Raw genomic sequence first — 55388 nt, forward strand, 5'->3', positions numbered from 1 at the left:
GCTCTTGCGCGTGTCGCGGAACTCGGTGCCGGCCGACATGACGGCGACGAGTATACCACCCGGACGGAGGAACTTGAGCGCATGCACGACATGATCGATGTCGCGCTCGCGGTCGAAGGGCGGATTCATCACCACGCGATCATAGAGGCGATCCGGATCGGGCTGCAGCGTGAGGAAGTCGGCATGAATGACGCGCTCGTAAAGACCGCTTGCGCGCAAACCTGCCGCAAGCGCGGATTGGATCTCGACGCAATCGACTGCGCAGGCTCGCCAGACGTTCCCCTCTCGATCGCCGTTCTCCTTGAGCGCGACGAGCTGGGCTAGATTGCCGGTGCCGGCACTCGGCTCGAGCACCCGCAAGAGCGGTTCGTCCTGGTCTCGGTAGAGCGGGAAATCGTACAGCACGCGTTCGGCGGTATCCTCCGGCGTCGGGAAAAAGCCGTAGCGCTTGGCCGGCGTCGTCTTCGGCGATTGCAGGCCGTCGTCCTCGTCCGCGTCGCGATCTTCGGGGATCGGCGCGCCATAATATTCACCCAGCAGCTTGTTGACCTGGCGCAGCAGGTCATCGCGCTTGAACCAGATATGCGCATTGCCGTTCTTGAAACACCGAACCGTAAAATACTCGGTCTCAACCACAGTCTGGCGGCGGCCCCATTCCCGCCCGCGAGCATGCTCGATGGCGCCGATAAGTCCGGCATAGCTGGGCGGCAACTGCTTGCCCTCCAGGACCATGAAGGTGCGTTCGATGTCCTGGATGGTGTCCCGGTGATTGCGGTGATAGTTCCAGCTACCATACTCGTTGAAGCAATAGGACAGGATCACCCTCGAACCGATCTTCCAGCCGTCATGCGAGCGAAAGCGGCGGTCGAGAGCGGAAAAGGCGAGCGCTATGCCGCGCCGAAAGATCATGCCGGCATCGAGGGCGAACCGTTCCAAGGTCGCGATGATGTTTTCCGTGGTCACTTCCGGGGGCGCCTGCTGCAACTGGCCGTGCAGCTCGTCCTTGGCCTTCTTGTCCATAAGCCGTTCAAGGTCGGTCATCTGGACGATATGCGCCCAAACGTCCCGGTCTGTGATCTCCCGCGCGGTCGTCAGGAACGCCTCGCGCTCGGGGAGGTCCAAGACCTTCCAGAACTGGCGGCGGTCATCCGCCGAGGTTTGATTGTAGCGGGTCAGACCGGGCGAGGCCTGTTCGGCGGCCTGCCGCGCTGCCAGGAGGTCGTGATAGGCGCCTTCCAGGGAAGAGTAGGCCACGGCATAGCGGTCCATGGCCAGATTGCGGTGGGCGACGATAGCGTCAACGGTGGCGCGCGGCACAACGGCGTTCATGATGTGGCCCTTGGGAATTCAGTTGAGAGCGGCGGCGCAGGCGAGCAGCCCGCCGATGAAAAGCAGCACTGCGACGGCCTCGGCGCCGGTCGCCAGTGCGGAAGCGAGAGACTGCCGCATGTCAATTTGCTCCAACCGTCGCCGTCAGGAATGCGGGCAGATCGGCCGCCCGCCCGACGCCCCATGGAAGAGCCTCAAGCGCGCTGGCACTCGGACAACGGCCGGCCGTCCGGACAGCCGCAATCGCGTTGCGATAGAAAACGGCGGCGGGCGTGGACTCGAAGTCGTCCGTTTCGCAGGACTGATACTCGGTGTATTGGCACAACCGCACCAGGCCGGCCGGCGTCACCCCCTCGACATAGTGAAATCGATAATCCTCGATCCGCTGGCGGTAGCCGTCGTGCTCGATCGTTCCCTCGATCCGGTAGAGTGCAACGACGCTGCGGACATTCTCCGCAAGCAGCATCTGGCCGAAGCGGGTCGCGTTCTCCCGCGTGACGGCGGCTTCCTCATCGCCGGCATTTTCCAGCGCGGAGCAAAGGCCGATATCGACGGCCGCGCTCAGGATCATGTGAATTTCTTGGTCCGAGACGACGAAAGCACTCATGGATGGTCCTCCAAATCAACGAGGCGAAGCAGGCCCCGTCCTGCTTCCCGAGCTCGCGCGGAGCAGCCGGATGGCGGGGGGCAAGGCCAATCGCGGGAGGGGGATCGCCTGGCTCGCACGGAGGGAGCGCAGCGAGAGGAGGAGAGTTGGGGAGACCCACGATTGAGCGCAGCGGGCCTTGCTGGGGGAGGGAGAGCGGCGCGGCCCTCCCCCGCCGTGCGGGCGCCGATCGGCGTCAGCACCTGGGAGCAATGAGCGTGCCACCAATGTCGGCGCGCAGCGACTCACCTGCCGGTTCTCAGGCGACGCTTGCCGCGCCTGGTTCGAACCGGACTTCGATGCCGGCGCTGTTGAAGGTGTAAACCTGGCGAGAATTTAGCAGCTTATCTATCTCACCAAGCGCCACTTCCCGGTCATAGGGGCGGTCGGGGCCGGCCAGCCTTAGGACAAAGCGCCCTTCCTCGGCGTGGGCATCCACGAGCCACGCGGACCTGAGATGTGACCTCAAGAGATCTGCCAGTTCCTGAAGACCGAGAGGCTTTGACGGTAGGGGTCGTGCGTTCATCGCACACTCACCATCTCTGCATGAGCCTACGTGCTTAGTCGCTTCTATGGCTCGTCGATCCCACCCTTTCTTGACTGTGACATCGAATTCGCGCCACGGCAAGTTGTGTCGTTCATCGAGCCGGCTGCACAGCGAGCCGACCTAGGCCCAGCATATGACCCTGAGCAATCTTCGTCGGATCTCCACGGACATGATGATGGGAGATCGTGCCGGCGCGCCGGGCTGCGACGGCGCGCCGCAAATTTGACAATGTGTCATCGCGCGGACCGCATCCGGCGAGCGAGATGCTGGCGTGCGCCCTTGGCGACGCGCAGGGCTGAAAACACGGCGGCGAGCGCCGGGCGTTCGTCGGCAAGGCGGGCCCAACGCAGCGTTTCGGACAACAGGCGTATCGTCTCGTCGATGGCCTCCACATTCGCAATCCTGGCGGGACGCAAAGCAGACCGCTTCATGATCGATCCTCCTTCCTCGAGGAAACGGGCCGGCCTTGCGACCGGCCCGGGCTGGGTCACGCAGCGGACTTGAGTTCGGCCATCTTCTGCGTCAGCTGCCGAAGGGCCTTGTTCAGCTTCACATCCTGATCGATGCCGTTGATGGCACGGGCGGTAACGCGGCGGTGACGGCCATGATCCCCGACCGCCCAGGCGCTCATGCCGCCCCGGATGACGTTCTCCTGCGCCACGTTGAAGGTGGTCCACAGGTCCCGGCCGGCATCGTCCCGACGGCGGGGAACCAGCAGCTGCGCCGGCTTGATCGGCGTTTCCGTCTCGCCTTCATTGTCTCCGAAGCGGATGACATGGGCGGCCTCGGCAAAGACCGCGCGCTCCTCGGCACTCAGATGCACCTTGGACCAGTCGGCAGGAGCGGCGAGCGCGTTGCGAGCCTCGCCCAGCACCCGATAGGTGCCTTCGATCACCTTGCCGGCGACGTCGCCGCTATGACGCACCTTCACGCTGTCGATCGTGCCCGTCTGCGCAACAAGGCTGTTCATGCAGCAGATCCGAAACAGTCCCGCCATGAGGTCATAGGCAGACGTGCCGTCATTGGCATTCTTCAGCAGGATCTCGCAGACCGTATCGCCCACCTTGTAGACCTGCTCGTCATCGATGCGGCGAAGACGGATCAGGTGCTTTGTGAACGGCACCTTGCTTTCGTCCCGCGCCACCGCCTGCTTGACGCCGACCGGTACAAATCCCTCCTTCGTCAGGCCACGCAGCACCTCGATCGTCGGGATCGGCTGGAACCGCTCCGAGCGGCTGTCATGGGCCGTGGTGGCAAAGATCGATGGCGCAATTGTGCGCATCTCGTCTTCGGTCAGCGCGCGGGCGTGGTCGAAACGGGCGGTCTTGGTGTAAACGGTCATGATCTCATCTCCTCTTTCAATCGAACGGCGAAGCAGGCCCCGTCCTGCTTCCCGAGCTCGTGCGGAACAGCGGTGAGAGAGGGGGGCAAGGCCGTGTTGCGGGAGGGGGATCGCCCACCGGCGCAGCCGGCCGCGAGGATCCTCGCGGTCCTGCAGGAGCGCAGCGACGAAGGATGGGGACACCCGCAAGACGGCCTTGCTGGGGAGAGAGAGGCAGCGCTTCTTCTCCCCGCCATGCCGGCGCCGATCGGTGCCGGCATCACTCAGCAAAGGATGTTGCCGCCTTTACTCGCGACCCAAAACGAAAGGGGGCGGCGAACCGCCCCCTTGCAGATTTGCTCGCCGTCCCGCTCGGGTCAGCCCGCATCCCTCGCGGGGGCACCGGCCAGAAGCTCGAAGGTGTTAGCGAGGCGGTCGGTGGTGTAGACGGTCTTGCCGTCCTTCTCGTAGGAGCGATCCTCGAGGTTGCCCTCGACCAGGACCAGGTCACCCTTGGAGCGCTTCTTCTGGACCCACTCGGCCTGCTTGCCGAAGACCGTGACCGTGTTCCAGCGGGTGCGATCCTGGTAGTCGCCGGCCTCGTCCTTCACGCTGTAGTTCGAGGCGATGCTGACCCTCACGGTCTTGCCGGCGCGTTCGATCTTGGCGATGCGGCCGATCAGGCGGAAGCTGGCTTCGCTGTACATTGTCGTCTCTCCTTCGTGGGGCGATGCCCCGTTGCGATGAAACCCGGCATCGGCCGCCACAAGGGCCGGGTAGAGCTGGGCGCAAGCCCAGGCCAGCGCAGCGCCGCTCCCGCCAGCCGAAGGAATTTTGCATCGCGAGGAATGCCCGCACGGCAGGGGAAAATTCTGCGCGGCCAGGGACGACACCCGGACCGGCGGCTGTAAGGAAAAGTTTCAGGAGGGCAACGGGACATCGCCTTCACAAGGAAGGGAACGCCACCCCCATGAAGAAGCCCGCTTCCGCCTGATCGGTCGCTCGCCTGGCCATGAATCCGGCAATACTGGAGGGTCAAGCCTCCCAGCTCAAACAGTGTGAAGGACGAGGCCGGCGACTGACAGGTCTTTGGAATGTGCGGGCACTCGGCCGCCCTCAAGCAAGCAGGCCGAGTGGGTCCAGAAGGAGTAACCGGGATCCGTTGTGACCAGGCCGTGGTTGAAGCGCACCGGAAAGGCGCTCAGGCACCGAAGGGCGCCTGGGCCTACACCACCGACCGCCTCGCCAACCCCTTGCTTGGCTGAAATACGTCCGAAGGGCGCCGGTCTGTGCCGCTTGCTGCGGCTACCATACTGCAGGGGGGCGGTTCACCGCCCCCTTTCCTCTTGGGCGCGGGTATGCGCGATCGTGGATACGATCGTGGACAGAACCACCCGTCGCGCTCATGCTACCGGCTGAGCTCGCATAACGAGGACATGGCCCAATGTCAGAGCTACGCGGCCCCGATCCAGCCCAAGACATCTCCGATCGCCTGCTCGATTGTGAATTCCAACTCGAGCCGCATTTCCTGGAACTCATTGCCCGCGCGGGAGCTGTCGGCTGGAGGCCGACAGAGATCGCGATGGCCCTTTCTGGCCTGGCCGACAATTTCCTGCTCGGTCAGGCGGAGAATGCGACGACCGATGACTTGCTGCGAAGAGCGATCGACCGTTGAAGATGTGAATGACAGCAGCCTACGTTGCGGCTTCCTGGGGCTTTCGAAACAGTCTCGTCCGGCCGATCACGATAAACTGCTTCGTCAGGTCGTCGACCGCCCTGCCCTGCAGCAGCCAGACCAATCCCATGTTCTCGTAGCGCGCAAACGGAGCGATAGGGTCGATTCCGAATAGCTCATCAACGGGCCAGCCGAACGCCTCGGCCTTGTCGCCCCACTTCTCGATGAAGCGGGCCGCGTCGTGCTTCACCTGCTCCCAGCGTGTGGGATCGGGTGTCGGGTTGCGGCTGCGGAGTTGTTCTAGGGCTTTGTCGTAGGCCATGCCGGAGGCGTAGCGCGGCTAAGGCGATTCCATCAACCTTCCTTGACTAGATCAAGCACAAAGAAGGTCACTTCTTGTCTGGTCCAAAAATTGGGACTAGCATTCCTTATGGCCGACTTGGCGCTAACATCTGAAGGTGCCCGATGATGCTTCCGCGCCAGTTGTGTGGAGGTTGAGGGGAATGACACCGGAAAATCTGGCAATCGCAAAGGTAAGCGTTGTGCAGGAAGGCGGGGAATGGCTCGTCAATGTCCGCGAGAGCGATGGTGAACTAAATGCCCAGACCTTCGCCGAGTTTGAATGGGCGATGAACTATGCCGAGGGCCAGCGCATGCGGCTCGGCCTTGAGCAAGTCGACGTTCCCGTTCCGCCCGAACTCGACGAAAACCGTGATGACGGACAAGACAGACAAGGAAGGGCTCCTATTTGGGCAGTTCGACATGCCGCCACGGACGCCGCGTCGCAGGCCATCATCGATGAAGAGATTGCCGCTATCAGGGAGAAGACGGAGCGACTGCGCAAGGCGCGGCTGGCTGGCAATGCGCAAGAGTCGCCACCATCCTCCAAGCAATTGCCGATAAGGTAAGCGGCCATAGCGACGCTACGTCGCTGTGGCCGCGCTCTGCGCCGTGGGAGAGGCCAGTACAACCAGCGCATCATCCGCCAGCGGGCGCTGCAGCTCCTTCGCCTCGCTCCACGGCGCCTTGAGCCAGATCTCGAACTGCTGCGGCTCGGTGAGAATCACGGGCATGGCCTTGGCGTGGTGTGGCTTCACCACCGCATTGGCGTCCGTCGTCAGGAAGCCGAAGATGTCGGTCGTCACCTCGCCCTCCTTGACCTTCCGCACGCTCGTCCAGGACGTCCAGATCCCGGCGAAGAAGGCGAGAGGTTGGATGTCGCTGAGGGCGAACCACTTCAGGGCCTTGCGCCCCTTCTCGCTGGTCTCGATGTCCGAGTATTCGGAGAACGACGTCATCGGCACCAGGCAGCGGTTTTCGATGCCCTGCCAGCGCCGCCAATGCGGCGACGAGACGTTCCTGATGTTGGTGACGGCAGGGTCCGCCTTCCTGCCTTCCAGGAACTTCGGCGGCGTCGGCATGCCCCAGCGCGCGGTTACAAGCTCGCGAACGCCGTCTGCCCCGGTGCGCACGATCGGGGCCGGATAGTCGGGATAGATGTCGGTGGAATCCGGCCAGTTCAGGACGTCACGGACGACGTTGCCGGCGAGCCTGAGTTCGGCCTGCGTGATCCGGAGATTGTAGAGGTTGCACATGCTCTGCCTCCCGTCGGCGCGCAGCATGCTTCGGCTTGGCTCGTTCCGCAACACCGGCTGACACGTGAACAAAAAAAGAACAAAAGACTCGACAGCTAGCGGGACCACGCGTAGCCTCCCGTTCAAATCGAACCTGCTGTGGAGGCGAACATGGCAATCTTTGATAATTTCGACGAGGGCGTTTTCATGGCCCGGCTCGATCGCTTCGACATCGGCCGCACCACCGTCGACATCATGCGCGATCTATTGAAGCGCTCGGGCGGCGATCCCATGGCCGCATTGAAATTCATGGTCGAAAGGAACGCCGATATCGAGGACGAGCGCGACACGATCGCACTGGATCTCGACAAGCTTCGAGCGGAGCATGATTTGAAACCACTCCTCGATGATGGTGAACTCCGGGAGACGCATCTGACGGCCAGGATGGAGCAGGCCGACGCCGAGGAAGCGGCCTATGATGACGGCCTGTCTCAGGAAGACCTGGACTATCTGCACGACATGAGCGGCTTCGAGGATGAGGAAGTCGGTGAGCGGCCGCCGGGTTGGCGCGATCCGGAGCGGGCGCCGCAGGAGACGCATCTGCGTATCGTGAAGCGATGAGCCGGCCGGCCCAGGAGCCGGCGCCCGAAGATCTCGAAACCAGTGTCGACGATGCCATTGCCGCTTGCAACGGCGATGCGAGAGCGGCCGTGCGCGTGCTTCTGGTGACGGTGTTTCATCAACAGACCGAGCTCGATGAGCTCAAGGCTGAAATCGCCGGCCTCGCCGTCGACATCTCCCGCGGCTACTCGCGTGGGCGTCGGGAGAAATTTCTGCGTGAATGACCCAATCTCTGAAGTTCCCCCGCTATGGCCCCTACCCTCAAACCGTCGAGGAGGCCATCGCGGACGGCTGGACCGGAATGAGGCTTAGTTTCTGGTTCTGTCGGCAGGTCTGCCCCCGGGAAGTGCTGGTCATGTTCCGGGATCTAGCCGAACAGGCTCGCGCGACCGCATCTCTTGCCGAGATCTACGACAGCGCGATCTGCGAGCACTGTAATCGACGGCCGGCATGGGCATACCTCACCCATCGGTTCCAGATGCCTAGCCTTATCAGCTGGCACGATCGGCCGGTTCACTTCATGGACGGTCGTGCCGTCAGCCCGGGCCTGGCTGCAGGGGCCGATATCAGGCACGGCGCAGAGCGATTGCAGCCTGACAATCAGGCGCCGACGGTCGCCGGGCTGGCGAATGAGGCCGGCTGGATCTGGATCGTGTGCAATCGCTGCATGCGGCGCAAGGCCTTCCGAGTCCCATCGCTCATTCAAAGATGGGGGCGGGATACCTCGAGTAACGTGATACTGCGTGCCATGCGGTGCTCGAGGTGCAAATGGAAGCGCGCTTTGTTCCAGCATCCGAGCTGGGGCGGATCGGCCGTGGGCTGGGCGTCGTTTCCAGCCGACGATGACGAGGATTATTGAATGGTCGGCAGGGCATACGTCTATGAACTATGCGCAGCCGCTCGTAGGCGACGCATCCTTGTAAATGCCCCCGAGACGCGCAACTAAAACGGCGTCGCCGGCAGCGCCGACGACAAAGCGGCGGGAGTGACCAATCGGCCAAAGGTCGAGTGGGAAACGAACGCGGCCTCTGTCCGTCAGAAGTAATGGCGATGGCGAATCCGGCATGACGGCAGTGTCACCCTGGCAGACTGGGAGCCGAATTGGAGCCTGGGAGAGCGCGAGAGGGGGGCTTGCGCCCTCTCGCGCGCCGCAAGGCGCAACGGCGTTTTCATCCGTTTCTGGATCCAAGTCAGCGACGGCCGCCGCGACCTATTCAGCAGACAGCAAAGGTCCGCACCCGGCATCGATGTGGGCGCGGCTGAAAGCCTCGGCTGCATCCGCGCGGATCGATAGCATCATGCCGGGAGCCGTGTTCGACACGGTCGGGACGCGTGTCCTGGCCACCAGGCCGCGAGCCTCCATCACCTCTGCGAGATGTTCGCCCTCTGCAGCGGTTGAGCCAACACTGAGAGCCAAGTCCGCCACAGTCGGCCTGCGCCCCATGGCGGTCTCGGCCCCGATCATGTTGAGGAAGGCGATCTGGCGATATCTCGCGGCTTCCGTGTCTCCCTCAAAGCGCGACTTGTGAATGAGGCGGGACACCCTCAGGCAGTCAACTGTGGTCGAGATCGTGGATGACTTCAATTCGATAACTCCGATCTGTTAATTTCCGTGACTTGGTGGTCACCGCAGTCGTTGACCGCGCGGTTTGTCGGCCGGCGCCGGCTTTGCGGCTTCAGGCCCCGCGCCCGCCTCGACCGGCTTGCCGGCCGTTTCGACTTTCGGATCCAGGCCGGGAAGCTCCTTGAGGGCCTGAAGCTGGGTTTCCCGGTCAGCCACCTTCTGAACGAAGGGCTTGAGATAGGCGTCGAGGTGCCCCTTGCCGGGATGATCCAGCTCTTTTGTCAGGGCGGCGAGGTAGTCGTCCCTCCTGGTCTTTTCCCACTCGATGCTGATGCCGGCGCGATGCGCCAACTCGTTGTGCACCACCATGATGGTGCGGCCATTGCCATCGAGGAAGGGATGGGCGTGGGCGAGACTGCCCATGACCGTGCCCGGCTTGGCCGCCATGAACGCCTTGTCCTGCCCCTGCTTCAGGGCATAGTCCACGGCCCTGCCGATCTCCTGCGGATGGGCGAACATGTCGTCCTTGCCCGCCTTCGTGATTGCGACATTCGGGGCGGTCCGCGACCTGTCCTCTCCTGCCCACGGATACACCTTCTCGAACAGGGTCTTGTGCGCCTGTTGGATGTCCGCATAGGAGATCTTGGAAACCTGGGCGAGCTGATCGGCTGCCTTGTCGACCTTTCGGACGAACTCGTGGTGCTCGAACCTCTTGAGTACGTCCATATCGGACGTGCCAAGGGAGTTGCGCAAATAGCCGCGCGTTGCGGCATCACCGAAGGGATCGAAAGCCATAAGGGGAGGTCTATCTGCCGCCGAGATAGGCCTTGATCAGGTTCGTGGCGTCGTCGCTGGACACGACCTTCGCGCGCTCGAGCGCAATGATCAGCTGCTCGATCTCATCGAACTGCACCTCGTCGCCAGCCAGCTCCGTCACCTTGTCGGCCCAGCGGTCGCGAGCCGTCTTGACGTAATGAATATTATGCTGATGCGCCAGCTTGAGGACAATGGCGGCGGCCCGGTCCTTGTTGCTGCGTGCATCTGTCTTGGGAGCGAAAGCGACGGTCATCTGAACATTCCAATTCACGCTCTTTATAGCGTGAATTGGCCTCCCTGTCGAAACATAGGAAAGGTTTTCCGGTGAAACCCGGCCGATTCCGGGCATTTTGTGATAGCTTCAACGGGAATGGCCCGGCTCTCGCCGGGCCCGCTCCCTCATTCCGCCGCCTCGGCAAACTCGACGTCTTCGGCTTCCTCCGCTCCCTCGGTCTGCTGCACCGCCTCCGGCGTCTTCAGCACCTCGGGAAGCCAGCCGCGCCCGGCAAGGTCACGCTCCGCCCGGTCAACCGCTTCCGACTTCGTCAGGCGCTCGATGTCGGCAGCAGCGCCATCTGGCAAGCCCGCCTCCTTCATGATGCCGGCAATGGTCGCCTTGGACACTCGGCCAAGGAACTCACGTTCGGGGCTCCACCAAGCCCGCATATCGAAAGCAATCGCCTGTGCGATCCGGTCCGCGTTGCAAACCCGGTCTGAACGCTTCTTCTCGAAACCCATCTGCACCGCATTGAGATTGGCAGCGGACACAACTGCAAGCAGCTGTCCAAGGGTCGCCGGGGTCTGGTCCAGCAACCAGTCCCAAAGCTCGGCGGCATCACTCGGGAGTCGTGCCTTCCAGCTGTCCATGATGTCATTCCACGCCACGAGGGCGCGGCAGGCCTCTGGCTCCTTGATCGAGGTTTCGATGCGGCGGGCTTCGCCGCGAACCTCGACGGCGGAACTCGGCATGCTGGAATAGCTCAGATCGGCGTAGAACGTACGCACGGCGAAGGGATGCAGTATCGCGACCAAGCCGACCTGGGGCGTTTCCACCAGCTGGCAACGCAGAGCGGCGGTTCGGATCGCGGTCAGTTCCTCGGTCAGAGCGCCATTGAACCCCATAGCCTCCGGTTCGGCGACAACAGGAGCGCCCTCCCCTTCCCCGGCGACGTCCTGTCCTTCGTCACGCACGACAAGGCGTGCCTCATCTTCCTTGCGCACGATGCCGCGCCTGATTTCGACACGCCCGCCATGGCCGACATAGAGGATCGCGCCGGCAACGCCCAACTGTTCGGGGGTGAAGGCTTGCGAGGTTGCCCGCAGCTGCTCGATGGCCTCTTCGAGGGCATCCATCTCCGCGTTGAAGGCGATCAGGTCCGCCTCATCGTCATCTGCGTTTTCGAAGGCAGCGGATTGGTCTTCCATTTCTTCATATCGCGCCTGCAGTCCCTCAAGCCTCTGCTGATCCTCGTCGCCCAAGGGCACCTGCTTGGGGTAAAGCGTGCGCATTCCGTAGGTCGACACAGCCTCCTGAGACGTCTCGACCCATGACCACCCTTCGGCCTTGACCGGCTCGGCCAGCGTTGCCAGCTTCTCGTCGGCCAGCCTGCGCACAAGGTCGCGATCGGACAGATAGATGCTGTCCTGCGTCGAGAACAGGTCCTCCTCAACTGCCCCGCCCGCTGCGCGATAAGCTTCGAGCGTGACGAACTGCGCGAGCGCCGATTTGCCGGACAGGGCTTCCTTGGTGAGCGCGGAACGAAGGTAGTGCGGCTGACGATAGAATGAGTTCACATCGAACCATGCCCGTTCCTGCGCCTCGTGATCCCCGCTGATCGCAAGCGCCTCGGCCTGTTCAAGGCTCACCTCTTCCTTGCGCAGTTCCTCCAAGAGCCGGGGCGACAGGGTTGCCAGCTTCAGCCGGCGACGAACCGTCATATGTGAAATGCCGAACCGCGCCGCGATCTCCTCGCTCGGCAGGCCTTCGTCCTGATTGAGCCTGCGGAATGCCTCAATCTCGTCGGCCGGGTGCATGGCGCTGCGCTGGATGTTCTCGACAAGAGAAATCTCCACGTCCCGCTCGCCGGTCAATATGGCAACCCGGACCGGGTATTCCTTGGTCACCGCGACGCCCTGCACGCTGCGCCCTTCCTTGAGCAACAGCTTCAGGGCTGCGAACCGACGCGCACCCGCCACCACCTCGAACTTGCCCTTGGCCTTGCGCACATTGAGGTTCTGCAACTGGCCGTTGGCCTCGATGGAAGCCGCAAGCTCGCTGATACCGGCCTCCGAATTGACGCGCCGCACATTGTCGGCGCTCGGAATCAGCTTGGAAAGCGCAATCGTGGTAACGTCCGTCATCTCTTCTCTCCTTTGTCAGGCACGGCCCTGTTCGACGGCATGGACGGCGGCTTCATCAACATGGCCTCCTTCGTGTTTTCGGACTACCGGCTGATGAACGCCCTTACCGCCGCGGCCATCCGCGGCACGCATATTCGGATCTACCTGGATCCCGGCGAGCTCAAGCATCTCTCGCTCACGCCGACACATCCGCTGGTCGTGCTGGCCCAAACGCCGAATGTCCAGGTCAAGGTAAAGGCCCGGGATCAGGACCTGATGCATCTGAAGGGCTACACCATCAATGGCAAACTGCTACGCACGGGCTCCGCCAACTTCTCGATGGCGGGACTGAAGAAGCAGGACAACGACCTGGTGCTGATCTACTCGAGCGACGCGGCCAGGCGCTTCGACCAGCATTTCGCAACCATGTGGTCCCGAACCGACAACCAGTCCTTGCCGGTCGAGTAGGCGTCGGCCGCGGGGGCAAAGAGCCCTGCTTGGTTCCCGGTCCAATGACAATTCCCTTTCACGAACACCCACGGCTTAGGGCTCTGCCCTCGGCGCGCCGGCAAGCCGGTTCCGTCCCATCTTCGTTCGCTTCGCTCCCTGCAGACGGGTCCCTCGAGAACCGGCTTGCCCGCTTGCACACCCGCTGCTCCGCGCGAGCTCGGGAAGCAGGACGGGGCCTGCTTCGCCGTCCAAGGGAAAAGCGCAAGATGAGAAACCTTACCCTCTCCGAGAGTGCGAACCTATGTGCGGCCGCCGCACGGGTTTTGCCAGGATCGAAGATCGCCGGCGACCTGGACGCCGGCAACTTGACGCCGGGCGACATAACGGCGGCTATCAGCGGCATCCTTGCCTGGGCCTCCTCCGTCGTCAGCGACGACACCTCGGGGCAAAAGTCTGCCGAGATTGTCGCCGCTATGCCTGGAATGCCGGATTTTGTTGCCGCGCGGTTCTTTGTCGAACAGCTGGTCCGAGGGGCGGCGTTGAAGTGCGAAGCGGCCGGGCAGTTCGACCGACGTCTTTTCGCGCTAGCGGCCATACAAGGCGTCATTGAGTTTCAGAAATACGATGGCCAGGTGGAGGAATGACCTCCACGGCCCCCGTGGTCTGTTCGACATCTCGCCGGAAAACCCTCTGGCAGCGGCATATCCAATATCAGGGAGAAGGGCGCCGATGGCGCCCTCCCGCCAACTCAGGCGCGGCTATCGTCTGCATCGCCCTTCTTAGCAACCCGTCCGAACTCGAACGCAACCAGGTCCGTGGTGTAGATGGTTTCGCCATTCTTGTCATAGCTGCCGTTGCGGATCCGCCCCCGAGCCAGGACAGTATCGCCAATGGCGTAGCCGGAAGCCTTGTTTTGCAAGTACTCTCCAAAAAGGGTGACTGTTGCCCAGTGCGTGTCGTCCGACCACTCACCGTTCTTGTCCTGCTGCGGATAGTTCGCGGCTATGTTGATCTTGGTCGCGGCACCGACCTTCGAGACCTTGCCGATATTGCCCAGGATGCTGAATTCCGAAAAGTTCTTCATGGCCGTTCTCCTTGTTGGGGTTGCGCCCGTTGCGATGTGAGCCGTCAATAGCCGGCGAGCGGATTCAGAGCCGACCGCGCCACGCGGTCGGACTAGCGGAGCGCTGATCTCCGAACTGAGGAAGCATTTTGGTTCGCGAGGAATGAAGGCAGACGAAAATGCGAACCGACGGGGGACGCCGAAACCGACGAAGGCGATAGGTGAAAGCTCATCTCCGCAACGGATCGCGGCCCCACCTCCAGGTGGCCACAAACTGCAGCGGCTTCCAATTCGGCCATCAATTCGGGCTGGAAGGCGACAGAATACGCCAGACCACATCGAGGTGCACGAACGCAGCAAATACGCGACCAATGTGATGATCCACATTCTTAAACCATATCACTTCATATGACCACTTTTTATGTAACTGAGCAATAGCGATTGGCGACGGACGCCGGACGACAGCCAAAGAGCAATGGCGCCTATGCGCCAGGGAATGTGGCCTCATACATGGGATAGGCTATCGAAACCCCGGCGCTCCGTACGCGATCTAAGCCGATGCAGATTTAGGCCTCACGGGAGATGGTCATACAAGTGATGACGCCGGCGGCGCGGATCCTAGCCCGGGTTAATGGCACTATCGGCGGATTGAGTGCCCGTTTCTCGCAGATTGCGTCCGTAACAGCCCTGCACCGGAGCGAGGTATATAGCCCCTGCCCCTTTCATCGACCGAGAATCTGGGCGCGACATCGCATTCTGACATTTAGCCTCCGAAGACGGACGCTTCACGAAAGATAATGACATGGCCAATCCGCTTGGCTTCATTGGAAGCCAACTGGAACCACTGGTCTAACAGAATAAAGCGACAATTCAGCCCGCGACGGGATGTTGATCGCCAAAGGCGACGCGGAATTTCTACCGTGAGGGCAACATCTCTCGGTCTCGGAACTCCCCGCCTTATTCCTCCGCCCTAGTTATATAATTCACTCGGGATTCAGTCCGCTTGGCGGACTCACGTTTCCTGATCAACGAACCAAGCCGTGCGAGGCTTTCGGAGAGAGGATTGCGCCCGTGCAGGAAGAAGGGGAGCTCTTCTGGCGGAAGATGCTCCTGATAATCCTGCAACCGCGCGGCACCTAGCGCTCTTTCATGTTCCGCGTCCTCGGGCATTGGAGGGGAAGCGACCCAGTGCCCCAGAAGAGCCCGGGCGTTCTGAGGCAGTGAGAGCCTGTAGGCATTGCTCGTTTGTTGGACCTGCGGCCCGCGGCCACCCATGCCGGTGGGGACATAGCGACGAATCCAGTCTAGGAAACCATGCCGACGAAGCGCCTGGAGTGCGCCGACTACAGCGCTTCGGCAACGCTTAAGGAGACGCATGAGGGTGCCAATTGAAGGCTCGAGGCGACCTGTGCGAAAGTCCACAAGATTGGCCAACAGCTCGATCAGTTCGAGGGCAACGCCACCAAGGGGGCCGTTGCGACGTCCAGCCTGGCGCCCAGCGCGGTCAAAGCGACGTGCCGTCCTGACGATCGTCCGGATCTCGTTGCGGGACGTGGAACGCCAGATCGCGGCTTCGCAATGTTGCGCCTTATGCGAAAGCCGGCGAACTGGTTGCCGGTCTTTCACTTCGTGTTGCCGCAAATGGGGGAGCGCAGACGAAGCGTTCGCGAGTTCAAGACCAGCGCAGAGGCTCGATCCAAGCGACGTGAAATCAGTCTCGGGGGCGCGTTTCTCCACCCCGGGCCTTGATACCGGCCAGGTATTTACGTTCCGCTCCATTTAGCGGGGTCCTTCTGGCAAAGCTCCGCCAACAAGAAAACCGCAACGCCTTGACGCTGACACAGAGATTGACTAACTTCGCAACTGGAGACGTTGCTGGCTTGTCTTTGTGGTGTCAGGTCGCTGGAGCTGCAATCTCAAGGGCTAGCTGGTTACTTTTAAAGAGACCCCGGTGTTGGAAGCGCCGGGGTTTTCTTTTGCGCGATTGTTCTGCTTGTTGGCTAAGCACTCTCCTCTAAGGTCTCGGCTATCGTAATCGTCGGACGGCAACGGCCCTGCACGGTACCGACGGAATCGGGCTCGCCAGTTACCCGAAGTTACACGCTATATATTGGTATATGATTTATTCTGTAAATAGCCTGACTTGGCTGCGCGATGGCCTGAGCCACGACAAACCACCGCTGCGACAGGGGAGCGCGGCGGTAGGCAGGAGTACCGCCCCCGGCAACTATGGAAATGCAGAGCGGCAACGTGGACCGATCCCATCCGGTAGACAAGTCCTGCCTATCCTTTGAGCATAGGAGGCAGCTTGTGAATTCACAGCGGTTTACGCCGGAATTTAAAGAGGAAACTGTCAGGCAGGTGGCCGAGCAAGGTCACGGCGCTCCCGATGTCGCCGCCCGCTTCGGCGTGTCGCCACATAATTTGTACACGTGGGTCAAGGCCATATCGCCCGACCAATCAGAGCAACAGTCGAAGGAGATTTCCGAGGCCAGGAGCGAGCTTCTTCGCCATCATTCCCGACTGAGGCGTTCCGCCACCCGCAATGTGGGCCTGACTGAATGCTACGAGGGCATCTTGCCTGTTCGACATGTGATTTCACGTTGAAGCTGGACTCTAGAAGCGAGAAGTCGGTCCCGATTCCCAACTTTCAAAGGTGCTCACCGGCCGAAGCTTTCAAGGCCGGGATCGTGTCATCCCCATAGAAATATTTTCTGTCCCGTGGGGAGCATACGTGCGTCCCGTCTCCGTGCAGGATAACCTTGAAATCAGGAATTCCTTAGGGGGCAAAGGTAACATGAGATTGGCTGACTATCGTTCCAGGGTCGTTCTCGATTATCTCCTAGCGATACTGACGATTTTTGTTTTGGTGATATCACTGGCCGGTCCGGTAGAAGCTCAGCAGGCCGCATGGAACGGCTGCAGGAGCGCCCAGACGTCGCCCGACAAGATCTTGGCTTGTTCGCAGGCGATCTCGACATTGAGGGACAAAGGCCTTTTGGAAAAGGCCTATCTGCGCAGGGGCAACGCCTACCTGGAACAGCGGCAATTTGGCTTGGCCGTGGCCGATTTCACCAAGCTGATCGCGCTGCATCCTGGCGTTGCCGGATATTATGACAACAGGCAAGCAGCCTTCAAAGGCCTCGGCAATTTCCAGGCGGCGCTGAGCGACGTCAACACGGCGATGAACCTCGCGCCTAAGCTCGCCTTCCCACATCTGAGCCGGGGTCTCCTGCTCGGCTCGCTGGATCGGTGGCAGGAGGCCCTCAGTGATTTCAACGCCAGCGTCGCTATCGAACCTAGTAATCCCAGTTTTCTGAACCTTAGGGGCGAAGCGCTGGTGAAGCTCAATAGAGCTGACGAGGCGATACGCGACTTCAATAATGCGCTCATCTTGGATCCGAAGGCGATTTACGTTTTGAAGGGACGCGCCCAGGCTAACGCCATGCTCGGCAATAGCCAGGCGGCCTTGAGCGACATTCAGGTATTCATGCAGACCTACCCCACCGATCCCGATGCACCCGGAATCCTGGCCGAACTGCAGCGTACCAGAAATCAAGCGCCAGTGGTGACGAGGGCCAGCCAACCCGAAATCGCTGGCACGAAGAGCGTTGGAAATCAGGTCACGAAAGCCGACGTGCTGGCGACTTTCTGCGCTCCTCAAGATGTCGACGACAACAATTGCAAGGTAGTGAGAAACTATCCAGGCAGCGATTCCAGCTCGACCTGCAATGTGGAATTGGATGGCGGCGTCTTTGAGCAGCGATTCCAGGGCGAAGATGTGATCTTCGCATCCTATCGGAGCGATTGCGAGTCACACGCCACCAATTACGGCGGAAGTGTCCTTCTGCAACGATCTCGCGGAACTCTAAAATTCCTGTCCTTCGTGGCGGGTTCGCCTGTCGGGGATAATTGCGTGACGGTCGCCGGAGATTACGATCAGGACACGCTCTATTGCATATCCAAATACGACGGCATGGGAGAGCACGACAGCGGCCTGGCCAGTTATTGGCCAAGAAGGCAGAATGGCAGCAGTGTCTTCAATGCCATCGATACGGCCGAGGTGATCTCTGGTAGCCGGTACTACGACAATGATCCGGTCGATTGTTCGAAGCGCATCGTCTATCTCGACGTCGACAAGGTCCGGCCAGGACCTAAGCCGCAGACGCTTCTGGTTGACGTCAAATATGCCGACAATGACCTCATAAAGGCAGCGTGTTCGACAGGAGGTTACAAGCCCCCCGACAATAATGATCCGCTTGCCAAGGGCAGCGTTTTCCTTGCTCCGGGACAGGCGAAGTCCGAACCCTTCGTCTATGATGTCCAGTCCCGGGAGTTCTTGCCGCTGCGCCGCTATTTGGATGACGCGATGCCATCCAAACCAGCACCCGCACAATCTCCTGTTGTCGCGACGGCGGCGCCCATCAATGAAAATCGGGTCGCTTTGGTCATCGGCAATTCGGAATACAAGAATGTGCCGGCGCTCCCCAATCCCCAACGGGACGCCGAGGCCGTCGCCGAAAAGCTCAAGGCGTTGGGTTTCAGGACCGTGACTCTGGTCACCAATGCCGGACAAGCCCAGATGATCTCCGCGCTCTCTGAATTCTCGGATGTCGCCAGCCAGGCCGACTGGGCCGTGGTCTATTTCGCGGGCCATGGCCTTGTGGTCGATGGTAAGAACTATTTGGTGCCGGTCGATGCCGCTCTGAAGTCGGATCGCCAGGTCGCCCTACAAACAATTTCGCTCGACCAGATGATGGGTGCCATCAGTGGCGCCAAGAAACTGCGTCTCGTGTTTCTTGACGCCTGCCGCGATGATCCGTTCTTGAATCAGATGATGGTCACGAGTGCCAAGCGCAGCCTTCCAAGAGGGCTCGCGCGCGTCGAGCCCGACAGCGGGACCATGGTCATCTATGCTGCTCGAGATGGCGCCGTGGCTGATGATGGGCAATCCGGCTCCCATAGTCCATTCACCACGGCCCTGCTCGACAACATCGGCGCACCGGGCGTTGAGATCAACCTACTACTCCGAAAGGTGCGTGACGACGTGCTTCGGGCCACTGGCAATGAGCAAGAGCCCTTTACGTATGGATCATTACCGGGGCAAGAATATTATTTCGCGAAATGAAAAGAAAAATGGATCAGTAAAAGCTCGAGATACTTCCCGTTGATCCTCCAATCTTCCGCGGCAAGTCCTGTAGCCGGCGGGAACGTGATCGCCATTCCGGCGAGAAGGGCTATGTTGACGATCTCCATGCAGTTGTTCCGGCATCAAAAAAGCGAACAGAAATTCATATCGGTGGCGTCACCGTCAAAAATGATTGATGAAGTGCGTAATGGAGAAAGCATCGATCACGCGGGGATTTGGGATTTATTTTTTAATTACCTCCGGCGTAAATGCTTTTATGGCACCCGCGCGCAATGCGCACCTGTTCGCCACCTATCACTATGCCAGACAGATTGTCTCTCTTGGCGTTCGAGAGTTCGAGAAGAACATCGAAGGTCTCCTCTGTCATGGTGCTACATCTCGCCGTTCCGCAAAGCATCTGGTCCTCCCCAACGCAGCCGCTTCACAATCAACGCAAACGCCAGATGTGCAAGAAGGACGGCGACAAGGCGGATCAATTGTGCGGCCGATTTCACGTGTTATGGGCATATGAACATCCGATCTTGGGAAATCATAAAATTGCATCATTGTTGGATGTTCGCAGTTTCCACCTCAGTAAGGCGCGCATTGTGAGGTACCCAAGGCCCACGCTCACTCCCAGAATAGGTACCAAAGCCGGAACTACGACAAAGAGAAGGGACCACCCGAATGCCGACCTGCTTGAAAGGTCGTGAGGGTTAATTAGCCACCATCGCAAAGCTTCTACGAGCCCCGCGACAAGGGCGACGAACCAGGCAATGCTCGAAACCGACAGCGAGCGAAACTGTGGGTAGGTCACTCCGCCCTCCTATTGCGCTGGCAGGGATAAAGTTCGGCTTGCATTGAATCACGCGCGAGGTTCGTGCCTTCCTGCGACCCTAACGTGCTCCCCGACAAGACCATCCCACGTAAGGTACTTTCTGGCCATCCAAAAGACGCAGGCGTGCCACCCTCGAAAAATGTGACTACTTTTTACTCTGAGATTTCCTCTTTGATTTGGTCAGCGAAGGTGCCCAGCCGGCCCGAAGGACCCAACCGAAGGCCATGAGAATCACGCAGGCGGCGACTAGCCAAAGTGCTTAGTACAGCATAGCGAGCAGGGGATGCGCCTGGTTCCAGGGTGACCCAAAGCTGGCATTGATCGCGTAACTGCATGCCACCGCGAAAACCACCAAGGCGATCGTCCGCAGCAATATCATTCATGTGCATCCCAAGCGAATCCGATCAATAATAACAGGGCCGCGGATGGTCTCCTATCGGAACCAATTATCGTCGGCCTTGGACGATTACTGGCGCCCCTTTCTAGCCATCCGGGTTTTCCACTGGTCAGGCACAGCCTGCCAGCGAAGCCGTACGGGGCTTGCCCGTGCCGGCGCAGCAGGCTAGAGGGGTGAACGCGCTTTCATGCTGCGCCGAAGAGAACCCCGAAAGCCTGTGGGCAAACCCGCCCAATTCCAAGTCTCCGCAACTGTCCTTGCTACCGAGCCGGCAAACCTCACGCTCGCCGGATTATTTCCATCCATCTATTACCTGAATCCTACCACGCCGATCGATCCACAGAATGAACTGGATCGGCGTGATGCGGCGGGCAAGAATGGCTTATGGCAAAGCCCCCTGCCCTCCCCCGGCTCCATTATGTTCTCGAGCGCATCGATGTCTCGAAGAACATGGCCCGCTACTATGTGCTCTCGATCGAGCCTACCCTGTTCGAGGAGGCCGCTCTTGTCCGGGAATGGGGCCGCCTCGGCACATCCACAGACTGAACAACCTTCTCGGCAACGACACCTACCTTGCTGCTTTGTTCATGAATTCCGGAGACCTACGGCCTACTCTTGTAGCTACCCCAAGTTGCCCATTGGGAGCGGCAGCCTCGACGCGAGAATGGATGGCGCCCAGCCTACGGGAGAGATTCACAGGACGCTCATCAGTCGATGCTGGTCACCTGAACCATGAAGCGCGCCGTCCGTCGTCTTTGCGAGGGCAATGTCGCGGAGACATCGCCCTTGGCCAGACTTTGGCGCCAGATCGGGCCGTTGCGCACCTGGTGCTCGACTAGCTCGAGCCGGCCTCAGTTCGGTTACTGCACGACCTGCACGATACGGTGGGTGCCGGGATCGACAAGAACGACCTCGTCATTCACGTAAGCGTATCGATAGGTGACATGCCCATACTCGGCGGGCACCTCGTAATATTGGATCCCCTCAGCCGGGAGGACCGCACCGACTGCAACCGGCTGGTCGTACCTGTAGACCTGGGGTTGCTGCTCGATGACATATTGCTTGAAGCGCGGCTTTTCCTTGATGCCGATGAGACCGTTGATACCGCCCGTTATGGCACCGACCGCGCCCCCCACGACGCCGCCGACGGGTCCTGCGGCATCATTGCCTTGTTCCGCGCCATTCTTCGCTCCCGGCAGCACGCCTTGCGCGAAGCCGGCGGTCGGTGCCGCGACACAAAGCGCGAAGGCCGTCGCGATAAGAAGTGATTTCGTAGTCATGGCGATCTCCAATCGTTTCGGACTGTTCCCTTGGGAGGAATCTTGAAGAAAACGGAGCAAATCAGCCAATGTTCCTCCGAGAGCAATTTTGTCGGTTTCACGAATTAATAAGAGTTGTTACAAGCATATGAGTCAATTAATCTAAGAATTTGGTAGAAATGATATAAACAAACCCGCCCTTCGACTGCGAGGGGCGGTTTTCCACGTCACGACTGGCCTGACAGGCGAGTCGCTAGAACTCGACCCAACTGCCACCCTGCCAATAACCGCGACCCTCATATTCGCGCCAGCGGTATCTGTCACGGTCCGTCCAGCGCCAGTTGTCAGGATGGATCACGAGTTTGAATCCGGGCCTGTATTCATAATGCTGCCTGACGTGCCAGCAGTCCCCGTCCTCGTTGCATACGATGCGTGCCGAGGCGCTGTTCGAAGCAAGCGCCATGGCGCCAATGCCCAGCAGTGCTGCCACGGATAGATTTCGAAGCGTCTTCATCGGACTCTCCATCAGTTTGTACGCAAGGTAGAAACGTACATGAGGTGATTTTGTTCCAAATTCCGTAAGAGGATGTCTGCAAGATAAATTATATCCAGGTAGATCATCCAACGCGATGTTATCGATTCTTCAACAACATCCGAGAGCCATCCAGAGACCATTTGAAGCCAGCGACGTTCGCTCGGCAAATCCGCATCCGGAGGGGAAGAAGGTCAGAGCTTGGCTTCCCCACGGAACGGGTGCATCCCGTGGGGAAGAGGCCTGGTCATTCCTCGTCGATGACGTCCACTACGGCGTGGGTATCCGGATCGACCAGGACGACCTGGTCATTCTGATCGACGAAGAAGTCGTAGCTCTGGATGGCCGGCACCTCGGTGACGATGGCGTCCGGCATCGGCACCAATTCAACCTGGCTCGGTACGCTCGCGCCGGTGTCGACGTCGAAGCTCGGCGGTGGGGCAGCAGAGCGGTGAGCGCGCCCATAGCTCAGGATCTCCTGGCGCTGCGCAGCCGTCAGCTGGATATTGGGAGCCACATTGGCACGAGCGGTTCCCCCTCCGCCCTTGCGGAGAATCTCGACCACCTTGTGAGTCCGTGGCTCGACGATGACGACCTCGTCGCGAACGACGACATAGTCATAGCTGCGATACTCGGGCGCAATCGCGATGATATCGGGCGGCAATGGCCGCGCGCGCACCCGTTCCGGAAGCACCTGGCCGACATCGATGCTTACGCTGACGTCGACATCGCTGCGCTGGCCGGAGCGGAACAGGGATTCACGGATCCGGCTGGCCTTGTTGCGCGGAACATTGATGGAACCGACGACATCAACGTCGTTGCTACCGCCGGTCCCGGTTTGTCCGGTCTGGGTCCGGTCAGGCTTTATTCCGGGTGCCACGGGCTGCTGCGGCGCCTCGCCCGTCAGTCGCTTGTTCTGCGGCAGGGCTTGGTTCTCGGGCTGCGGGTTCTGGCCCGTCAGCGGTTTCTTCTGTGGGCGGCCCTGATCCTCGGGCTGTTGCTGGCCAAGATTGGTGTTCGACTTTGCAGGGGCCTGTTGGTCATGGCCAACCTTCAAAGGCTTGGCGGGACGACAATTGCCTTCCTGGCCGGCTGCGCAATTTCTTTCAGCCCGGTTGGGGGCGGTGGGGACCGATCGCTGCGTGTTATCGACCGGCTTGCGGGCAGGTGCACCTGTTTGGTCAGCCTGCGAAGGTTGCTCCGTGGCCGGTGCCTGCTGCGATTGCCTGAGTTTCTTGTGTAGGACGGGCGTGGTGTCGGCAGGCTCCTGCTGCGTGGGCGCTGGTGCGCCCTCCTGCATCTGCTTGCGCTTCAGGATCTGCTCATCCTGTCCGAAGGCGCCACTCGCGGCGATGACCGCGGATAGCGCCGCCACAGTGACGGTGGCCAGTAGTTTGTTTCTCATCGGGGAACCTCTATTAGCTCCGTGCACGAGTGCACCGTTTCAAGCCGTTCTAAGAAAGAAGCCGTATCCACCCGTGGTTGTTCCCCACTTTGATGAGAATGCACGCCTGGCGGACTGGGAGGTGGAGCGCGACGAGGCGGTGTCCGGACGAAGCGAGCGGCGATAAGGTTACTTCTTGTCGGGCCCAACAATCGAGTCTAGCATTGGTTATGTCGACATGGCGCTGACGTCTAAAAGTGCCGAATGACGCTTCCGCGCCAGTTGTGTGTAGGTCAAAGGGGATGACACCGGAAAATCTGGCAATCGCAAAGGTAAGCGTTGTGCAGGAAGGCGGGGAATGGCTCGTCAATGTCCGCGAGAGCGATGGCAAACTCTACGCCCAGACCTTCGCCGAGTTTGAATGGGCGATGAACTTTGCTGAAGGCTAGCGCATGCGGCTCGGCCTTGAGCAAGTCGACGTTCCCGTTCCGCCCGAACCCGACGAAAACCGTGATGACGGACAAGACAGACAAGGAAGGGCTCCTATCTGGGCAGTTCGACATGCCGCCACGGACGCCGCGTCGCAGGCCATCATCGATCAAGAGATTGCTGCTATCAGGGAGAAGACGGAGCGGCTGCGAAAGGCGCGGCTGGCTGGCAATGTGCAAGCTCGCCCGCCGGCACCAAAGCAATCGCCGTTGGGCTAGGCGGCCATAGCGACGCTACGTTGCAGTGGCCGCGCTCTGCGCCGTGGGCAGCCAACGGGCGTTGCAATTCCTTCGCCTCGCTCGAGGGCGCCTTCGGCCAGATCTCGAACTGCTCGGGCTCGGTGAGGATCACCGGCATGGCCTTGGCATGGTGGGGCTTCAGCACTGCGTTGGCGTCCGTCGTCAGGAAACCGAAGATGTGGGTCGTCACCTCGCCCTCCTTCACCTTCCGCATACTCGTCCAGTCCGTCCAGATCCCGGCGAAGAAGGCGTGCCATCACTCTATTCGAAGTGATTGATGCCCGGATTGCTGCGAACTTTGTGCCGTCGGTGGTCTTGCAAAAGTGATTCATCGAAAACTTACCGCAACGAATACCGTATGATAGAGGAGCTATAACGCCTTACAATCGTGGCTCGCCTAGTGACTACCATTGACCCCAACATCGTATTTTGCGCGGTTCTAGCTGTAGTCATTCTAATCTGCGTTGTGGTGGCATTCGGCTTAAGGGCCGTGCGAACACGGAAGAAATAACAGCGGCTCAGGGTCTGGTTGCCGATCGACGAGGAAGACGTGCACCAGCGCGGGCGCCACTATCGGGGGAACCGTTCCGCTGCCCGCAGGAGGAGCTACCAATAATTCCTACAATTAAATGTGTCGACTAACCGCTCAGCCCCAGCGCCGGTGTGCCCACATCCACTGCTCTGGGTGTTCGCGGATCCATTGCTCGAAGAGCGCATGAATTCGCTTCGTCAGCACTTCGATATCAACCTCCCTATTCTCGGTGCGAGGAACTTTAATTTCCTGTGCCTCGATGCGAAAATGAGCTCCGCCGGTACGGATAGTACGTGCGGCGACCAAAACGGCCTCACTGCTGCGGCAGAGTAGCGCGGGGAAGGTGTTGCTGGGCGCGGGGCGACCGAAGAATGGCACGATTATACCGCGTCGATCCCTCAGATCAGCCAGCATTGCGACGGAACCGCCTTCGCGCACGATACGAAGCAGGCGCCGCCCCGCGGCGGCACTCTTGGCGAAGAGACCACGCGGATAGCGATCCCGACGGGCCAGAGCAATATAGTCATCGACCATGGGGTTCTTCATTTGCTGGTAGACGCCGGCCGCCTTGATCCCCCTGAAGACGGCAGGAATAATTGCCAGCTCCCAATTACCGATGTGCAGTGAAACAAAAACAATAGCCGCTCCGGCCCTCTTTAGTGGCTCCAGAATAGGTCCTGTCCGGTCATCGATGCGCCCCGCCCGAATGAGGCGCTCAATCAGTAAGCTCTCAGCGAAGGTTCTGCCCAGTTGCATCCACATTTCCCGCGCGATGGCCTCGATCTCGCCGCGGTTCTTGTCCGGATAGGCAGATGCCAGCTGTCTCAGCGCCCGACCATGGCGCTTCAACCTAGGAGCGATCAAGCGCCACACCACCCCCATGGACCATGAGGCCGTGTCGAGAGGGAACATGTGCAAAAAGCCCACCAGGGCGCGCAGGGCGACATATTCCACCGCATACTTAAAACGGAGCTGACGGCGCCTTGTGAAGCTTTCGTCGGAAGTGGGTCTTACACTCACGCGGTAGTCCACAATTCAGCAAAGCCCCCGCTTCGCTTTTTTGCGCTTCGCCGGTACGATTTTCAACGGTTGCAACATGGCTTTTTATGATTGGTCTTGCTGCCGCCAGGACGAAATGCCTCCTGCATTCTTGGGGGGGGACCCGTACGGTGCCCGCATTGACGTAGCGGGAACAACTTACTGGGGCCGCGAAAGTCGGGAGCGTTTGAACATTCAAGGAAGCGGCACTTGGCGATTGGTTGAAGCAGTTGGAAGAACAAGGCGAACAAAGTGCCGAGGACGCTCCGAGACCAGGTCATCGTCCGTTAACTGCATGGATCCGAATCCACGACAGTCAGAAAATCGCGTGCGACACGACGGGCTGCTCAAGGCCGGCTAGATTGTTGTGGCGCACCTTTTCTCCAGAAGCCGTTGGGCGGTGGGCATTGGCCGGGCCGGTGAAGCGCCATCCTGCGCACCTCAACCGCTCCTGCAACCTTCTGCTACCCCATGCAAAAGGCGCCTATCAGCTGGAGATGAACAATCCTCCTCGGTCCTTCTTCTTGCCGGAGAAGGCCGTATTGGCGATTCATCGCGTCGTCGAGGTGTTGCCTGCCGCGGCGACAGAAACAGCGGCAGGCGAAAGGTTCATCAAGTTCTGAATCTCTCCGGGGATGCTCAGATTGCGTCCCTCAAAACCGGTATCGGCAGGTAACACTGCCGCCGCAGCTCGCGGCGGCAGTTATAATGTCTAGTGCTATTGAATCGACGCTCCCGAATTACCGGACGTACCCGATTGTTCCGAGATTTTGCGACGCTGAACTCGACGCAAATACCGACGAGCCTGGCGGCCCGGTTCCTCATCCAAGGTACGTAGCGCATCCATGACCTCATCGTAACTGGCCACGCTTCCCTTGTTAAGCTCACGCAACAATGGAGCCGCGGTCATGGCACAAGCGTCCGACGCCCAAGACGCTAAAATGGCCCTCTTCTCGTTGAGCGTCAGATCTGGGTCTTCCGCAACTTGCAGCGGGCTTTCAAATGCTTGGCTTGGATGCAGCAGTTCATTGAAGTCCCAACCACTGTCTTGTTTTTTCATCGAAGCCTCCAAAATCGATGATCCAAAAAGGGAGACGACATGGCCACGACATCTCCCGAACGAGAGGTTAGGCGGCCTTAGCCTCCTCAAGTTGATGCTTGTCCCGCGGCGCGGAAGTCGTAGGCACCACCTCAATGCTACGAGGTTTCATAGCCTCGGGAACGTTGCGCAACAGTTCGATCTGCAGCAATCCGTTCTCGAACCCTGCGCCTACCACCTCGATGTAGTCGGCGAGATTGAAGCGCCGTTCAAATGCCCGGGCGGAAATGCCTTGGTAGATGTAGTCCTCTGAGCGCGGCCTCTCCGCCTTGCGACCTACTACAGTCAGCAAGTTCTGCTGAGCGGTCACCGTGATGTCGGACGGCGAAAAGCCCGCTACCGCAAGGGTGATCCGAAACGTATCGTCCCCGGTGCGGACAATGTCGTAGGGAGGAAAATTCTCCGCACTTTCAGGGGATTGCTTGTTCAACAGTTCAAAGAAGCGATCAAAGCCGATGGCAGAGCGAGCGAATGGAGTGAAATCGTAGGTTCTCATAGCCACATCCTCATTTGAAGCAACATGGTTACAAGCAGTGCGCCAGACGCTTCTGGCGCCCGCGTCAGGCCTCTTAAGCGCCTGACTCAGATCGATTTGGTTTGCCTCCTGGCGATTTCAAGAGCCAATGAAGGCTCAGCGCGATTTTTCGATTGCCTGCAGCACCGTCGCCAGCCTTGCGCGAACTTCCGACCGGGCTACCGCCTGTACCTTTTCTCCGGAGGCGGAGCTTGCCCGCGCAACGAACTCCTCTTCTTGGCGCATGACGGCGTCCAGGCGCCAGGCCGGCGTAAGCCTGGATCGCAGCTTCTCCACGGCGTCCAGAGACGATGTCAGCATCGGAGCCCAGGTGGGGAGATCGCGCTTGCTCGGCGCGTCATACAGTACCATGCATTTCACATGAGGATGGCGCCTCACATTCTTGTATTCGGTGTGCGTATCGGGAAGATACTGGAAACTGGAAGCAATATCGCTCTCTAGATCCTCGTCGCGTCGCTCATCACTAAGAACACGCGTGAGCAATTCTGGTATGGGGGTCCTTCCGTCGGTCATGGTTCCGTCATGCAAGTAGGTTGTCGACAGCTACCCCAGATTGGTGCCGAGACCTTGTTTTGCAAGATGGTAGCTGGGGGATCTAGTGTTGCTCCCCGTACCTCGTCCAGACGGCCCCTCCCTGGTAATGACTTGGAACTCGCGAAGGTCGTGAGGGCCGAACGTGTGGAGCATGGGTATGTCCATGGCGTCGCGTCCTCGAGCGACCAGGATGTGTCCAATCAACGGCATGTTGTGGCGGGCATCGAACGTGTACCACTGCCCGCCGATAGGCTTCGGACCAGGCGTTGAAGTCCATGGGCGCTGGATCGGGTGGTACACCGATGTCGCCGAGGTAGCCGTTGCAGTATCGAGTGGGAATGTTGAGACGCCGGCCCGCTGTGACCGCGGGATGAGTGAAGTCGCGACACGCCCCCACCTGCTCGTTCATCGCGGCGGCCGCCGTGCGCATCGGCCGAGCCCTGCCGTAATCAAACCGTAAGTGGCCGTGCACGAAGTCGCAAACGCCTTGAACCTTGGCCCACGCCCGTTGAATCCATCCGAAGCGGTCCCACACCGTCTGCATGAGTATAACGGTTGCAGAGGTCCTCTAGCATGGAAGACCGCAACGCGACCGTTCGGGTTTTCCACTGGTCAGGCGCAGCATGCCAGCGAAGCCGAACAGGGCTTGCCCGTGCCGGCGCAGCAGGCTGGAGGGGTGAACGCGCTTTCATATTGCGCCGAAGAGAACCACGATAGACTGTGGGCAAACCCGCCCAAATTCCAAGTTTCGGTGGCACAACGTTGTTTTTAGCCGGCAAACTAGAAGCGTTCGGGCCGCTTCATCCCATCAATTCCCTGAATCCTTTCCATGCCGAACGATTCACAGAATGAATTGGATCGGCGTGATGCGGCGGGCAAGAATGACTTATGGCAAAGCCCCCTGCCCTCCCCCGGCTCCATTATGTTCTCGAGCGCATCGATGCGTCGAAGAACATGGCCCGCTACTATGTGCTCTCGATCGAGCCGACCCTGTTCGAGGAGACCGCTCTTGTCCGGGAATGGGGCCGTCTCGGCACACCTGGCCGCAGGGTGAGCAATCTGTTCGATCTGCCTGCGAGTGCCGTCGTCGCGCTCGATATCTGGCTGGCCCGCAAGCGGAAGCGAGGATACAGGCGTATCGGCTGACCCCTGCGCCCCAGCGATGCGCCTGGACATCGCCAGACGGTGCTCCATTGCCTCCCCCTCACGCACTACGCCGCTCCTTGCCGAGCTTCGATCGGATCAGGGCCATCAGCATGGGACCGAGCGAGAACTGCCCTGCCCTCGCCCTCTGCGTAAGGTTGCGCAGATAACCGCCCGGGCTCTTGATGGCCTCGCCCTTCTGCAGCATGGCGGCAATGACGATATTCGCACCCTCTGCACCGAGGGCTTCCTGCGCCTCCTCCCAGGCGCTCGGGCTGATACCGAGGAATTTGCGCACAAGCCCCACCGCGCCTGCCAGATCGCGCCAGGATCGTATGCCGTCCGGAGCATAGTCCGCGATCTCGGGGCAGGCCTCCAGCACCATGCCCAGCGGATAGGTCTTCGACGCAGGTTGCGGTCGGGGTCCCGGTCCATCGGATATCCGCGCGCTCGGAGGCGCATCCGCTCCAGGCCCCAGCGCCGTGCGGCCTGGAGCGGTCGCGGCTTCACCCGGCGGGTCGATGATCAGGAGGGGCACTGCCTTCGCCTTTGCTTTTTCGAAAGCAAGTTCAGATTCAATAGGAGAGTCTGGGTTTGAATTCTGTATGTGGCGCTCACTTTGAGACTCTTTGGCGCTTGGATTCCTGGAAAAGACATGCGTTTCCAGGATATTGCGGATATTCGTCGCCATCTGCGCCAGTTCCGCCTCGACAGGCTTGAGCTCCTCATGCGTCGCAGAGCGCGGAATCCCGCGCATGAGACCGAGATAGCTCTCGTGCAGGCCTTCCCAATTCCCCGGAACCCCCTCCTCCAGCCCGGCCGCGATCATCTTGGCAATGTCGCGCCGAAGCAGCGTGACCCTTTCCCGCAGCAGCAGCATGGCTTGCCTCTCCGCCTTTACCGCTCCCGCGAGATGCTCGAACTCTCCGGCGCGGGCCACGAGCGGCGCGAGATCGAAGCCGAAGGCATCCTCGATGGTTCCCCCCTCCCCTTTTCGCGCATAGCGCTTGCCGTTGGGACTGTCGCGGCGAACGATGAGGCCCCGCTCGACCAACACCGCAAGGTGGCGCCTCAGCGTCGCCGGCGCCATGCCATGCGCCCGCAGCGACAGATGACGGTTGGACGGGAAGACCACCAGGTCCCCCTCCCCTGTCAGGGTCGTGTCCGGATGGAAGCTCAGCAGCGCGTTCAAGACCGCCAGCGCCCGGTCGGAAACACCCAGCCGCGTCTTCGCCTCGCAGATCGCATGGAAGACCTGCCATTTATGAACGACCGCATCCGGCGGACAGCCGCGCGCGGTGACCTGCGCTGCGATCATGCCAAGCGACAGCGATCGGCGCCCAAAGGGCGTCGTTGCGATTTCTGTCATATGTCCTTTGCCTCTGATCAGGCAAAAGAAATCCGCTCACCAAAAACGGCGCCAAAAAACTTGACTGTGATTCGCGGAAGTGAGACTCTCATTTTGCGAGAAAGAGAGGGGCTTCCGGGACGGTGACGTTCTGGGGGCCTTTTTCTTTGCCGAATGTCATTCCTTTTCAGATGTTTACGGGCATTGTCAGGTGACAAACCTGGCGATCATCTGTCCTCACGCTCCTCCCCTGCTAGGCGGGCGTTGTCCGATATTCCCGCCTCCTCAAATTCCTTGATGAAGTCCGGAAGACGAGATTCGAGGAACGAGGCAAAGCTCAACTTGTCCGTCGTTAACCGCACGCCCTTTGAGGTGCTCTCAAGCCAGGCAATCCGCTGGCCACTGGGCGTTGTCAATGCCCGACGAACCGGTGCCTTAACTAGCTTTGTTTCCGTTGCCGACAAAACGGCATTGAACCGAGCATTTGTGTCGAGACTGGCGAACTCCGGAGACTTAAGCGCACGATCAACAGCCTTGGCAGCACCCAAGGTAGTGATCCTATCGACAAGCTGAAGCCACCGCGGTCTTCCGATCTTTGGTGCCGGGCCGATCGCCAAAATCACCCTTGAATCCACAACCTCTACCACTCGCAATAAACGAGACAGTTCGGGCTTATCGACACCAAGTGCGGCCGTGATTGTGTCCCTACCAAAACCGTTAGCATTCAGCTGGGAGGCAAACAGTGCTCGCTCAACAAAGCTAAGATCTCGTCTTTCACCATTTTCTTGCCCTTGCGCGATAACGAGTTCGGCATCCGAAAGCTTCCGTACGATTGCCTTCACCGATCTTCCAAGAGCAGCCGCTACCCGCAATCGGCGCCTCCCATAAGCAACCTCGTAGCGTCTCTCCGCCGACGGATGCGGTCGCACCAGAATGGGAACGAGTTGCCCATTGTCCCGAATCTTCTCGAGTAGGCTCTCGAACTCGGGATCCTCGTCAGACGGTATTCTGTCCGCAATTGACGATACCTCGATATCCGATGGTGCAAGCTCAACAATTTGCTCTCCGCTTGCCAACACAGCGCGCAGAGCCTTGGCCTGGGTGGCTTCTTCAGAGATATGCTGAAGCCCCAAGCCAACGGTTCTGATAGCCCCGGCGCTACGGAGCGGATGCGCAGACCCATCACCTTCCTTAGGCTTGCCGGCAGCAATCAGTTCACGAAGAGCCTCACGCCCTTTCATGGAGCACTCCTCCCCCAAGCTAGACGAACAAGTTTCTCAATCTCGCGATTGACGTCATCCATCGCCTCAACAGCTCTATCGTAGGTCTGGCGATTTCGTGCTTCGCGAGTGGATTCATAGATAGTTTGCTTAGAAAGGCCCGCATCGGAAACGGCGGTAGACTTCACCATCATCGCGGTCAGAACTCGCTCATCGAAGAGATTTCGGAGCAAGGCTACTATCTGGGCCTGGGGGCCGTCATTAGGCTCGTACCTTGTGATTAAGTATCGGATCCAATCGTACTGGAGGTTTCCGCCTGCCTCGCGAACAACCGCCAGGAGGTCGGACGCCATTGCGAGGAACTGGTTCATCGACGCTATGTCCAACATTTGCGGATGAACTGTGATGAGAACCGAAGTGGCTGCGCATAGAGCGGAAAGTGTCAAGAAACCGAGTTGAGGCGGGCAGTCGATGATGACCACGTCATAGGAGGTCGCGACTTCCGCCAGTGCGCCAGCAACACGCGCAAAAAATAGACCGTCCGCGGAACGCGAGGGGTCACCTAGAACTTTCGGCGTGTCGTGTTCGAATTCATGAAGTTCTAGATTCGCCGGGACCAAATCCAAGCCGGCAAAGTATGTCTTGCGGACAATCTCCGTGAGCGGTCGTCGCTCATCGTCGTAGCGAATGGCGCCGAAAAGGGTCTGGTTGTCACCAACGTCGAACTCAGGTTGGTACCCGAAAAGCGCAGACATCGAGGCCTGAGGATCGAGATCCACCGCTAGAACGCGGTAACCTCGAAGGGCAAAAAATTGGGCGAGATGAGCGGCAGTTGTGGTTTTACCTGAGCCCCCTTTGAAATTCGTGACTGCAATCGTTTGTAGGTGCTCAAGACCAGTTCGGCTGGGCAAGTAGGATGGCTTCGCCCTTCCGAGATATTGACGGAGTTCGTGGATCTGAGTGAGCGAATAGGCTCGCCGCCCGCCAGCCGTCACCTCCGGCACTGGGCCTTCACCAATAGCCGAAAGGTGGCGGAGATAGCTGTCAGTTACCCCAATCAGCTTGGCCGCCTCGCCGCTCGAGAATTTTCGCAGTGCCTTCTGCGCCTCAGGAGGGAATAACTTTTCCCTGAGCGCCTGAAGGTTTTGACTTAGCGAATGCGCGTCGGCAGCGATGACTTGGTCCATCGCCGGTGCCACCTGTTGTTCCAGGTGCAGTTCGTTTTTTGAGGTGAGCGGCGTCATTCACGGTTCCGAGAGAGAATAGGCCCTACTGCCGCAAATAGGCGCCGAGTCGTACCTTCCGTCAAGGAATTTTGTGTAAACAAAAGCTTAACGCCTGGGCCGACGCCCACTTTATGAAGGAAAAATTGTCAGCTGACAATTCGCACGGAATGAGCGCAACCACGGTACATTTTCCCGGTTGGCTGAAGGACGATCCGGAGAATTGGGCCGTAGACTCGCAAGCTCGAAACCGCAGCCGCATTGGGGCGAGTTGAACCATAGCGAGAAAGTTGGCGGCAAGCTTTCCTAGCGAGTAGCGATCCGTCCGAAGTGCTTCTGCTTTAAGAAGAAGCGCTCGAACAGGTTACGCCTACGGTAGGGCCGCCTACTGACGCAAGGCCACCAACGCCGATGGCTTTTGCGTGGAATGTTGGGGGTGGTGGTCCCTGCTCTCGGATCGGTTCTCGGATTCGATCGGCATCGTCGGCCTTGTCCGCTAGGAAGATGGTGGGCGTGCGAAGTTAGCCAAGCAGCGTATCCGCGATCCTTCCGTCATGTGCTTCGCCTCCCGTCAAGTCGGGTGTGATCGGGAGCCCCTGCACATCGACGCTGACGTGGATTTTGGTCGTAAGTCCGCCGCGTGATCGATCGAGATATTCATCTGCACACCTCACTTTGCCGTTGAGACTTGAAAATGTGCGCGTACGGAAGTGCAATCGATCCTTTTCGGCTCACGCCGATGCTGAATCCTAGTCGCCGTACTCGGTGAAGAGCCGTGCGAGCAGATCCGCCCCCTTAATGCTGCCGTCGCTTCGAAACACCTCGATTTCAGGCGGGCAATTAGGGAAAAACTCGATCTCCCAGCGTTCGCCCGGCACAGCTACCTGCACCATTAGTACTCCTTCACGTACAGAAGTAAGCGTGTAGTGGAGGCAAGCAGCCTCTAACCGACGGAGGAAGCTCGCAACATCAGAGAGAGAACTGCCGGTCAGATCAGCCATCAGAGGACCGTAGCGAACTGGTTCCCGAATGCCAACCGGTCGCCATTTTTGGGTTCTCAACCTAGCTCAGCCGCAACGGGGCAGGCCGCGTCAAATGAGTCCTGGCCAATATCGCCCACGCGCAAGCCAGTTTTGCCTCGCCGGCCCGTCCGACTTCCACCCTTGCTAACCCTTGGATCGCATCTCGCAGGGTTGTGTCAAACGCAGTCATGCCACCTCAATGTCGGTCTGAGAGAAATCATTGCCCTTGAACAACAACGGCAATCGATGGGCTCTTGCGCAGGCATAGGACATGCAGTCGGCAAGATTGAGCTGGGCTGGGTGGCCTCGCCCCTTACCGAATGCGGCGAAAGCGGACACAGCCAGTGTGGCGATGGCACCGTTGATCGGCATGATCAGGATGACGGCTTCATCGATGACTTGCTGTATCCGGCGCTCGGCTACAACGGGGTCGACATTGAGGAGGCTGGACAAGCGCATGGCAGCTTCGAGAATAACCAGGCCTGATGTATAGCGGTGAGGTGCATCGGCTAGCTTCGCCGCGAAGGCGTCTGCCTCAGGCTCGTCGGCCAGGATCGCAACGATGACAGATGTGTCCACAAACATCAGTGCCCCCACATCGCATCGATTTCTTCCTTCGTCATGGCCCTGCCACCCGGCTTGCCGTCATCTGCAAGCTCGGCCGCGATCCTTCGCAAACGACCGGCGAGCGGGACTTGTTGCCTTTCACGGTCCAGTTCCCTTTCGAGCGCTTGGATTACCGCCTCGGTCATTGTGATCTTGCGCCTTACGGCCAATTCCTGGGCCAGGGAACGCGCGCGTTCGTCCCGAATCTGTAGCGTCGTCATTACGGCATCTCCGCTGTATGGAGAATTATATCATGGCGTATGGAGAGAGTCATCCATACGCGCGCCTCATAGGTAAGCCCGACGTGTCAACGGCCACTCCCGTTCCCATCGGCGACTACAGCGTCAGGAAAAGGGTAGGCGGCAATGGAGTTTGATTTCTAACGGCTCGTCAATGCCGCGCTGGCCTAAATTGGAGGGTCACCAGATCAGTCGCTCGTCAACCCCCGTCGTCAGATCTCACCGCTGATATATGGAGATTCCAGGCCGAGACCCGCACTCTGACCGAAGCGCGCCACTGACGAGTGGATGCCATTGCGGCTCGAATTCTCACAAGACTAAAACTGCCGAGTTAGAGCCCGACAGCCTTGGTGAGATTGATCCGGAAGCGATCACGCCGGCGCTGATAGCGGCGCGTCATCTCGGCGGACGCGTGACCGAGTTGCTTCTGGACATAGCGCTCGTCGACCTCGGCTGAGGAGGCAAGACCGGCGCGCAACGAATGCCCGGAGAACTTCATCTGCCGTTCTCCCTCGCTGAGGTCCGGCCGCACGCCGGCGGCGAGCGCCGTGCGTTTCACCAGCCGCGCCACCTCCTGGTCAGCAAGGCGGTTCGAACCGACGTCCTTGCCCCGGCCGGTGACCCGGCGGAATAATGGCCCGTGACTGATCTTCGCCAAACTGAGCCAGGTTTCAACTGCCACGATGGGGCAGGTTAGGTCCGAAGAACCACGTCCGATCTCGACTTCGCGCCAGCCGGTCTTGCCACGCAAGGTGACCAGCATCCCCATATCGAGGATCTCGACCCAGCCTCGGCTATCCTCGGTGTCGTCGCGACGGAGGTCGAGACCAACAATCTCGGATCGCCGCAAGCCGCCGGCGAAGCCCAGCAGCAGCATCGCGCGATCGCGCAGCCCGCGCAGTGTGCCGCGGTCGAGCGTCTCGAGCATGGCCATGACGTCTTCCGGCAGAACCGCTTCTTTCTGACGGGGAGGGGAGGCGTGCGTGTTGCGAATGCCGGCAAGAACGGTAGCGATGTGTCGGTCCTTGCGATCCAGCGGCATGCCACGCTGGAGATAGTTCCAGCTTAGGGCGGACAGGCGGCGTTCGATCGTCGCGACCGAATTCGGCTTGCGATCGGCTGCCGCGGCGCCGGAGGCGCAGGCGGTGATATAGAGACCGGTGATTTGCGGGGAGGGCGGCAGCAGCTCAAAGCCATGGCGCCGGCACCAGGCAACAAAGTGCTTCCAATCGGACGCATAGGCGCGGCGGGTATTGGCCGAGCTCGCCGCTTCGACGTATTGGCGGGCGCGATCTGCAAGGTGCCCAAGATGCCCCGGCACCACAGACTCGATCAGGGGAGGGGAGGGTTGGTTCAGGCTCTCGGCCGGTGTCTGCGCGGTTGAAAGATCGACGGCAATCGCCGGTGGCTCAGGCGAAGCCGAGCCTTCCGGGGTGTGATTTTCGGGGTTGTGGACGCTGTCTTGCGGCATCTCCTATATAAAGTAGAAAACGAACGATAATGCAAGATTATCGGACGTTGTCGAGCGCCGACAGCCGCGGCGGTTCTAACACCTTTGGAATGCCACAAGCGCCGTCAGCCGGGGCTGACCACGCTGCGGCTTAGTGAGACTATCACACCCTCAATTTCGACGGAGCGCATGCTTCCGACAAGGTTAAGAGCCAACGAGATCTGCCGACGACTGGGGGCCAGCCCATCTGTTGAAACCTGTGACAATGTCTCGCCTTCCATCCTATCCGCGGCAGATACAGCCAAAGACAAGGTTCGCATGACCACGATATTGACGTGGCGTTCATTCCCCTACCCCATATGTAGTGTCATGGGTCCTCGGATTCGCATCCGGGGCTAAGAGGGAATCCGGTGAGCTTTTTTGCGATACCGGAGCTGCCCCCGCAACTGTGAGCGGCGAGCCGACTGTCATCCAGCGTCACTGGCGAGTATCGCCGGGAAGGCCGACAGGAAGCGAAGACCCGCGAGCCAGGAGACCTGCCCAGGCAATCGTTTCGTCCTCGGGCGGGGTGCCCCTAAGGAACGCCTTGCTTGTCGCACGCAAGCCGTGCGGCCATGGAATGCGCTCCTCGGCCCAAGCCCCCAACAGATTGGGGTTTGCCGAATGTCTCTTAATCCGATTCCACATCCCACGCCATGACATCTCCGCCGGTCACTATCGCGAATTGCGTTCAGCAGCGATGAGCCTATGGGCGGAAATCGCTCCGGCGTGAACCCACAGGGCCCGATCGGGCTGCCCCCTGCCTCGCGTCTGTTAAGTTCACGATGCCTCAATTCCTCTTACTGGCCTTGGCGCTGGCGCTATTTAGTCCATTTTTTTATCAATCATCGCGGGCAGTTGGAACCTTTGATTCCAGCTGCCCGTGGGCAGGTATTTGAGCGCTTTGTGATCGACCTTAGATCCTTTCGCGCTGTGCGTCTGGCGAAGAATTTTGAACGAAGCCGAAGGCGCCGCCATAATAGTCATCTACGGATCGGGCGCGGGCTGGATCGTTCCAGTCCCACTCCTCCTCATGGGCATATCTGGGCGCGCGGGTCAGGTCGTCTTCCGTAACCGCAACCTGATAGCCGCCAAGATTCGTATTGTATTTCAGACTATCCCACGACAACGGATAGTGATCGTCTCCAATGCCGAGGAAGCCGCCAAAGGCGAGCACGGCATAGGATACCTGCCCGCTGCGCTTGTCGAGCATCACCCGCTCCACTGATCCAATGCGTTCTCCATCTGCACCGTAGACCGCAGTGCCCTCCACTTTGTCACTGCCGATCAGGTGACCAATTTCGTTGTCCTCGATTGCCATGTCAGGCCTCCATTTCATGGTTCCGCAACATCCGACGAGGCCACTTGGTTCCAACCGCGTTAGGCAAGGGCGCAACAGCGACTAGTCATTCATCCCCTAGCTCAGGGGCTGATGCCGGCCTGGCCAAAGTCGGTATCCGTTGAATTTAAGCGGCGCGGCGGAAATACATCGGGCAGGAACAACTCCGCGCCATGACAGTTTTGAAGCAGCCGGACATCGTCGCAGGCGAACACCGCTCATGTCATTGGGGAGGGAACAATGGGTCGAGGCATTTTACTGTGGCTGTTGGGAGTCCCGATCCCAATCATCATCCTTATTGCATTGCTGTATCGATAGGAGGCCTAGATGTCAGAAGCTTCAATTCGAACGGCTGAGTTTGTCACCTCGGCATCCGGACCGGTCGAATCAGCTAGATCGGCGGTATCATGGGCGGCAATTATTGCAGGAGCTGCCGCTTCCACAGTCATCAGCCTTATTCTTGTTGTGGTCGGCGCCGGGATAGGGCTGGCCTCCATTTCTCCTTGGTCGAACGCCGGTGCATCCGGAACGACGGTTGGGGTGCTGGCGATTTTATGGTCGATCGCGATCCCGCTCTTCGCCTATGCGGTAGGAGGTTACTTGTCTGGGCGTCTGCGGACGCAGTGGGTCGGCATCCATAACGACGAAGTTTTCTTCCGGGATACTGCACATGGGATGCTCGTCTGGGCGGTGGGTACTATCGCTGCCGCTTGCCTTGCCGGTACGATTCTTTCGGCAGCCGTCACCGGCATCGCTCAGTCAGGCGCAGCTTTGACCGGCGCAGTTGCCAATGCCGCAGGGTCGGCCGCGGGCGCCGCAACGGGCAACAGCGACGTGAGTGCCTACTTCAATGACATGCTGTTCCGTTCCCAACAGCCGCCTGCGTCGGCGGATAGCGCCCAAGCCAAATCCGAAGTCGGCCGTATCGTGGCCCAATCGCTCGTCAGCGGAGAACTGAACGAAGCTGACAAAGCCTATATCGCTCAAGTCGTAGCGCGTCAGACCGGGCTCAGCCAGGCCGACGCCGCCAAAAGAGTTGACGACGTTATCGCCCAGGCGAAGCAAACGGCCCAGCACGCGACCGATAAGGCTAAAGCAGCTGCAGATGCAGCACGCAAAGCGGGTGCCTATGCCGCCCTCTGGGCCTTTGTGGGACTTCTGGTTGGAGGATTATCCGCGGCCTACATGGCAACGGTTGGGGGCCGCATCAGGGATGATCTGCCGGCGATCTAAAACGGCGGCGAGCAGAGGGTCACGCTCGATCAAGCAGCGTGGCCCAAACACAATTTCGAGCAACCTCGCTAAAGAAAGGGAGCTTACCCATGCCTCAGGATGGAAAGTTCAAGACGGATCGCGGGCATGGTGGAGAGACCCATCAACGTCTGGATGACGGAACCGATCGTTTTCTGACGACCGATCAGGGTATTCGGATTTCTGACAATCAGAATACCCTCAAGGCCGAGTTGCGCGGACCCGCCTTGCTCGAAGATTTCGTCCTGCGGGAGAAGATCTTTCACTTCGACCACGAGCGTATCCCTGAGCGCATCGTGCACGCGCGCGGGTCCGGTGCTCATGGTGTGTTCGAACTTACAGAGGATATTTCAGACATTACCGAGGCGGATCTGTTCCGCGGCAAGGGCAAGAAAACGCCGGTCTTCGTGCGGTTCTCGACGGTCGCCGGCGGTGCGGGATCCGTGGATACGCCTCGCGATGTCCGAGGCTTTGCGGTCAAATTCTATACCCAGCAAGGCAACTGGGACCTCGTCGGAAACAACATCCCGGTCTTCTTCATCCAGGATGCCATGAAATTCCCGGACCTCGTGCATTCGGTGAAAATGGAGGCTGACCGGGCCTATCCTCAGGCTGGGAGCGCCCACGATACCTTTTGGGATTTTGCTTCCTTGATGCCGGAAAGCACTCACATGCTGATGTGGGCCATGTCGGACCGGGCGCTGCCGCGCTCTTTCCGGATGATGGAGGGCTTTGGCGTTCACACTTTCAAGTTGGTCAACGCGAAGGGAAAGGTGACGTTCGTCAAGTTTCACTGGCGGCCGCGTCTCGGTATCCAGTCTACAATTTGGGACGAGGCGCTGAAGCTGCAGGCCGCGGACAATGATTACCATCGCCGGGATCTGTTCGAGGCAATCGCTGCCGGCGATTTTCCTGAGTGGGACCTTGGACTCCAGCTGTTCGACGAAGAACTGGCGGCCCGCCTTCCATACGATGTTCTCGACGCCACCAAACTGATCCCGGAGGAGGTGGTGCCTTTGAAGATGGTTGGACGGCTGACGCTGAACCGCAATCCGGACAATTTCTTCGCGGAGACGGAGCAGGTCGCTTTCTGCCCTGCCAATATTGTCCCTGGCATCGACTTCTCAGCCGATCCTTTGTTACAAGGCCGACTGTTCAGTTATCTTGATACCCAGAAATCCCGTCTTGGGACTGCCAATTTCTATCAGCTCCCCATCAATGCCCCAAAATGCCCCGTCATGAATTTCCAGCGGGACGGCATGATGCAAATGCAGGTTCCCAAAGGCCGGGCAAATTACGAGCCTAACAGCCTCGAGGATCACGGCGAGACCGGCGGCCCGCGGGAATGTCCGGCGACAGGCTTTAGAACGACAAGCGTGATGGAGGACCGGTCGGGAGACGGCAAGCTCCGGGCTCGAGGCGAACTTTTCGCCGATCACTACAGCCAGGCCCGGATGTTCTGGAGGTCGCAAACGCAAAGTGAACAAGCCCACATTGCCTCGTCCTTCACTTTTGAGCTGTCCAAGGTGGGACTCGAAAAAGTGCCGGCGCGCATGGTGGCCAATCTGCGTAACGTCGATGAGGGTCTCGCCAAGCGGGTAGCAGAGGGGCTCGGCATCGCCTTGCCTGCGCGGAGCGAGGCCGCACGAAAGACCGTCGAGCTCGAGGCGAGCGATAGCCTATCGATACAAAAGAGAATGAAGGATACGCTCAAGGGGCGAAAAATCGGCATCCTCCTCGCCGAAGGGAGCGACGCGTCGACGCTCACCAAGCTTGTCGAGGCTATTGCCGGGCAGGGCGCCAAAGCCTTCCTCGTCGCGCCCATCAGGAAGGGCGTCAAGCTTTCGGACGACGGCATGGTTCAAGCCGACGGGCAGCTAGCGGGCTCCCCCTCCCAGCTCTTCGATGCAGTCGCCGTCATTTTGTCCGCCGATGCAGGGAACAAACTGAGCAAGGACGCAGCGGCTGTCCAGTGGCTCACAGATGCATTCGGTCATCTGAAGGCGATAGGGCACGACGGACGAGCCGACAAGCTGCTCGAGGCGGCTGGCGTAAAAGTCGACGAAGGTGTCGTCGAGTTGGGCGCGGCTTTCATTGCTGCTGCAGCGAAGCGGTATTGGAAGCGCGAGCCGACGCTGAGAATGCTGGCGTGACGAGGGAAGAAGCCTCCTCTTCTCTGGGAATGTTCAACGTTCTCCTTTCAAATTCCTGCAGCTGTCATTTCGGAGGCCATCCATGCAAGTGGAGATCGAAGCTCGACTCAATTATGCATTTGAAAATGAGACCCAGATCCTGTTAGCGCTTCAGGCATCGCAAAGTCGAGATCAGGAGATCATTACCGAAAGTCTGGTCTTCGAGCCCAGCGCAAACTACCAGACCGACAAAAATCTCGAAGGCGATCGCAAGTTGCGTGCAGTGGTCTCGGGTCCGACAACCATTACCTATAGGGCCGTAATCGAGAACCATTTGCGCCCACTGCTTCCAGCAGAAGGTCGTCGGCATTTGTGGGCCGAACTTCCCGACTACACTTTTCCTTTTCTGCTGCCCAGCCGCTTTTGCCCGTCAGACCGTTTCATGCGTTTTGCCCAGAGGGAATTCGCCAATTCCCCGGATGGCGTGGCGCGAGTGGTCGAGATCCTCGACTGGATCTATGATCACATTGATTATGTCCACGGGGTCAGCGACGCCCAGACGACGGCGCTCGCCACTTTTGTCGATCGGGCAGGCGTGTGTCGGGATTTCACGCATCTGGCGATCAGCCTGTGTCGCGCCATCGGCGTGCCGGCACGGGCGGTGAGCGCCTACGCGCTTGAACTGCAGCCCCCGGATTTCCATGCCATACTTGAAGTCTATCTCGAAAACGCATGGTGGCTGGTGGATCCAACCCGCCTTGCTCCTGTCGGTGGCCTTGTCCGCATCGGCAGTGGGCGGGACGCCTCCGATATCGCCTTCATGACGACCGACAAGCCCTGTCAAATGATAGAACAGGCAATCTCGGTGAGCCGCTTCAGCAAACAAGGGTCCCACATTACATCGCCTTGAGAGCGCCAAAGACGCCCGCATTCGCCCTCTTCGTGACGGAGCGATGCTCGTCTAAGATCACTCCCTGACCTCCCTCAACTCGGTCAAACGTACCAGGCCGTGCTGACTCGAAAAAGTCAGTGTCTGATCCTGGCTCTGAGCCTGCGATATTCCCTGGATCACATGATCACCGGTATCGAAGATACGAACTCTACCGTTATCGCTGATCGCCAAGCGCCGGGCCGCTGGGAAAATGGCATAATGCATGGCGTTCTGTGACCCGGTCGACACCGCTCTTCCCAGAGCTTTTGGCCAAGCAATGGAATGCATCGAGGAAGCTGAGCGGTAGCTTGTTCCCTCAGCATCTTCCGATCGCCCCGGCGCGCTTCGGATGTAAGCCGCGAGATCGGCGCAAACCCCGTCGAGTTTTGCCTTCAGACCGCTGTTGAACATGTCACCCACCATGCTCATCGTTGGTGTCCATTGAGCCATTCCGCCAAAATCGGGGTGGCTGAATTGCGCCATCTGGCCTCCGCCGCGCCGGATCGCAGTGAGGGCAGCCCGCACCGCGTCTTCCGAAACGCCGTACCTTAGGGCGATACCAGCGATATGGCTTTCCTCGGTTTCGGGGATCATTGCGTTTACTCGCCTCCTGCAGCCAGCGTCGATCGCGGGCGTTGGTTTGAATTGGGCGCGGCCTCCGGAGTTCAGGTCGCCCAAGGCTTTGCAGTCGACAAGCTAACCTAAGGCCGAGGGCTTTGTTCCCGTTGGCTGTGGGGACCGCGCGCAGGGAACGATCCCGTCTGCCCGGTGTTGCAGAGGACGTACCGAAAATTGGGAGGTGGAGATGCGGGCAGGCTTGGTCCGGGAGATCAGAGGCGAGACACCGGGGCTCGCCTCACGCCTGTCCTCTTTCACTGCACTTTGCGAGGCGAGGGCCGCAGAGGCCGACGAACGGTCGGCCGTTGATCCCGAGGTTCTGACGGCGTTGCGTTCGGCCGGTATTCTGGCGGCACCTCTTCCACGGGAGGTGGGCGGAGATGGGATGATGGAGGCCGATTGCTGGTCAAGCCTGTTTGATGCTCTGCGTCGCCTCGGTAGCGCGGACCTCTCGATCGGGCGCCTATTCGAAGGTCATGCCAACGCCATCGATCTGGTACGCCGTCACGGCAGCGCCGAGCAACTCCGCGTTCTTGCCGAAGAGGTCGGGAATGGCGCCATGACAGGTGTCTGGGGCGCCGACGGACGATCGCCTTTACGGGTCGCCAGGACGTCGCAGGGCTGGCGACTCGAAGGAGGCAAGATCCTCGCCTCCGGCGCCGGCCTGCTCACCCGCCCGTTAGTCAGTGCCGCCAGCGAGACCGGGCAGAGGCTAGTCCTGCTCGATCTTACGGGCAGCGAAAAGGTCGACCTCTCGGCTTGGACACCGCTCGGCATGCGCTCGAGCGCGACCGGCTCCGTTGATCTCAGCGGCATCATCGTTCCCGACTCCTCCCTCGTCGGCGAACCAGGCGACTTCATGCGACAACCCTACTTTTCCGGTGGGGCCTGGCGGTTCTGCGCCGTCCATCTTGGTGGCATGGAAAGATTGTTCGAACTCTACCGCCGCCAGTTACGCGAGCGCAGGCGCGGTGAAGATCCCTATCAGCTCCAGCGCGTAGCGGCCTGCGTCTCTGCGGCGGGCAACGCCTCGCTCTGGATCAGAACGGCGGCCCGGCAACTGGCCCTGGACATGGATCAGGCGGAGCGGTGCGTGGCGCTGTCCAATCTCGCCCGCGGGGTCACAGAACGCGCGGCCCTCGACATCATGGAAGCGGTACAGCGTGGCGCGGGCCTCTCGGCCTTCCTCCGGCCGAACCCGATCGAACGCGTCGCGCGGGACCTTGCCACTTATCTGCGTCAACCCGTTCCCGACCTCGCCATGGCGGATGCAGCGCGTTTTGCCTTGGGCAGCGAGAGGGCGATTGAAGCACTCTGGAGTTTCGATGCTGATTAGCAATTACCTCAGGGCGATTGAGGCCCTGCCCGCCGCGGGCCTGGAGCGGTTGGGCAACGGCGGCGTGACCGTGCTGGCGCCGCATCCCGACGATGAGGTCCTCGGCGCGGGCGGCCTGATCGCCGCCAGCCGCGAGGCGGGGCGGTCGGTGAATGTCGTGGTGCTTACCGACGGCACTGGATCTCATCCCAATTCGAAGCGCTACCCGTCGCACCTTCTGGCCGAGTTACGGCGTCAGGAATGCAGAAAGGGCCTTGCGGTCCTGGGCCTACCGGAGAGCGACATCATCCATTTCGATCAGCCCGACACGCGGGCGCCGATTTCGGGCCCAGTGTTCGAGGCGGCGGCTGGGCGTCTTTCCGGCCTCGTCCGGCAGAATGAATCCACGAGCTTGCTTGTGACCTGGGACAAGGATCCGCACTGCGATCATTTCGCGGCCGCGCGGCTGGCCCGAGAGGTCGGCCGCCGCGTGCCGGGCCTCGCCATCTGGCACTATCCAGTGTGGGGATGGATTCTACCGCGCATGAAACACATCCATCGGCGGGGCCCCGAGGGTTTTAGCCTCGACATCTCGCAATGGATCGACAGAAAGCGCGCGGCGATTGCCTGCCATCTCTCGCAGATGTCCGGCCTGATCGACGACGATCCTAGCGGCTTCACCTTTCCCTCCGACAAGCTGGCGCGCTTCCTGCGGCCGACAGAATATTTCATCCAGAGGTTACGATGACGGGTAGCAAATCATTGGGGCGCGATTATTTCGAGGCGATCTACCAGGAGGATCCAGATCCGTGGAAATTCGCCACGAGCGCGTATGAAGATGAGAAATACGGCGCGACCATCGGCGCTCTGTCACGCGCGACCTATGCCGATGCGATCGAGATTGGTTGCTCGATCGGCGTGCTGACAGCGCGCCTTGCGCTGCGATGTCGATCTCTCGACGCAGTCGACCTCTCGCCAACCGCTGTTGCCAAGGCCAAGATCGTCTGCGCCGCATTCGACAACATCCGGTTTCATGACGGTGCGGCGCCGCACGGCCTGCCGCCCGGGCCATACGATCTCATCATCCTGTCGGAGGTGCTTTATTATCTCGACAGGACAGACTTGGCGACCATGGCCCGGTGGTGCCGGCAACATGCAAGGGCCGGTTGCGAAATCGTGCTGTGCCATTGGCTGGGACCGACGGACTACCCCCTCAGGGGCGCCCTCGCCAGCGAGCTATTCTTGGAGGCTATGCAGCCGTGCCTCAAAAGTCACACTGTTCTCCATGACGAAATCTATCGCCTTGAGCGGTTCTGTTTGCGCGCGTAGATATTTCAGCAGCGCTTCGGCCCGTGCAATTTCGGCGGGAAGCATGGAAGGACGAAGCGCCGTACGAAACTGCAACGTTGGGCTGATCCTGCACAGATGCTGCCAGAAGACCTCGAAGCAAGTCTCCCGCAAATTGGCGAGCGCGGCATCGATCTGCTCAGTTCTAAGGCCAAGCCCGGCGAGAATGGTCGATTCGCGCATGAAGCCCAGATGGCTGGTCCGCCGCAGATGGCCCTTTAGCCAGGCTTTCCTTGCAATCGTAAAGGCTGGTTCAAGCGCGTCGTCGCAGGGCGTCTCGTCGACCGCATGACGAAGCCGCATCGTATCTGCAGCACCACCCATCGCTCGCCCATCTAGCCGGCACGACGTAGAGACGCAGACACTCATGGCGTGACGCACCTTGCCCTCGGCGCATTCCACCGCGAGAGCCAATGCGGCGTCCTCCCCGCTCGCATGCGCTGGCAGCCCACCGATCTTTCGATACATCGCCAGTGTGATACCAAGACTGGCACCGGAACTGACCTGATGGTTCGGCCAGGGGTCATGCGGGCGCGGATCCAGAAGGGCGAAGATCTCTGAGACCAGGGCGTGGTAATGCTCTTCCAAAAAGCCCCGACCTTGGAAAGCCATGCCCAGCCCGACAAACTCGAGTGGGTCTGCATCGATATAACCGGCCACGCAATCGGCGCCTGCTTCAAACTCAGCGAGATTGGCAGCAACCCAGGTTGGCGAAACAGTGCTGTCGGCATCTGTCGTAAGTATGACGCCGCCCGATAATCCTTCGGCCTCCAGCCGATCAGCGGCCTCATCCATCACGCGCCTGCGCGCCAGGCCTGCGGCCTTCAACGGCGTCGTCATCGCTTCGAGGACATCGATCGAAAGGTTCATCCTTTGACCAGCTTCGCGCGCCTGCTGCGCCGTCGCGTCGACACAATTGTTCGCGAAAACGAGGACTCGATATGCCTTGGGTGACACCCGCCTGCCTTGCCAGTCTCGTTGCCGGGCGATGGCCGCGAGACAGGGCGTGATCCGCTCCTGTTCGTTGCACGCCGGGATCGCAATGATTGCGGGTCGGCTTACACCGCTATCGGGTGAGATTGTTGGGTTCAGGGGCATCGGGATCACTGTGTGGCACAGATGAACCTCGCCTAGCTCCTTTTGGTTCCCTTGACTACGAGTTGAAAGCGGAGGGACTCGATCACATTAACCAGCGCTCGAATACTATCCGGCTTTGCGAGCCATCTTGGCGCCCTTCCTCACCAAGACGGCAGCGGCCGCGGCGTCCCTTTTCCGATAACCTCGAAGCTCTTGCGTGAGGCTCTACTCTTGTTGATCCATACTCGCGAGATAGTATCAATAAATACGGCTTCAAGATCGTGTTTACCGTGGATTGTTCGGAGAACCTATTGCCGCCGCAACGGTTTCGGTGACCCAGGGCAAAGAGACCAGAACTTTTTGCCGCCTTGAGCGGAACGATCCTTCGTGATGCACGAGGTTGCCCTAGCGATAGTTAGGCGTCAATCAGACATGGCGACAGAGGCCACAGGGATGGTTTTCCCGGTTTACCGCCTTAGCCAACGGATGGCAGCCGAGCCCCTACCGCGTCAATGCGTATAATTTCTTGATGCGACCTGCCGTGCCATTTTTTTTGAAGGCAGGGAGAGGAACGTTCCATCGAGGCAGACGTTAACTTGCCGCTGAGAAGCAAAAAGCAAGAACGAGAAGGCGCGGCACGGTGACCACGCAAGACCCCGTCAATCTCAACGCTTCGCCGAATCCTTCCAAAGATCCCGGCAAGCTGCAAATCCTGGACGTTCTCGGGCCGGGTCTCATTACCGGCGCCTCGGACGACGATCCAAGCGGTATCGCAACCTATTCGCAGATCGGCGCCCAGTTCGGCTACACCATGAACTGGACCCTGATCTTCTCCTATCCGCTGATGGTTGCCATCCAGATCATCAGTGGGCGGTTGGGCCGCACGACAGGTCGTGGCGTCGCTGGAAACCTGAGAAAGTTCTACTCCAACTGGCTGGTCTACTCCGCTGTTCCCCTGCTTCTCGTAGCAAATGTCATCAACATCGGGGCCGATATCGGCGCGATGGGAGACGCCACGAAGTTGGTGATTGGAGGCCCATCCCTTCTCTACGCCCTCGCATTCGGCGTGGCGTGCGCCGCCGCTCAGGTTTTCTTCGACTACAACAAATATGCCAGGATCCTGAAATGGCTCAGCCTGGCCCTGCTGACTTATGTCGCCACGCTCTTCGTCGTGAAGATCGATTGGCGCGGCTTTGGTTTTGGCCTCGTCGTGCCGCATCTGGAATTTTCAAAGGAACTACTGACCGCCGTGGTGGCGGTTTTCGGGACCACCATCAGCCCCTATCTCTTCTTCTGGCAAGCGTCGCAGGAAGTAGAGGAGATCGAGGACAACGCGGATCGAGAACGTCTGAAGGACGCGCCTGAGCAGGCACATTCCGCCAATATGCGTATCAACCTCGATACTTTTGCCGGAATGGCTGTCTCCAATGTGATCGCCTTGGCCATCATGGTCACCGCCGCCGCGACCCTGCACACGCATAATGTGACGACGATCAACAGTTCCGCCGACGCCGCAAAAGCGCTGGAGCCGGTTGCCGGCAAGTTCGCCGAGGTGCTCTTTGTACTCGGCATTCTCGGCACAGGTCTGCTCGCGGTTCCCGTTCTCGCAGGATCGGCGGCATACGGCCTGGGCGAAGCATTCAAATGGCCGACGGGGCTCGCCAAGAAGCCGCGAGAAGCCAAGGCCTTCTACACCGCCATCACGTTGGCCACGCTGATTGGAGCTTCGATCGTCTTCACGGGCGTCAATCCCATTGACGCCCTGTTCTGGAGCGCCGTCGTAAATGGGGTTGTAGCCGTACCCATCATGGTTCTGATGATGCTTATGGCCACTAGCGCCAGAGTGATGGGCGATCACAGGATCGGCCGGACCCTCCAGATATTCGGATGGCTCTCGACCGCGGTCATGGCTCTATGCGCCCTCGGCATGTTTGCCTCTTTCGCTCTCTGAAACACTGTGGGCAAGAGAAAGTTCGATGGCAGGTGACCGATCTCGTTTCGTGGTCTATGCCGCGCTTGCCGGAAACATCCTGGTAGCGGCAACCAAGTTTGTTGCTGCGGCGATGACCGGTAGTTCGTCGATGTGGAGCGAGGCCATCCACTCAGTGGTGGATTCCGGCAATGAGGTGCTCCTGCTCTACGGATATCGGCGCTCAAGGCTTGGACCGGACGACCAGCACCCTCTCGGTTACGGCCGAGAACTGTATTTCTGGTCGTTCGTCGTCGCCATGCTGCTCTTCACACTTGGCGCTGGCCTGGCGGCCTATGAGGGCGCGAGCCGCATCATCAATCCAGAGCCCTTGACGCATGTCTTGGCGAATTATGGCGTGTTGCTAGCCGCCGCGATCTTCGAGGGAGCTACGTGGATCGTGGCTCTTCGCGCCTTTCGCCAGACGAAGGGGGACGGGAGCTACCTGACGGCCATCGAGGACAGCAAAGATCCTCCAGGCTTCATGGTGCTGCTAGAAGACAGCGCCGCGCTCGTAGGCCTGGCGGTCGCAGGCGTCGGATTGTTCCTTTCCGATCACTTGCAAGATCCACGCTTTGACGGCGCAGCCTCAATAGTCATCGGCCTTATACTCGGGGGCGTGGCTTTTCTGGTCGCAAGGGAGAGCAAGGCCTTGTTGATCGGCGAGCGTGCGGACCGGGAAATCGAAGCCTCGATCGCCGAACTCGCCATGCGGGAACAGGCGGTCGAGCGGGTAAATAGCGTACTCACGCTCCACATGGCACCAGAACAAATTGTCGTCGCCCTGAGCCTCGAATTCGCCGATAACGTGCGCACCAGCGAAATTGAAAATGCTATTTTCTCTATGGAGCGGCGAATTCGAGAGACACATCCCCAAGCGATTTCGATATTTGTAAAGCCGCAGACACAAAAGGTGTTCAAGGACAGTCTTCGGGCTATCGAGCAAGAATGGCCATCGAAATAAAGATCCGATAAAATTTCCCGGAATTTGCGTTCCAAAAGAATTCCGAGGTCTTGGGTAGGCGGAAACGGTGCCCAGCGGGACAGCAGCACCCGTCAAGCCAGTCGCGGGATACATGAGATTCTTGAGGATGTACCATACACCGCCCAAATCCATTGTTTGGACGCCAGACGGCGTTGATACGCCAAGGACGCGTCAGGCTCGGAATAGCCGAAATTCGTCTGCCGGTATGTGTTCAGAGCTTCGAGATCAGCCCTGATGCGGGTTGAAGTGTCGCGCAATATTTAATTATACATCGGCTACAATTTCGAGCGGAAACCCCGAAGCTTTGATGGTTTTGGTGACGATATAGGTGAAATAGCGGTCTATGCCGAGTTCGGCCGACAGCAGGCCGTCGATCAGGCGCTGGTAGGAATCGATGTCGGGCGTCACCACCCGCAGGAGATAGTCGATACCCCCGCCCACGGCGTCGCAGCCAACGATGGAAGACTCGCGCATAATGGCCGCCTCGAAGCGTTGGAAATCGGATTGCCGGTGGCTTTTGAGGGTGATTTCCACCAGAACGCTGGCGAATCGCCCTAGCCGGCTGGCGTCGATCGCGGCGCTGTAGCCCGAAATCACGCCTGCTTTCTCCAGACGCGCAAGGCGTTCCCAGCAGGCGGCGGCAGACAGGTTGGCCTCCTGCGCCAGTCCGAGCTTCGTGATGCGACCGTCCCGCTGCAGGGCGGCCAGGATTTTCAGGTCGATCTTGTCCAGTTTCAACATGGCGCCCGCGAGTTGATTGGTATAATAGAAGAGTGCCTCGATATTGTATCAGGACAATTTCATGTCACTCTCCCATTCTGACTCTTTCCGTCGTCTTGTCGACTCCCGAAAACCATTGTCGGCGGCAACGGAATGGCGGCCGGTCCTGCCGCGCCGCATGGGAGTGACCAAGCACAAGCTACTGACGGACCGGATCATCGCGGACGTGGAGAGCGAAGTCCTGCCGCCCGGTACGCGTATGCCCACCCATCGCGATCTCGCCCACGACCTCAAGTTGTCCGTGCAGACGGTCAGCATCAGCTACAAGGAAGCGGAGCGGCGCGGCTATCTGCGCGGCGAGGTCGGCCGCGGCACCTTCGTGCGCGACCGCGTGACCGAGCGGGCCGAGCGCTTCATGCTCGACCGCGAGCCGGGGCAGACGGCGGACCTTTCGATCATCCGGGCCGTCTATACCGAGGCGCACGAACGGGCCTCGCGCCAGACGATGATGCGGCTCGGGGAGGGCGACAACAGCGCCTTCATGCGCCCGTGCCGGCCAATCGCAGGGCTCGACCGTCACCGCACCGCCGCGCAGGCCTGGCTGCGGCGGCTGGGCGTGGAAGCCGACCGCGACCGCATCCTCATCACCAATGGCGCAGCCCACGGCCTTTTCCTTGCCGTGGCCTCCATCGTGCATCCTGGCGACCTGGTGCTGACGGAGAATCTCACCGATCACGGCATTATCGGCCTTGCCTCCGTGCTCGGCTTCACGCTGCGCGGGCTACCGACGGATGAACAGGGCATCCTCCCCGAGGCCTTCGAAACTGCATGCGCCGCCGGCGGCGTCAAGGCCCTGGTTCTCATTCCAACGCTCGGCAATCCGACCAGCCATGTCGCCGGGGCGCAACGGCGACAGGCGATTGCCGCCATCGCCGCGCGATACGGCATCTTCGTGGTGGAGGACGAGGTCTACAAGCCAATGCTCGAGGAGCCGATGCCCTCAATCACACAGCTTCTGCCGGACCTCGGCTTCTTCGTCACCAGCTTCACCAAGAGCGTCATGACTGGCCTTCGCGTCGGCTATCTCGTGGTTCCTCCGACCCACGGCATCCGCGTCGCCAGCATCCTTCGCGTGACGAGCTGGAGCGCCACCAACCTGCCTGCAGAGATCGCCTCCCTCTGGATCGAGGACGGCACTGCAGAGGCCCTCCTGCAGATTCAGCGCCAGGAGGCGCGGGCGCGGCAGGCGATCGTGGCGCGTACGCTTGGTCCACATATTGCCTCGACCTACCCCCTCTCGCATTGCGCGTGGCTGAAGGTGCCGCCGCATTGGACGGAGGAGGGGCTCGTGCGCGCCCTGTCGCAGCGCCACATTGCAGTGACGCCCTCGGATCCCTTCGTCGCCGGGGAAGCCGGGGGAGGCGGTATTCGCATCTGCCTCGGCGGCCGCCTTTCGCACACCGCGCTCGCCGAAACCCTGACCTCTCTTCGTTTGACCTTCGAACAGCTGCCGCCCGTCTTCGACGCCCAGCTCATCGCCTAGGAGAAATGAATCATTACAATATAATAATTGACATGATTTTTGTGCCGCGACACCATCCCGTCAATGAAAGGCGGAGGACGGTCGATGCCGGAAGCGTTCACTATTGGCGGACGAGGCAGGAGCGGGGCTGACACACGTCTGTCCGCGCCGACGGGCTGGAATTCCCAGCCATGAACGCCCCAGTCGGGCTAGACGCCATCCAGACGGCGGAGGCGCGCCTGCGCGGCCACGTCTTGCGCACGCCCTTCATCCTTTCCCCGGCCTTGTCCAGGCGCGGCCCCCCCATCCATCTCAAGCTCGAGACGCATCAGCAGACCGGATCGTTCAAGCTGCGCGGCGCCACCAATGCCGTGCTCACCATGGGGGCGTCGGCCAGAGGCTTTGTAACCGCCTCCACCGGCAACCATGGCCGAGCGGTCGCCCATGCCGCCAGGGCCCAGGGTCGGCGGGCCGTCGTGTGCATGTCGGGACTGGTGCCGGGAAACAAGGTCGATGCCGTCCGGGCGCTCGGGGCGGAAGTCCGTATCGTCGGCCGCTCACAGGACGAGGCACAGGCCGAGGTCGAACGGCTGGTACGCAAGGAGGGCCTCACGCAGATCCCGCCCTTCGACCATCCGGCGGTCATCGCAGGGCAGGGCACCATCGGCCTCGCAATCGCCGAGGCGCTTCCGGATGTCGATCTCGTCCTGGTGCCCTTGTCCGGCGGCGGGCTGGCGGCGGGGGTCGCTGCCGCGGTCAAGGGCCTGCGGCCCGGGGCCAGGGTCGTCGGCGTCTCCATGGAGCGCGGAGCCGCCATGTATGCGAGCCTGCGCGCCGGCAGGCCCGTGGCCGTGGAAGAACTGCCCACGCTCGCGGATTCGCTGGGCGGCGGCATCGGCCTTGACAACCGCTTCACCTTCGCCATGTGCCGCGACCTTCTCGACGACGTGATCCTGCTCGAAGAGGCGGAGATCTCCGAGGGCATCCGCCATGCCTTTCGCTTGGAAAACGAAGTGGTGGAGGGCGGCGGGGCCGTCGGCATCGCCGCCCTCCTCACCGGCAAGGTCCGTCCCCAAGGTCCCACGGCGCTCATACTCTCCGGTCGCAACATCGATCCCGCAATTCACCGGCGCATCGTCGAGGAAGGAGCCTTGGCATGATCATCCTGACCGAGGCCGACCTCCGCGCGAGCGTCCCTCTCGATCTGGCTGCGGTCGACTGCGTGGAGGACGCCTTCGTCGCGCTCGCGACCAAGGCCGTCGCGATGCCGCCTATCCTGAGGCTCGACATTCCCGAATACCGCGGCGAAGTGGATGTGAAGACGGCCTATATCCCTGGTATCGATGGTTTTGCAATCAAGGTCAGCCCTGGTTTCTTCGACAATCCCAGGCTCGGCCTGCCGAGCCTCAACGGGCTGATGGTGTTGTTCAGCAGCCGTACGGGGCTGGTCGAGGCGCTGCTACTTGACAATGGCTACCTCACGCAGGTGCGCACGGCCGCCGCTGGGGCGGTCGCCGCCCGCCATCTCTCGAGGCCGGGCTCCCGTGTCGCGGCAGTCCTGGGCGCGGGCGAACAGGCCGGCATGCAACTGGAGGCGCTGAAGCTGGTGCGCCCGATCGAAGAGGCCCGGCTCTGGGCCCGCGATCCAAGCCGGGCGCAGGTGGCAGCCTGGGAACTGGCGGCCCGGCTCGGCATCCCCGTCCGCGCAGTCGCAAGCGGGCAGGCAGCCTGTGAGGGCGCCGACATAATCGTAACGGCCACCCCCGCGGAAAGCCCGATCCTGATGGCGGACTGGCTCAAGCCTGGCCAGCACGTGACCGCCATGGGCGCGGACGCCGAGCACAAGAACGAGATCGACCCCGCTGCCTTCACCAAGATTTCCTATGTCGCCGACAGTTTTGCCCAGACCCGGCACCTCGGCGAACTCGCCCATGCGGTAAAGGCGGGAACTGCCAGCGCCGAGCGCTGGTTTCCGGAATTGGGCCAGGTCATCGCCGGCAAGGCGGCCGGACGCACCAGCGACGCCGACATCACACTTTGCGACCTGACCGGCACCGGCGTGCAGGACACCGCCATCGCCACGCTCGCCTACAAGCGCGCCCAGGCTGGGGGGGCCGGACAGGTTTTCGAGACAACGGCATCAAGGAAAGGCAGGCCATGACGGGCCCCACGCTCAACTTCACCCACGAGGAATATGGCCAGCGCCTCGTCAAGACCCAAGCTGCCATGGCTAAGGTGGGACTCGACCTCCTCATCGTCAGCGACCCCTCCAACATGCACTGGCTGACGGGCTATGACGGCTGGTCCTTCTACGTTCATCAATGCGTGGTGGTGCCTGGCGAGGGCGAGCCCGTCTGGTTCGGGCGTGGCCAGGATGCCAATGGCGCCAAGCGCACGGCCTGGCTCAGCCACGACAACATCGTCGGCTATCCTGACCACTACGTGCAGTCCACCGAACGCCATCCGATGGACTATCTCTCGGGCGTGATCGAGCAGCGCGGTTGGTCGCGTGGCACCATTGGCGTGGAGATGGACAATTACTGGTTCAGCGCCGCCGCCTTCGCCGCGCTGGTCGGACACCTGCCCAATGCCCGTTTCAAGGACTGCCTGTCGCTGGTGAACTGGCAGCGCGCCATCAAGAGCCCAACCGAGATCGACTACATGCGTAAGGCCGGCCGCATCGTAGAGGCCATGCACAAGCGTATCGTGGACAAGGTCGAGCCGGGCATGCGCAAGAACGACCTCGTTGCCGAGATCTTCGATGCCGGCATCCGCGGCGTCGAGGGCATCGGCGGCGACTACGCGGCGATCGTGCCGCTGCTGCCCTCGGGCGAGGAGGCTTCCGCCCCGCATCTGACCTGGAACGATCTGCCGATGCGGAGCGGCGAAGGCACCTTCTTCGAGATCGCGGGCTGCTACAGGCGCTATCATTGTCCGCTCTCGCGCACCGTTTTTCTCGGCAAGCCGACGCAGGCCTTCCTCGATGCGGAAAAGGCGACGCTCGAAGGCATGGAAGCCGGGCTTGCCGCAGCCAGGCCCGGCAACACCTGCGAGGACATCGCCAACGCCTTCTTCGCCGTTCTTAGGAAATACGGCATCGTGAAGGACAACCGCACCGGCTATTCCATCGGCCTGTCCTACCCGCCGGACTGGGGCGAGCGCACCATGAGCCTGCGCCCCGGTGATCGGACAGAGCTGAAGCCCGGGATGACCTTCCATTTCATGACCGGCCTGTGGCTGGAGACCATGGGGCTGGAGATCACCGAAAGCATTCTGATCACCCCGAACGGCGTCGAATGCCTCTCCAGCGTGCCACGCCAGCTCTTCGTAAAGCCATGAGCACGCCGGTGATAGAGCTTCGGCCTTCGCCGATCAGCGCCACCGTCGATTTCGAGGCGGAAGGCGTACAGCATGGCCATCTGCGCTTGCCCTGGAGCCGGGACGATTCCGCCTGGGGTTCCGTGATGATCCCAATCTGTGTGGTCAAGCGGGGGGAGGGGCCGACGGCGCTGCTGACGGGAGCCAACCATGGCGACGAATATGAAGGGCCGATCGCTCTCTTCGACCTCGCGCGAACCCTTCGGGCGGAGGCGGTTACCGGGCGCGTGATCATCGTGCCGGCGATGAACTATCCGGCCTTTCGTGCCGCAACGCGCACGTCGCCCATCGACAAGGGCAATCTCAACCGCAGCTTCCCCGGCCGGCCCGACGGGACGGCGACCGAGAAGATCGCTGACTATGTCACCCGTGCCCTGCTGCCGCTGGCCGATCTGGTGCTCGACTTTCATTCCGGCGGCAGGACGCTGGATTTCCTGCCCTATGCGGCGGCCCATGAACTGCCGGACGAGGCCCAGGAGAAACGCTGCTTCGAAGCCGTGGCCGCCTTCTCCGCGCCCTGGTCGATGAAGATGATCGAGATCGACGCAGTCGGCATGTTCGACA

57 protein-coding genes, 5 pseudogenes and 1 riboswitch (1 of these 63 running past the window's edge) are annotated in these 55388 nt (G+C 60.3%); of the genes and pseudogenes, 28 read left to right on the plus strand and 34 right to left on the minus strand.

Features of this window, described 5'->3' with window-relative positions; all coding sequences use genetic code 11:
* The 6 genes from AC6H34_RS30650 to AC6H34_RS30675 all read right to left on the minus strand — a co-directional run.
* A protein-coding gene (locus AC6H34_RS30650; protein ID WP_497541446.1) for a DUF4942 domain-containing protein crosses the window boundary here: on the minus strand, positions 1 to 1329 show its 5' portion. The gene continues 174 nt to the left of window position 1, outside the view; the window shows 1329 of its 1503 coding nt (coding positions 1–1329); the start codon lies at positions 1327 to 1329; the stop codon falls past the left edge of the window.
* Between the two features lie 121 nt (positions 1330 to 1450).
* Positions 1451 to 1936, minus strand: a complete 486-nt coding sequence (locus AC6H34_RS30655; RefSeq protein ID WP_497541447.1) for a hypothetical protein — start codon at positions 1934 to 1936, stop codon at positions 1451 to 1453.
* 298 nt (positions 1937 to 2234) lie between these two features.
* Positions 2235 to 2501: a hypothetical protein gene (locus AC6H34_RS30660; RefSeq protein WP_497541448.1), complete on the minus strand. Its 267-nt coding sequence runs from the start codon at positions 2499 to 2501 to the stop codon at positions 2235 to 2237.
* 254 nt (positions 2502 to 2755) lie between these two features.
* On the minus strand, positions 2756 to 2953 hold the full coding sequence (locus tag AC6H34_RS30665; protein WP_497541449.1) for a hypothetical protein: 198 nt from the start codon (positions 2951 to 2953) through the stop codon (positions 2756 to 2758).
* Positions 2954 to 3009: 56 nt separating this feature from the next.
* The gene (locus tag AC6H34_RS30670; protein WP_497541450.1) at positions 3010 to 3864 is read right to left on the minus strand and encodes a DUF932 domain-containing protein; all 855 of its coding nucleotides are present in this window, start codon (positions 3862 to 3864) and stop codon (positions 3010 to 3012) included.
* 356 nt (positions 3865 to 4220) lie between these two features.
* A complete protein-coding gene (locus tag AC6H34_RS30675) occupies positions 4221 to 4550 on the minus strand; it encodes a single-stranded DNA-binding protein (RefSeq protein ID WP_497541451.1) in 330 nt (109 codons plus the stop codon).
* A gap of 737 nt (positions 4551 to 5287) precedes the next feature.
* On the opposite strand from AC6H34_RS30675, the gene AC6H34_RS30680 reads away from it, so the two are divergent.
* Positions 5288 to 5518: a hypothetical protein gene (locus AC6H34_RS30680; protein ID WP_497541452.1), complete on the plus strand. Its 231-nt coding sequence runs from the start codon at positions 5288 to 5290 to the stop codon at positions 5516 to 5518.
* A 19-nt stretch (positions 5519 to 5537) separates the two neighbouring features.
* Here the strand turns inward: AC6H34_RS30680 and AC6H34_RS30685 are convergent, their stop codons facing one another.
* The gene (locus AC6H34_RS30685; protein WP_497541453.1) at positions 5538 to 5840 is read right to left on the minus strand and encodes a hypothetical protein; all 303 of its coding nucleotides are present in this window, start codon (positions 5838 to 5840) and stop codon (positions 5538 to 5540) included.
* Positions 5841 to 6021: 181 nt separating this feature from the next.
* On the opposite strand from AC6H34_RS30685, the gene AC6H34_RS30690 reads away from it, so the two are divergent.
* Positions 6022 to 6426: a hypothetical protein gene (locus AC6H34_RS30690; RefSeq protein ID WP_497541454.1), complete on the plus strand. Its 405-nt coding sequence runs from the start codon at positions 6022 to 6024 to the stop codon at positions 6424 to 6426.
* A gap of 15 nt (positions 6427 to 6441) precedes the next feature.
* Here AC6H34_RS30690 and AC6H34_RS30695 read toward each other — a convergent pair whose 3' ends face one another.
* The gene (locus tag AC6H34_RS30695) at positions 6442 to 7113 is read right to left on the minus strand and encodes an SOS response-associated peptidase (RefSeq protein WP_497541455.1); all 672 of its coding nucleotides are present in this window, start codon (positions 7111 to 7113) and stop codon (positions 6442 to 6444) included.
* Between the two features lie 150 nt (positions 7114 to 7263).
* On the opposite strand from AC6H34_RS30695, the gene AC6H34_RS30700 reads away from it, so the two are divergent.
* The 3 genes from AC6H34_RS30700 to AC6H34_RS30710 are packed head-to-tail and all read left to right on the plus strand — an operon-like array spanning position 7264 to position 8572.
* On the plus strand, positions 7264 to 7713 hold the full coding sequence (locus tag AC6H34_RS30700) for a hypothetical protein (RefSeq protein WP_497541456.1): 450 nt from the start codon (positions 7264 to 7266) through the stop codon (positions 7711 to 7713).
* Positions 7710 to 7937: a hypothetical protein gene (locus tag AC6H34_RS30705; RefSeq protein ID WP_497541457.1), complete on the plus strand. Its 228-nt coding sequence runs from the start codon at positions 7710 to 7712 to the stop codon at positions 7935 to 7937. The genes AC6H34_RS30700 and AC6H34_RS30705 overlap by 4 nt, the downstream gene beginning before the upstream one ends.
* Positions 7934 to 8572, plus strand: a complete 639-nt coding sequence (locus AC6H34_RS30710; RefSeq protein WP_497541458.1) for a hypothetical protein — start codon at positions 7934 to 7936, stop codon at positions 8570 to 8572. The genes AC6H34_RS30705 and AC6H34_RS30710 overlap by 4 nt, the downstream gene beginning before the upstream one ends.
* A gap of 351 nt (positions 8573 to 8923) precedes the next feature.
* On the opposite strand, the gene AC6H34_RS30715 is transcribed toward AC6H34_RS30710, so the two are convergent.
* From AC6H34_RS30715 to AC6H34_RS30730, 4 genes are all read right to left on the minus strand, one after another.
* Positions 8924 to 9298 carry a hypothetical protein gene (locus AC6H34_RS30715; protein ID WP_497541459.1) on the minus strand — a complete coding sequence of 125 codons (375 nt, stop codon included), beginning with the start codon at positions 9296 to 9298 and terminating at the stop codon, positions 8924 to 8926.
* Between the two features lie 39 nt (positions 9299 to 9337).
* Entirely contained in the window at positions 9338 to 10072 is a 735-nt protein-coding gene (locus tag AC6H34_RS30720; RefSeq protein ID WP_497541460.1) for a Fic/DOC family protein, read from the minus strand.
* Positions 10073 to 10082: 10 nt separating this feature from the next.
* Positions 10083 to 10346, minus strand: a complete 264-nt coding sequence (locus AC6H34_RS30725; RefSeq protein WP_497541461.1) for a hypothetical protein — start codon at positions 10344 to 10346, stop codon at positions 10083 to 10085.
* 146 nt (positions 10347 to 10492) lie between these two features.
* Positions 10493 to 12454, minus strand: a complete 1962-nt coding sequence (locus tag AC6H34_RS30730; RefSeq protein WP_497541462.1) for a ParB/RepB/Spo0J family partition protein — start codon at positions 12452 to 12454, stop codon at positions 10493 to 10495.
* A gap of 12 nt (positions 12455 to 12466) precedes the next feature.
* Here AC6H34_RS30730 and AC6H34_RS30735 point away from each other — a divergent pair, with 12 nt between their 5' ends.
* Together AC6H34_RS30735 and AC6H34_RS30740 are read left to right on the plus strand one after the other, a co-directional pair.
* The gene (locus tag AC6H34_RS30735) at positions 12467 to 12901 is read left to right on the plus strand and encodes a phospholipase D-like domain-containing protein (protein ID WP_497541463.1); all 435 of its coding nucleotides are present in this window, start codon (positions 12467 to 12469) and stop codon (positions 12899 to 12901) included.
* A 248-nt stretch (positions 12902 to 13149) separates the two neighbouring features.
* Positions 13150 to 13527 (plus strand): hypothetical protein, encoded by a 378-nt coding sequence (locus AC6H34_RS30740; RefSeq protein ID WP_497541464.1) that lies wholly within the window; start codon positions 13150 to 13152, stop codon positions 13525 to 13527.
* 104 nt (positions 13528 to 13631) lie between these two features.
* On the opposite strand, the gene AC6H34_RS30745 is transcribed toward AC6H34_RS30740, so the two are convergent.
* Positions 13632 to 13967: a single-stranded DNA-binding protein gene (locus AC6H34_RS30745; protein WP_497541465.1), complete on the minus strand. Its 336-nt coding sequence runs from the start codon at positions 13965 to 13967 to the stop codon at positions 13632 to 13634.
* Positions 13968 to 16256: 2289 nt separating this feature from the next.
* Here AC6H34_RS30745 and AC6H34_RS30750 point away from each other — a divergent pair.
* From AC6H34_RS30750 to AC6H34_RS30765, 4 genes and pseudogenes are all read left to right on the plus strand, one after another.
* Positions 16257 to 16553, plus strand: a complete 297-nt coding sequence (locus AC6H34_RS30750; protein ID WP_497541466.1) for a transposase — start codon at positions 16257 to 16259, stop codon at positions 16551 to 16553.
* Positions 16554 to 16749: 196 nt separating this feature from the next.
* The gene (locus AC6H34_RS30755) at positions 16750 to 19074 is read left to right on the plus strand and encodes a caspase family protein (RefSeq protein ID WP_497541467.1); all 2325 of its coding nucleotides are present in this window, start codon (positions 16750 to 16752) and stop codon (positions 19072 to 19074) included.
* 208 nt (positions 19075 to 19282) lie between these two features.
* Positions 19283 to 19606, plus strand: a complete 324-nt coding sequence (locus AC6H34_RS30760) for a hypothetical protein (protein WP_497541468.1) — start codon at positions 19283 to 19285, stop codon at positions 19604 to 19606.
* A 1087-nt stretch (positions 19607 to 20693) separates the two neighbouring features.
* Positions 20694 to 20843 (plus strand): annotated as a pseudogene (locus AC6H34_RS30765) (WGR domain-containing protein); the annotation flags it as partial.
* 326 nt (positions 20844 to 21169) lie between these two features.
* Here AC6H34_RS30765 and AC6H34_RS30770 read toward each other — a convergent pair.
* From AC6H34_RS30770 to AC6H34_RS30780, 3 genes are all read right to left on the minus strand, one after another.
* Positions 21170 to 21589 (minus strand): DUF1236 domain-containing protein, encoded by a 420-nt coding sequence (locus AC6H34_RS30770; RefSeq protein WP_497541469.1) that lies wholly within the window; start codon positions 21587 to 21589, stop codon positions 21170 to 21172.
* A 232-nt stretch (positions 21590 to 21821) separates the two neighbouring features.
* On the minus strand, positions 21822 to 22082 hold the full coding sequence (locus tag AC6H34_RS30775; RefSeq protein ID WP_497541470.1) for a hypothetical protein: 261 nt from the start codon (positions 22080 to 22082) through the stop codon (positions 21822 to 21824).
* Positions 22083 to 22347: 265 nt separating this feature from the next.
* Entirely contained in the window at positions 22348 to 23505 is a 1158-nt protein-coding gene (locus tag AC6H34_RS30780) for a DUF1236 domain-containing protein (RefSeq protein ID WP_497541471.1), read from the minus strand.
* Positions 23506 to 23786: 281 nt separating this feature from the next.
* On the opposite strand from AC6H34_RS30780, the gene AC6H34_RS30785 reads away from it, so the two are divergent.
* On the plus strand, positions 23787 to 23933 hold the full coding sequence (locus tag AC6H34_RS30785; protein ID WP_497541472.1) for a hypothetical protein: 147 nt from the start codon (positions 23787 to 23789) through the stop codon (positions 23931 to 23933).
* A gap of 166 nt (positions 23934 to 24099) precedes the next feature.
* On the opposite strand, the pseudogene AC6H34_RS30790 reads toward AC6H34_RS30785, so the two are convergent.
* Positions 24100 to 24462 (minus strand): annotated as a pseudogene (locus AC6H34_RS30790) (SOS response-associated peptidase family protein); the annotation flags it as partial.
* 396 nt (positions 24463 to 24858) lie between these two features.
* Positions 24859 to 25764 carry an LpxL/LpxP family acyltransferase gene (locus AC6H34_RS30795; RefSeq protein WP_497541473.1) on the minus strand — a complete coding sequence of 302 codons (906 nt, stop codon included), beginning with the start codon at positions 25762 to 25764 and terminating at the stop codon, positions 24859 to 24861.
* A gap of 239 nt (positions 25765 to 26003) precedes the next feature.
* Between AC6H34_RS30795 and AC6H34_RS30800 the strand changes: the two genes are divergently transcribed.
* A complete protein-coding gene (locus AC6H34_RS30800) occupies positions 26004 to 26405 on the plus strand; it encodes a hypothetical protein (RefSeq protein ID WP_497541474.1) in 402 nt (133 codons plus the stop codon).
* Positions 26406 to 26500: 95 nt separating this feature from the next.
* Here the strand turns inward: AC6H34_RS30800 and AC6H34_RS30805 are convergent, their stop codons facing one another.
* From AC6H34_RS30805 to AC6H34_RS30820, 4 genes are all read right to left on the minus strand, one after another.
* A complete protein-coding gene (locus AC6H34_RS30805; protein ID WP_497541475.1) occupies positions 26501 to 26842 on the minus strand; it encodes a hypothetical protein in 342 nt (113 codons plus the stop codon).
* Between the two features lie 67 nt (positions 26843 to 26909).
* Positions 26910 to 27377 carry an Hsp20 family protein gene (locus tag AC6H34_RS30810; protein ID WP_497541476.1) on the minus strand — a complete coding sequence of 156 codons (468 nt, stop codon included), beginning with the start codon at positions 27375 to 27377 and terminating at the stop codon, positions 26910 to 26912.
* Positions 27378 to 27512: 135 nt separating this feature from the next.
* Complete coding sequence (locus AC6H34_RS30815; RefSeq protein WP_497541477.1) at positions 27513 to 27929, minus strand: hypothetical protein; 417 nt, start codon at positions 27927 to 27929, stop codon at positions 27513 to 27515.
* Between the two features lie 82 nt (positions 27930 to 28011).
* Positions 28012 to 28494 (minus strand): transglutaminase-like domain-containing protein, encoded by a 483-nt coding sequence (locus tag AC6H34_RS30820; RefSeq protein ID WP_497541478.1) that lies wholly within the window; start codon positions 28492 to 28494, stop codon positions 28012 to 28014.
* A gap of 344 nt (positions 28495 to 28838) precedes the next feature.
* Here AC6H34_RS30820 and AC6H34_RS30825 point away from each other — a divergent pair, with 344 nt between their 5' ends.
* Entirely contained in the window at positions 28839 to 29096 is a 258-nt protein-coding gene (locus tag AC6H34_RS30825; RefSeq protein WP_497541479.1) for a WGR domain-containing protein, read from the plus strand.
* Positions 29097 to 29154: 58 nt separating this feature from the next.
* Here the strand turns inward: AC6H34_RS30825 and repC are convergent, their stop codons facing one another.
* The 8 genes and pseudogenes from repC to AC6H34_RS30865 form a co-directional block, all read right to left on the minus strand.
* Positions 29155 to 30462, minus strand: a complete 1308-nt coding sequence (gene repC / locus AC6H34_RS30830) for a plasmid replication protein RepC (RefSeq protein ID WP_497541480.1) — start codon at positions 30460 to 30462, stop codon at positions 29155 to 29157.
* Positions 30463 to 30668: 206 nt separating this feature from the next.
* On the minus strand, positions 30669 to 31682 hold the full coding sequence (repB, locus tag AC6H34_RS30835) for a plasmid partitioning protein RepB (protein ID WP_497541481.1): 1014 nt from the start codon (positions 31680 to 31682) through the stop codon (positions 30669 to 30671).
* Positions 31679 to 32905, minus strand: a complete 1227-nt coding sequence (repA, locus tag AC6H34_RS30840) for a plasmid partitioning protein RepA (RefSeq protein ID WP_497541482.1) — start codon at positions 32903 to 32905, stop codon at positions 31679 to 31681. Before repA ends, repB begins: the two co-directional genes overlap by 4 nt.
* Before the next feature lie 205 nt (positions 32906 to 33110).
* Positions 33111 to 33605: pseudogene (locus AC6H34_RS30845) on the minus strand (IS5 family transposase); the annotation flags it as partial.
* Between the two features lie 28 nt (positions 33606 to 33633).
* Complete coding sequence (locus AC6H34_RS30850; RefSeq protein WP_497541483.1) at positions 33634 to 33885, minus strand: hypothetical protein; 252 nt, start codon at positions 33883 to 33885, stop codon at positions 33634 to 33636.
* A gap of 207 nt (positions 33886 to 34092) precedes the next feature.
* Positions 34093 to 34491: a type II toxin-antitoxin system VapC family toxin gene (locus AC6H34_RS30855; protein ID WP_497541484.1), complete on the minus strand. Its 399-nt coding sequence runs from the start codon at positions 34489 to 34491 to the stop codon at positions 34093 to 34095.
* Positions 34491 to 34733 carry a type II toxin-antitoxin system VapB family antitoxin gene (locus AC6H34_RS30860; RefSeq protein ID WP_497541485.1) on the minus strand — a complete coding sequence of 81 codons (243 nt, stop codon included), beginning with the start codon at positions 34731 to 34733 and terminating at the stop codon, positions 34491 to 34493. The genes AC6H34_RS30855 and AC6H34_RS30860 overlap by 1 nt, the downstream gene beginning before the upstream one ends.
* A gap of 349 nt (positions 34734 to 35082) precedes the next feature.
* The gene (locus AC6H34_RS30865; protein WP_497541486.1) at positions 35083 to 36222 is read right to left on the minus strand and encodes a site-specific integrase; all 1140 of its coding nucleotides are present in this window, start codon (positions 36220 to 36222) and stop codon (positions 35083 to 35085) included.
* Between the two features lie 333 nt (positions 36223 to 36555).
* A riboswitch (cobalamin riboswitch) is annotated at positions 36556 to 36759 on the plus strand.
* Between the two features lie 121 nt (positions 36760 to 36880).
* Between AC6H34_RS30865 and AC6H34_RS30870 the strand changes: the two are divergent.
* Positions 36881 to 36973 (plus strand): annotated as a pseudogene (locus AC6H34_RS30870) (IS6 family transposase); the annotation flags it as partial.
* Positions 36974 to 37156: 183 nt separating this feature from the next.
* Here AC6H34_RS30870 and AC6H34_RS30875 read toward each other — a convergent pair.
* Entirely contained in the window at positions 37157 to 37561 is a 405-nt protein-coding gene (locus AC6H34_RS30875; protein ID WP_497541487.1) for a PRC-barrel domain-containing protein, read from the minus strand.
* A 345-nt stretch (positions 37562 to 37906) separates the two neighbouring features.
* Between AC6H34_RS30875 and AC6H34_RS30880 the strand changes: the two genes are divergently transcribed.
* The 3 genes from AC6H34_RS30880 to AC6H34_RS30890 all read left to right on the plus strand — a co-directional run bounded on the left by AC6H34_RS30880 (position 37907) and on the right by AC6H34_RS30890 (position 41872).
* The gene (locus AC6H34_RS30880; RefSeq protein WP_497541488.1) at positions 37907 to 38812 is read left to right on the plus strand and encodes a hypothetical protein; all 906 of its coding nucleotides are present in this window, start codon (positions 37907 to 37909) and stop codon (positions 38810 to 38812) included.
* An 89-nt stretch (positions 38813 to 38901) separates the two neighbouring features.
* Entirely contained in the window at positions 38902 to 40983 is a 2082-nt protein-coding gene (locus AC6H34_RS30885; protein WP_497541489.1) for a catalase, read from the plus strand.
* A gap of 82 nt (positions 40984 to 41065) precedes the next feature.
* The gene (locus tag AC6H34_RS30890; RefSeq protein WP_497541490.1) at positions 41066 to 41872 is read left to right on the plus strand and encodes a transglutaminase-like domain-containing protein; all 807 of its coding nucleotides are present in this window, start codon (positions 41066 to 41068) and stop codon (positions 41870 to 41872) included.
* A gap of 57 nt (positions 41873 to 41929) precedes the next feature.
* Here AC6H34_RS30890 and AC6H34_RS30895 read toward each other — a convergent pair whose 3' ends face one another.
* Complete coding sequence (locus AC6H34_RS30895; protein WP_497541491.1) at positions 41930 to 42487, minus strand: hypothetical protein; 558 nt, start codon at positions 42485 to 42487, stop codon at positions 41930 to 41932.
* A 211-nt stretch (positions 42488 to 42698) separates the two neighbouring features.
* Here AC6H34_RS30895 and AC6H34_RS30900 point away from each other — a divergent pair, with 211 nt between their 5' ends.
* The 3 genes from AC6H34_RS30900 to AC6H34_RS30910 are packed head-to-tail and all read left to right on the plus strand — an operon-like array spanning position 42699 to position 45155.
* The gene (locus tag AC6H34_RS30900; RefSeq protein ID WP_497541492.1) at positions 42699 to 43847 is read left to right on the plus strand and encodes an acyl-CoA dehydrogenase family protein; all 1149 of its coding nucleotides are present in this window, start codon (positions 42699 to 42701) and stop codon (positions 43845 to 43847) included.
* Positions 43837 to 44574, plus strand: a complete 738-nt coding sequence (locus AC6H34_RS30905; protein WP_497541493.1) for a PIG-L deacetylase family protein — start codon at positions 43837 to 43839, stop codon at positions 44572 to 44574. The genes AC6H34_RS30900 and AC6H34_RS30905 overlap by 11 nt, the downstream gene beginning before the upstream one ends.
* Before the next feature lie 14 nt (positions 44575 to 44588).
* Entirely contained in the window at positions 44589 to 45155 is a 567-nt protein-coding gene (locus tag AC6H34_RS30910; protein WP_497541494.1) for an SAM-dependent methyltransferase, read from the plus strand.
* Here the strand turns inward: AC6H34_RS30910 and AC6H34_RS30915 are convergent.
* Positions 45063 to 46271, minus strand: coding sequence for a glycosyltransferase family 2 protein (locus AC6H34_RS30915; protein ID WP_497541495.1), 1209 nt, complete (start codon positions 46269 to 46271; stop codon positions 45063 to 45065). The genes AC6H34_RS30910 and AC6H34_RS30915 overlap by 93 nt on opposite strands.
* A 619-nt stretch (positions 46272 to 46890) precedes the next feature.
* Here AC6H34_RS30915 and AC6H34_RS30920 point away from each other — a divergent pair.
* Both AC6H34_RS30920 and AC6H34_RS30925 read left to right on the plus strand, forming a co-directional pair.
* Entirely contained in the window at positions 46891 to 48201 is a 1311-nt protein-coding gene (locus AC6H34_RS30920) for an Nramp family divalent metal transporter (protein ID WP_497541496.1), read from the plus strand.
* Between the two features lie 25 nt (positions 48202 to 48226).
* Positions 48227 to 49183 carry a cation diffusion facilitator family transporter gene (locus tag AC6H34_RS30925; protein ID WP_448145965.1) on the plus strand — a complete coding sequence of 319 codons (957 nt, stop codon included), beginning with the start codon at positions 48227 to 48229 and terminating at the stop codon, positions 49181 to 49183.
* 285 nt (positions 49184 to 49468) lie between these two features.
* Here the strand turns inward: AC6H34_RS30925 and AC6H34_RS30930 are convergent, their stop codons facing one another.
* Positions 49469 to 49942 carry an Lrp/AsnC family transcriptional regulator gene (locus AC6H34_RS30930; RefSeq protein ID WP_497541504.1) on the minus strand — a complete coding sequence of 158 codons (474 nt, stop codon included), beginning with the start codon at positions 49940 to 49942 and terminating at the stop codon, positions 49469 to 49471.
* 160 nt (positions 49943 to 50102) lie between these two features.
* On the opposite strand from AC6H34_RS30930, the gene ehuR reads away from it, so the two are divergent.
* The 5 genes and pseudogenes from ehuR to AC6H34_RS30955 form a co-directional block, all read left to right on the plus strand.
* Entirely contained in the window at positions 50103 to 51467 is a 1365-nt protein-coding gene (gene ehuR / locus AC6H34_RS30935; RefSeq protein WP_448151218.1) for a MocR-like ectoine utilization transcription factor EhuR, read from the plus strand.
* A 170-nt stretch (positions 51468 to 51637) separates the two neighbouring features.
* Positions 51638 to 52606: a hydroxyectoine utilization dehydratase EutB gene (gene eutB, locus AC6H34_RS30940; protein ID WP_497541497.1), complete on the plus strand. Its 969-nt coding sequence runs from the start codon at positions 51638 to 51640 to the stop codon at positions 52604 to 52606.
* A complete protein-coding gene (eutC, locus tag AC6H34_RS30945; RefSeq protein ID WP_497541498.1) occupies positions 52603 to 53607 on the plus strand; it encodes an ectoine utilization protein EutC in 1005 nt (334 codons plus the stop codon). The genes eutB and eutC overlap by 4 nt, the downstream gene beginning before the upstream one ends.
* Positions 53604 to 54785 (plus strand): ectoine hydrolase DoeA, encoded by a 1182-nt coding sequence (doeA, locus tag AC6H34_RS30950; RefSeq protein WP_497541499.1) that lies wholly within the window; start codon positions 53604 to 53606, stop codon positions 54783 to 54785. Before eutC ends, doeA begins: the two co-directional genes overlap by 4 nt.
* A pseudogene (locus tag AC6H34_RS30955) lies at positions 54782 to 55388 on the plus strand (N-alpha-acetyl diaminobutyric acid deacetylase DoeB); the annotation flags it as partial. The gene doeA and the pseudogene AC6H34_RS30955, both read left to right, overlap by 4 nt.

The organism is Labrys sp. ALF-8 (genome assembly GCF_059699065.1).

Coding starts and splice junctions, on each gene's coding strand:
- AC6H34_RS30655 (WP_497541447.1), bottom strand. CDS start 1,936: ATGAGTGCTTTCGTCGTCTCGGACCAAGAAATTCACATGATCCTGAGC.
- AC6H34_RS30660 (WP_497541448.1), bottom strand. CDS start 2,501: ATGAACGCACGACCCCTACCGTCAAAGCCTCTCGGTCTTCAGGAACTG.
- AC6H34_RS30665 (WP_497541449.1), bottom strand. CDS start 2,953: ATGAAGCGGTCTGCTTTGCGTCCCGCCAGGATTGCGAATGTGGAGGCC.
- AC6H34_RS30670 (WP_497541450.1), bottom strand. CDS start 3,864: ATGACCGTTTACACCAAGACCGCCCGTTTCGACCACGCCCGCGCGCTG.
- AC6H34_RS30675 (WP_497541451.1), bottom strand. CDS start 4,550: ATGTACAGCGAAGCCAGCTTCCGCCTGATCGGCCGCATCGCCAAGATC.
- AC6H34_RS30680 (WP_497541452.1), top strand. CDS start 5,288: ATGTCAGAGCTACGCGGCCCCGATCCAGCCCAAGACATCTCCGATCGC.
- AC6H34_RS30685 (WP_497541453.1), bottom strand. CDS start 5,840: ATGGCCTACGACAAAGCCCTAGAACAACTCCGCAGCCGCAACCCGACA.
- AC6H34_RS30690 (WP_497541454.1), top strand. CDS start 6,022: ATGACACCGGAAAATCTGGCAATCGCAAAGGTAAGCGTTGTGCAGGAA.
- AC6H34_RS30695 (WP_497541455.1), bottom strand. CDS start 7,113: ATGTGCAACCTCTACAATCTCCGGATCACGCAGGCCGAACTCAGGCTC.
- AC6H34_RS30700 (WP_497541456.1), top strand. CDS start 7,264: ATGGCAATCTTTGATAATTTCGACGAGGGCGTTTTCATGGCCCGGCTC.
- AC6H34_RS30705 (WP_497541457.1), top strand. CDS start 7,710: ATGAGCCGGCCGGCCCAGGAGCCGGCGCCCGAAGATCTCGAAACCAGT.
- AC6H34_RS30710 (WP_497541458.1), top strand. CDS start 7,934: ATGACCCAATCTCTGAAGTTCCCCCGCTATGGCCCCTACCCTCAAACC.
- AC6H34_RS30720 (WP_497541460.1), bottom strand. CDS start 10,072: ATGGCTTTCGATCCCTTCGGTGATGCCGCAACGCGCGGCTATTTGCGC.
- AC6H34_RS30725 (WP_497541461.1), bottom strand. CDS start 10,346: ATGACCGTCGCTTTCGCTCCCAAGACAGATGCACGCAGCAACAAGGAC.
- AC6H34_RS30730 (WP_497541462.1), bottom strand. CDS start 12,454: ATGACGGACGTTACCACGATTGCGCTTTCCAAGCTGATTCCGAGCGCC.
- AC6H34_RS30740 (WP_497541464.1), top strand. CDS start 13,150: ATGAGAAACCTTACCCTCTCCGAGAGTGCGAACCTATGTGCGGCCGCC.
- AC6H34_RS30745 (WP_497541465.1), bottom strand. CDS start 13,967: ATGAAGAACTTTTCGGAATTCAGCATCCTGGGCAATATCGGCAAGGTC.
- AC6H34_RS30760 (WP_497541468.1), top strand. CDS start 19,283: ATGGAGAAAGCATCGATCACGCGGGGATTTGGGATTTATTTTTTAATT.
- AC6H34_RS30770 (WP_497541469.1), bottom strand. CDS start 21,589: ATGACTACGAAATCACTTCTTATCGCGACGGCCTTCGCGCTTTGTGTC.
- AC6H34_RS30775 (WP_497541470.1), bottom strand. CDS start 22,082: ATGAAGACGCTTCGAAATCTATCCGTGGCAGCACTGCTGGGCATTGGC.
- AC6H34_RS30780 (WP_497541471.1), bottom strand. CDS start 23,505: ATGAGAAACAAACTACTGGCCACCGTCACTGTGGCGGCGCTATCCGCG.
- AC6H34_RS30785 (WP_497541472.1), top strand. CDS start 23,787: ATGACACCGGAAAATCTGGCAATCGCAAAGGTAAGCGTTGTGCAGGAA.
- AC6H34_RS30805 (WP_497541475.1), bottom strand. CDS start 26,842: ATGAAAAAACAAGACAGTGGTTGGGACTTCAATGAACTGCTGCATCCA.
- AC6H34_RS30810 (WP_497541476.1), bottom strand. CDS start 27,377: ATGAGAACCTACGATTTCACTCCATTCGCTCGCTCTGCCATCGGCTTT.
- AC6H34_RS30815 (WP_497541477.1), bottom strand. CDS start 27,929: ATGACCGACGGAAGGACCCCCATACCAGAATTGCTCACGCGTGTTCTT.
- AC6H34_RS30820 (WP_497541478.1), bottom strand. CDS start 28,494: ATGCAGACGGTGTGGGACCGCTTCGGATGGATTCAACGGGCGTGGGCC.
- AC6H34_RS30825 (WP_497541479.1), top strand. CDS start 28,839: ATGGCAAAGCCCCCTGCCCTCCCCCGGCTCCATTATGTTCTCGAGCGC.
- repC (WP_497541480.1), bottom strand. CDS start 30,462: ATGACAGAAATCGCAACGACGCCCTTTGGGCGCCGATCGCTGTCGCTT.
- repB (WP_497541481.1), bottom strand. CDS start 31,682: ATGAAAGGGCGTGAGGCTCTTCGTGAACTGATTGCTGCCGGCAAGCCT.
- repA (WP_497541482.1), bottom strand. CDS start 32,905: ATGACGCCGCTCACCTCAAAAAACGAACTGCACCTGGAACAACAGGTG.
- AC6H34_RS30850 (WP_497541483.1), bottom strand. CDS start 33,885: ATGGCTGATCTGACCGGCAGTTCTCTCTCTGATGTTGCGAGCTTCCTC.
- AC6H34_RS30855 (WP_497541484.1), bottom strand. CDS start 34,491: ATGTTTGTGGACACATCTGTCATCGTTGCGATCCTGGCCGACGAGCCT.
- AC6H34_RS30860 (WP_497541485.1), bottom strand. CDS start 34,733: ATGACGACGCTACAGATTCGGGACGAACGCGCGCGTTCCCTGGCCCAG.
- AC6H34_RS30865 (WP_497541486.1), bottom strand. CDS start 36,222: ATGCCGCAAGACAGCGTCCACAACCCCGAAAATCACACCCCGGAAGGC.
- AC6H34_RS30875 (WP_497541487.1), bottom strand. CDS start 37,561: ATGGCAATCGAGGACAACGAAATTGGTCACCTGATCGGCAGTGACAAA.
- AC6H34_RS30880 (WP_497541488.1), top strand. CDS start 37,907: ATGTCAGAAGCTTCAATTCGAACGGCTGAGTTTGTCACCTCGGCATCC.
- AC6H34_RS30885 (WP_497541489.1), top strand. CDS start 38,902: ATGCCTCAGGATGGAAAGTTCAAGACGGATCGCGGGCATGGTGGAGAG.
- AC6H34_RS30890 (WP_497541490.1), top strand. CDS start 41,066: ATGCAAGTGGAGATCGAAGCTCGACTCAATTATGCATTTGAAAATGAG.
- AC6H34_RS30895 (WP_497541491.1), bottom strand. CDS start 42,487: ATGATCCCCGAAACCGAGGAAAGCCATATCGCTGGTATCGCCCTAAGG.
- AC6H34_RS30900 (WP_497541492.1), top strand. CDS start 42,699: ATGCGGGCAGGCTTGGTCCGGGAGATCAGAGGCGAGACACCGGGGCTC.
- AC6H34_RS30905 (WP_497541493.1), top strand. CDS start 43,837: ATGCTGATTAGCAATTACCTCAGGGCGATTGAGGCCCTGCCCGCCGCG.
- AC6H34_RS30915 (WP_497541495.1), bottom strand. CDS start 46,271: ATGCCCCTGAACCCAACAATCTCACCCGATAGCGGTGTAAGCCGACCC.
- AC6H34_RS30925 (WP_448145965.1), top strand. CDS start 48,227: ATGGCAGGTGACCGATCTCGTTTCGTGGTCTATGCCGCGCTTGCCGGA.
- ehuR (WP_448151218.1), top strand. CDS start 50,103: ATGGGAGTGACCAAGCACAAGCTACTGACGGACCGGATCATCGCGGAC.
- eutB (WP_497541497.1), top strand. CDS start 51,638: ATGAACGCCCCAGTCGGGCTAGACGCCATCCAGACGGCGGAGGCGCGC.
- eutC (WP_497541498.1), top strand. CDS start 52,603: ATGATCATCCTGACCGAGGCCGACCTCCGCGCGAGCGTCCCTCTCGAT.
- doeA (WP_497541499.1), top strand. CDS start 53,604: ATGACGGGCCCCACGCTCAACTTCACCCACGAGGAATATGGCCAGCGC.